This window comes from Acinetobacter sp. WCHA29 (assembly GCF_002165335.1).
GTDB lineage: Bacteria > Pseudomonadota > Gammaproteobacteria > Pseudomonadales > Moraxellaceae > Acinetobacter.
The window spans coordinates 1-57,671 of record NZ_NHRQ01000004.1; the positions used below are offsets into that span (position 1 = coordinate 1).

Below are 57,671 nucleotides of genomic sequence, written 5' to 3' on the forward strand. Positions count from 1 at the left end.
AAACAAGGTGGCTTAACTAGAGCGGAATATCACTTATAAATACGCTTTTAGTTGTTCAAACAAGTGGGACCACCTCTATTTCCATGATGTTATGACTCCTGAGCGCAAAGAATGATAAATATAAAATGAGTATAACGGGTTGACCTCAAGAATGATTGTAAAGTTGTTTTAAGTCTGGATACGATGACACCTAATGACTTTATTTTGTGCAAAAAATGAATTAACGTGTGAACAATCTTGCACAATTAGGATGATCAAGAAATGAATGCACCAGCCAAGATAAATAAGCCAGTGGAATTTTCATTACCGATTAAAAATTATAATGAATTCTATTATTTCTACCTGACAGAGCATCGGAGTATCACGAGCCGCCGTTTACACGTGATCGGTAGTTCAATTGGCTTATATTTCTTTAGTAAAGCAATCCGTCAGCGTAAAGCAAAATACTTCGCGTATGGCTTAGTCTCAGGCTATGCCTGCGCTTGGGTGGGGCATTTTTTCTTTGAACACAATAAACCTGCTAGCTTTAAACAACCATTTTATAGCTTTATTTCGGATTGGAAGATGCTATCAGACGTTGCACGTGGGCGTTTGAGTTTGGTTGATCGTCAGTTTGATAAAATTGATTCTTAAAAAATATTTTTCTTTAATACGATAAACGACATCTACTGTCCCGTAGGGTTATGGCTAAATTCTAATTGCCAATACCACGGTCATTTTATTGCATACTGGCACATCAATTACCCAAGCTGCCATACGGATGCTCGCCAGTGCAGGGGGCGGTTTTACAGATGCTTGTTATGGTGATAGCGGTGCAGGTTTAACGATAAACAATTTAGAAAAGCCATATCTGCTTGGGATTGCAAGTTGGGGTGTCGGTTGTGCCAAGGTGGGTTATCCTGGTGTTTATACGCGAGTTACAAATTACTCTGATTGGATAAACAACTATCTGCATCCAAGTACTATTCCAGAACAAAAAACTAGCCAAACAAATCAATCAGGTGGTGGAAGTGTCGGTATTTTCATGATTTTATTATTCGTAATATTAGCAATTACACGTGGGCGCTTTATTAAAAGTGCGTAATATTTTTGCTTTATACTTTAATACATGAAATTGATGAGTTTGAACTATGCGCGGTCTTTATCTGATTACCAATGATGATCCCCTCCAATTATTATTAGAAAAATTAGATGTGGCTTTGGCGACGGGGAATATTGCTATTTTACAATATCGCCGTAAAAAAGTGGCAAGAGTAGCTCAACCATCCGAAGTGCAACAAATCAAAGCACTTTGTGAAAAATACCAAGTTCCATTTGTAATTAATGATGATTTAGCTTTGGCAGAACAATTTGCTTTAGGCGTACATCTTGGACAATCTGATGGTGAAATTATCGATGCGACTGCACGTCTACCAGAGGGTGTGATTATTGGGCGCACTTGCTTAAACTCCTTAGAACTGGCTGAAAAGGCAATTGCTGAAGGTGCAACTTATGTGGCCTTTGGCGCAGTCTATGCCACTTCAACTAAACCTGAAGCAGGTAATGTTGGAATTGCAGTCATTCAACAAGCAAAGCAGACGTTTGAAGTACCAATATGTGCCATTGGTGGTTTGACCGTTGAAAATTCCCAAGTGGTCATCGAGGCAGGAGCAAGCCTTTGTGCGGTAATTAGTGATATATTAGGGCGATCAACAGCCGAAATTCCTGCTCGTGTAAATGCATGGGCAAAGTTATTTGCATAATTTTTTGCATCGTTTCGACATTTTATTCTTCGATTCTAGGTTGAGTCTTTTATGAGTTTATCTCCAAAGCAAGAACAGTTATTTAAACAAGCAAATAAACATATTCCAGGTGGTGTTAACTCACCTGTACGTGCATTTAACGGTGTGGGTGGTACGCCTGTCTTTATTGAAAAGGCAAAAGGTGCGTACTTGTGGGATGTTGATGGTAAGCGTTATGTGGATTATGTTGGTTCATGGGGACCAATGATTTTAGGTCATGCGCACCCCGATATTATCAAAGCGGTACAAACCGCAGCAGAAGATGGCCTAAGTTTTGGTGCACCAACCGTGCATGAAACCACTTTGGCAGACACGATTTGCGAAATTATGCCTTCGATCGAAATGGTTCGTATGACCAGTTCAGGAACTGAAGCGACTATGACCGCGATTCGTTTGGCGCGTGGTTATACTGGACGTGACAAAATCGTAAAATTTGAAGGCTGTTACCATGGTCATTCAGATTCGTTATTGGTGAAAGCAGGCTCAGGTTTACTCACTTTAGGTGAAGGTGAACCAACTTCAAAAGGCGTACCTGCTGATTTTGCAAAACATACCTTAACCTTGCCATATAACAATATTGAAGCTTTAAAAGAATGCTTTAGCAAGTTTGGTCATGAAATTGCAGGAGTCATCATTGAGCCTGTGGCAGGCAATATGAACTTGGTGACGCCAATCAACGGCTTCTTACAAGCGATTCGTGATGTTTGCGATGAGTACAAATCGGTATTTATTATTGATGAAGTGATGACAGGTTTCCGTGTTGCTTTAGGTGGCGCACAATCTGTTTATAATGTAAAACCAGATTTAACCACTTTAGGAAAAATTATTGGTGCAGGCTTACCAGTCGGTGCTTTTGGCGGCAAACGTGAAATAATGGAATGCATCGCACCTTTAGGCGGTGTTTATCAAGCAGGTACATTGTCAGGGAATCCATTGGCAATGCGTGCTGGTATCGCGATGTTCAAGCATCTCCGTGAACCTGAATTTTATGACAAGCTCGCTGCACAGCTCGCAAAATTACTTGCAGGGTTACAAGCTGCGGCAGATGAAGCGTGTATTCCATTTAAAACTCAGCAAGTCGGTGGCATGTTCGGTTTGTATTTCACCGATCAAGAGGACATTACCAGCTTTGATTCGATGTTAGCTTGTGATGTTGAAGCATTTAAGAGGTTCTTCCATGGAATGTTAAAGCGTGGTGTCTATCTTGCACCATCTGCATTTGAAGCAGGATTTATTTCGTCTATGCATTCAGATCAAGATATTGCAGAGACCATTCAAGCAGCAAGAGAAACTTTTGCAGAGATGAAAGGCTAAAATATAAAAAGCAAGCACACTACTGAGTGTGCTTGCTTTACAAAAATTACCAATCTCGTGTTGCTATAAGCTCTTCTATATCTGCATCAGTAAACCCATAAGCGCCAGCAATCACATCAAAATCATGCGCAATTGCTTCTCGTGCTGCCGTTTCGATTTCACTTTCTTTTTCCCAAAACTCTTCTTGCAACTCATTAAATTGCTCAGTTGTTGCATGAGTCAAAACATAGAGTTCTGCCAAAGTTTTGGGCTGGGTTAAGTTACTTTATTTTTTGTAATTTCGATATTGATATCAAATCAAATTTAAAAAACTTTATTTAAAACTATTGAGTTCGTGGTGACATACACCGTTTAGAGAAAACGATCAGTATTATTTGGGACTTAAATGTGAGTCATGCTAAAAAATAACCGAGTTAGCTAAAATTTGATTGTAATTTCTCTTCAAGCTTTTTATGATTGCCCGCTTGTTTTCATCCAGTCGTTGGAAGGCTACCTTGAGTGATTTTCTAAGTGAACATTTGATTCATCGTGATGAAGATTTTATGGTGATCCATAAACCTGCTGGGCTTCTGACAGTGCCAGGGAAAACACCCGATTTACAAGACTGTCTGATCAATCGTTTATTAAAATTAGAACCGAAAACTTTACTCATTCATCGTTTAGATCGAGATACCTCAGGCATTTTGGTGTTTGGTTTATCCAAATTTGGACAGAGCAATATTTCACGTCAATTCCAAGACCGTCAAACCTCAAAAATTTATCAAGCTTTGGTTGCTGGTCATTTAGAGGGTCAGGGCACAGTTGATATTCCTGTGATTTATGATCCAAGTCGTCCGCCATTACATATCGCTGATGCAGCACATCACAAACCTGCATTAACCGAATGGCAAGCCATTGAGCATTTCGAAATTCAAGGACAAGCAGTAACCCGAGTTAAATTGATTCCGATTACAGGCCGTTCACACCAACTTCGTGTGCATATGCAATATCTAGGTCATCCAATACTAGGAGATACCTTATATGCAACTCCTGAACAGCAACAGCTTTATGCACGTTTGTGTCTTCATGCAACACAACTTAGCTTCACTCATCCTAAAACAGGCACTCAACTCAGTTTTGACTACCCAGTGCCGTTTTAATCGTATTTTTTTTATCAAACTAGATGTAAAGCGCGCTATTTCAGTCAGCTTTATGTCAAAATATTAAGGTTATTTGGTGATTCATTTTCACCATAATACTAAATTTAAAACTACATAAAGTAGCTTAAACTTTCATCAGTTTAAGGCATGCAATATGTGGGCTAACATGAAAAAAGGTGGAATAAATTGCAGCCGTTTGCTATTGGTCAACGTTGGTTATCAGATACAGAAACTGAACTCGGTCTAGGTGTTCTTATTGATGTAGATGAACGTTCTATCAGTATTTTATTCCCGAAAAGTGATGAAACTCGTGTCTATGCACGTAACAATGCGCCTTTGTCTCGTATCATCTTTAATGTCAAAGATGAAGTGCAAGATCAAGAAGGTGTTAAGTGGATTGTTGAATCGGTTGAAGATCGTCATGGCGTGCTGCGTTATGATGTTGTTCGTAGCCTAGAAAATGGCGAACAAGAACGTAAGTCATTGAACGAAACCCGTATCGGTGCACAAATTCAGCTATCAAAACCTTTAGAGCGTTTGTTAGCGAGCCAAATTGATTATAAAGAATGGTATGACCTTCGTATTGAAGCGATGTTATTGCAAGCGAAAATGCATACCAGTCCTTTACGTGGTTTTCTAGGTGCGCGTGTGGGTTTGATTCCACATCAACTGTATATCGCACATGAAGTGGGTAAACGTTTTGCACCACGCGTATTGTTAGCCGATGAAGTCGGTTTAGGTAAAACCATTGAAGCGGGTTTGATTATTCATCAACAACTGAAAACAGGACGTTCAGAGCGTATCCTGATTTTAGTGCCTGATTCATTACAGTATCAGTGGATGATTGAAATGCGTCGTCGTTTCAATTTGCAATTCTCCCTGTTTGATTTAACACGTACCGCTTCGATCAAAGAACATGATCCTGATCTCAACCCATTCCTGACTGAGCAATGCATTATTGCCAGTGTTGATTTAATGGTTGACCATGATGATTTGCGTGAGCAAGCTGTGGAGGCAGGGTTTGATTTACTGGTAGTCGATGAAGCACACCATTTAATGTGGAGTGAAGAAGAAGGCGGTAATGATCGTTATGATCTTGTCGAAGAGTTGGCTGAACAAACAGCGGGTGTCTTACTTCTTACGGCAACGCCTGAACAACTCGGTGTTGAAAGTCATTTTGCACGTTTACGTTTACTTGATCCGCAACGTTTTAGTAGTTTAGATCGTTTCCTTGACGAAGAAGAACAATATCAGCAAACAGCTAAAGTTGCTGAAGTCTTAATGTCAGATGAAGCATTGACTGAAGAACATCTTGCTGCTCTGGATGGTTTATTGGGTCATCGTATTGATGATCAGCCTGAACAGCGTATGCGTGCGATTCACGAGTTGTTAGACCGTCACGGTACAGGTCGTATTTTATTCCGTAACACACGTGAAGCGATTCAAGGTTTCCCAGGTCGTGATTGCCAGCCAGCGCCTTTACCAGCACCAGAAGACTGGTCATTTGATGGCAAAATGCGAGAGCAAATGTGGCCAGAAGAAGGTCAACTCGATGGTGCTTGGATGGAAAATGATCCTCGTGTGCCATGGTTGATGGAAGTTCTACGCAAAGATTTAAAACATAAAAAAGTCTTGTTGATTGCACGTAGTGGACCAGTAGTTGAAGCACTTGAAAATGTATTGCGTTTACATGCAGGTATTCGTACTGCCATGTTCCATGAGGGCATGAGCTTATTGGAACGTGACCAAGCTGCGGCATACTTTGCCGAAGACAGTTACGGTGCTCAGATTCTTCTCTGTTCGGAAATTGGTTCAGAAGGACGTAACTTCCAGTTTGCCAGTGACTTGATCCTATTTGATTTACCTGCAAACCCTGACGTACTTGAACAACGTATTGGTCGTTTAGATCGTATTGGTCAGGAAAATCGCATTCAAATTCACGTGCCATATTTGATCGGTACAGCGCAAGAGCGTATGTTCCGTTGGTATAATGAAGCATTGAATATTTTCAGCAGTATTTCTCCGACGGCGCAAACGCTGCAAGAGAACTTTATTGTTGAATTGAAAGACTGTTTATTGGCTGATCAAGGTCAGACGTTTGAGGATTTACTTGAAGAAGTGAATGTACAACGACAAGCTTTGGAAGCTGAGTTACAAGCGGGTCGTGATCGTTTGCTTGAGTACAACTCTTGTCGCCCAGTCGTTGCGCAGGGCATTGTACAAGCACTTGAAGACTATGATGACAACACGACTTTGCCAATGTTTGTGAAGCGTTTCATGTCATCGACCAATATTGACTTTGATGAGCAAAGCAATGGTACGGTGATCATCAAACCAACGGATCAAATGCAAGTTCAAGGCATTACCTTGGACGAAGAAGGCATGACAGCAACTTTCTATCGTGATCAGGCTCAAATCCGTGAAGATGCACAATATTTGACCTTGGAACACCCATTTATTGAAAGTGTGATGGAAATGATCCGCACACAATCATTTGGTAGTACTAACGTTGCATTACTTAAATCGAATGCGTTAAAACAAGGTTCGGTCTTACTCGAAGTTTGGTTTAAGGTCGATGTAGTTGCACCAAAAGGGTTGAACTTACCGTCAAGTTTGCCGAAGCAATTGATTCGCGTATTACTGAGTGAAACAGGTCAAGATTTATCTGCCAAGATCGATCCAAGTATTTTACGCCCATATTTGCATCATCTCGATGGTAATAGCTGCCGTCAAGTTGTGAAAGCACGCCGTGATGTAATTGAACAGCGTTACGCACAAGCTTTAGATATTGCCAAAACCTCTTTACCTGAATTGATGCAACAAGCCAAAGAGCATTATGGCAGCAAATGGCAATATGAAATTGACCGTTTAACTTATCTTAAGCAATTTAACCCAAGTATTCGTCAAGATGAAATTGAGCGTTTACAAAAGTTCCAGAAAGAGGGTCTAAGCTTATTAGATGGTCTTTCTGTGACTCCAGAAGCGATTCAAGTCTTAGTTGTAGTTAAACCATAATTACGACTGATGTAATAAGAAAGAGGACCAATCGTCCTCTTTTTTATATCGTGAATATACTTAATTTTGATCGATATTGGCTTCTAAGAACCATAAATATTGATCCAGATCTTCGAGTGCTGCATGGATAATATCTTCAGAGATTGGATCTTTAATTTGCTCGATTGTATCTCGAAGATGATTTGCAACGACACCATAACGATCAGCTAGCTCTTTTAAGTGATCTTGCACTGCATGGATTGCAACAGGGTAAGGCTTGAGATGTGAGGTCTCTGAAACCGTTTGGGTTGTTCCGAGCGCTGTTCCACCAATCTGTACCGCACGCTCTGCGACATTGTCTAAATGGGTGATCAATGAAGTACGGAACATATCTAACATTTCATGTACCGCAATAAAATTACTACCCCGCATATTCCAATGCGCTTGTTTGGTAAGCAATGATAGATCAATAAGATTTGCAAGAATTTGATTTAAAATTTTAACGGTGGCTTCTTTGATAGAATCATCTAAATTATTACGAGTATATACTTTCAAAGCCGCTGCTGAAGAATTCATAGTTACCTCATTCAATTATAATGTAATGAAACATTGTGAATAAAAACCATTCTGTTCTAGCTTAAGCGCAGAATGCCTGAATGAATGTTTTAATTCGCAAGGCTTTTGTAATTTTCCTTATCATCATTTTTCTTTTTATTACTTTGCTAAATCAGTCGCAATGATAAATTGATCTATTGAATCTGAATAGCCCGAATATAATTCAGATCAAACCAGCATCTTTGCATTCTAATTTAATGTAAGCGTAAAAAATCGGTGCAACGATTAAGCCACTTAATCCGAAAATCGATTCAAAAATGAGCATAGCCAAAAGTACTTCCCATGCACTTGCATTAATTTTTGTACCAATGATTTTTGCATTTACGAAATATTCAAGTTTATGAATGATGACTAAATATGCTAAAGCGATGGCTGCTACTGAGAGTGAAATGGTTAAGCCAGCCATAATAATTAAAGTATTAGAAATTAAGTTACCAATAATAGGTAAAAGACCAAAAATGAAGGTCAAAATAGTCAGTGTTTTAGCAAAAGGTAAATGGATATGGAATAGAGGCAAAACGATAAAAACAAAAATGATAAATAGTGCTGTATTGATTAAAGAGATTTTTACTTGAGCAAAGACGACATTTTTAAATGAAATCGAAAGCTTCTGAATACGATGTAAAATAGCAGCTTTAAAGACAGGTTGTGGTGCGTGCTGCTTAAAGTTCTGAATTGAAACCAAGATACCTACAATTAAACCGATCAGCATGGTCGCTAAGTTATGCAGAATATCGGTACCTGTATTTTTAACAATCGAAATATTATTCTTGATGAAGGACAAAATCTGATTCTTGATATCTGCAACACTATGAGGAAGATAACCAGGGACATATTGACTCATTTCAGCTTGGAATTTAATGAGAGTTTGATCAATCTTAAAGTTAAACGAGTTAAGACCTGTTCCTTTTAAATCATAGATCACAAAGCTAATTAAACTAGTAATAAAAAATCCAATCAAAAATGTGGTCAAAATTCCAAGAATAATACTGATAAAGATACGCGCACGTTGTCCATCAATATGTTTTTCAACAATTGAGCTTAGACTGTTAATAATTTCGAAAATCAAGAAACCTGCAAAAAAACTAGGCAACAAATGCAGGGGAATGACCATCATTAAAAATAAAAACATCAGAATAAAACTGGCGATGATACTTTGACGGTCATTGAGAAGGATCATGATCTGTATGCCTAAATTTGCTTATAGTTATGATAAATGACAAAGATATATCCCAAATGAAGATAGTCTATGCTGATGAAATTGCTTAATCAATTTCCATTTTATCGAAATGACGGGCACCTTCTAAAATCATACGAATCATTACCATGGTTTGCTCTGCAACGTCAGTTCGTTGTTCAGCAGGTAAATCAATCACTTTTGCACCCATATTGAATACCAATTGGGTAATCGCTTTAGCCGCAATGTCAGCATGACTGATTTTACTATTATTCATTTGTTCTAGGCGAATCAGGTCTTCTTGTAATTCTTGCTGAAAGAAATTTAGCTGACGGTCTACAGCGAGTTTATATGAGGTTGAGCCCGTATATCCTTCGCGTAATAATAAGCTGAGGTAACCTTCATCGGCATCTAACTGTTGAATAAAAACTTCAACTGAACTTCGAATAATGCTTTGCTGCATAGATGCCTGCAAACGCGCTTCGCGAATGATTTTACGTAATACCAAACCTGCACGATCGATGAGAGCGATAGCCAGTTCATCAATATCTTTAAAATGTCGATAAAAACTATTCGGTGCAATGCCTGCTTCACGCGCTACTTCACGTAAGCTCAAAGATGCAATACTTTTCTGTGGACCAATTAAATTCAGTGTCGCCTGAAAAAGTTCTTCTTTAGTAATGGTTGCTTTTCTACCAACCGAACGTACAGGAGATTTCATAGCAATGACATCTTGTTCATTTAGTGTGTCATGACCGAGCGGTAAAAAAGTAGAAGACTGAACCATTATTTTCAAAATATAAGTAAGCTACTCGGGATTATAGCGATTGTCTGACTACTTGGGAAATGTAAATTCTTATACGAATATATATACAAATATATATACATATGTATAATAATTAAAAAATGATCAGAGTTCCCGCTCATGCAAGCAGTCGAAAAGAGAATTTCTCTATTCAATTCAATAGCCCAAAGCGTAATTACGAACCATGATGCCAATTTTTGGCTACAAAAAATCAATCCACTGTGGTCTTTGAATCAATCACTCGCCAAAGTTGTAAAAAAACAAACGGTAGCTAAAGATACGGTGAGTCTTATTTTGCAATGCAATCGTCATGTACAACGCGGTGCAGCAGGACAACATCATCCTGTCACCGTTGAAATAGCAGGGCGTCATTACGAACGCACGTATAGCTTGATGCAATTAGATGCAGATCATCTCTGTTTAACCGTCAAAAAAGTTGATCAAGGTTTGGTGAGTTCATGGTTGGTTGAGCAATCTAAAGTAGAGGATATTGTCTATTTAGGGCAACCTTATGGCGATATGCAGCAGCATATTCAAACTCCTAACTTGTTATTACTTGCAGCAGGTAGCGGCATTACCCCGATGCTGAGCCTGATCGAAAGTTTGAGTCAAAGTAAGCTGCTTTCGACGACATCTGTACAGTTGATGTATTGGGTGAAAACTCAGGCCGATGCAGCCTATGCTGAATATTTAAAAGAAACAGCGGAAAACTTTCCTCATTTCAGTTATCAAATTTTTTATACCCAAGAGCAAGATCAACGTTTGAACCAGAGTTATGTTGATCAAATTTCAGCTTTAAATGAAACCACTGTATATGCCTGTGGTCCATCGGGTTTTGTGAGTACAGCAGAAAAATTATTTTCTTGTGCTGCTTTGCTTCAAACCGAAGCTTTTAGTTTAAGCCAATTTGATGTGGATGCTTCGGAAACTGGTTTTATAAATGTGAGATTGACTCAATCCAACAAAATGGTTGCGATACCTAAAGGGCAATCCATTCTTTCTAGTTTGGAACATCAAGGGATTAAACCTAATCATGGTTGTCGTATGGGCATTTGTAATAAATGCGCCTGCACTAAAGCACAAGGCTCAACGAAGAATTTGTTGAATGGTTCAGCGAATCATGAACCTGCTCAACTATTAAAAATTTGTGTAAATTCCGCTCAGTCTGATCTAGTGATTGATCTATAAATGAGAAATTAATTATGAATATGCCTGTTAAAATTGAATATTTTAAAAATCCAAAAAATCGTGATTTAACTGCTTCAGAATTAGATGTTTTTGCTCGAGAATTAGATCAGATCAAGCAAGAAGTATTGGATGACTTAGGCGAAAAAGATGCGAAGTATATTCGCCGTGTTTATTCCTCAATCCGTTATAGCAGCTTACTCGGACGAGCTTTGTTGTTTGCAGGATGGTTTCCACCAGCATGGTTGTTAGGAACGGGGCTATTGGGTTTTGCCAAAATTATGGAAAACATGGAGTTAGGTCATAATGTGATGCATGGACAATATGACTGGATGAATGATCCGAAGTTTAACGGTCAGACTTACGAATGGGATACCGTTGGAACCTCAGATAATTGGCGTCAAACGCATAATTACAAACATCACACTTATACCAATGTGAAAGGTATGGATGATGATGTGGGTTATGGTGTATTTCGCTTATTTCCAGAACAACGCTGGACAAAGTTTACTTTAATTCAACCGATTTATATCGTGCCATTCAGCTTATTATTCCAGTGGGGAGTTGCGATTCAAAATCTTGAACTCGGCAAAGTGATTTATAAGCGTAAATCAATGACGCAATTTAAACGAGAATGGCAACCAGCGCAGAAAAAAATAGCGAAGCAACTTTTTAAAGATTATGTGTTTTTCCCATTGATTGCAGGACCTTCAGCGATCCCAGTTTTTACTGGAAATTTAGTTGCTAATGGGATTCGTAATATTTGGACTTTTAGTATTATTTTTTGTGGTCATTTTACTAAAGATGCTGAGGTCTTCCCAAAAACTGTTTTACAGAATGAAAGTCGCGGTCATTGGTACATGCGTCAAATTCGTGGTTCTTCTAATTTAAAAGGTTCAGAAGCATTTCATATTTTGACAGGACATTTGAGCCATCAAATTGAACATCACTTATACCCAGATATTCCCGCTCGCCGCTATCGCCAAATTGCACCGAAAGTTGAAGCGGTTTGTAAAAAATATGGTTTGAATTACAACAATGCTAGCTTTGTAAAACAATTCGGTGAAGTGGTCGGGCGTATTTTTAAATATGCCTTGCCGTTAAAAAAATAAATGTTAGGAGAGCGTATGCGATACGCTCCTACGATTTTATTTAAACTGAATCGACCCATTGGCGCTAACCGTGATTTTGGATTCACCAGCCGCCATGTCTTGTGCTGGAGCTGCCTCAGCCATCGCAAATTTTGCCATCCCACCACGCATCATTGGTTGAGGGAAATAATTACTTGTATTCAAATTTAAACTGACAAGATTATATTGCGTTTTATTCCAAGCTTGGGTAATCGCTTGTGCGCGTTGCTGAAAGTTTTTAGAAGCTTCAATCATCAGTTCATTTTCAACTTTTTTACGTTGTTCGTCAGATACGCTAAAACTAATCGATTGAGTCTGAAAGCTCTGTTGAAGTTCACTAATCAACTGGCTTGCTGCTTTAAAGTCTTTACTTTCAATTTGGATTTCTGCGCGTGCGCGCCATTCTTTTAACTTATTATTATCGTTGTCGTAAATAGGGTAAGTACTTTGAGCACCTGTTTCGACTTTTACTTGTGTGTATTTACGTGAAATAGCTTGCGCTTGATTCATTAATTGATTGATTTGATTCGAAAGCTCTGCGGGTTGCTTATTGCTTCTTTCAATATAAAGCACAGCACGCATTTCATCATTGGCAACTTGGCGTGCTGCATCTGCTTGGATATTCACAATATTATAGTTCAAGTTTTCAGTCTCATGAGCAAAAAGGCTTGGGCTAAGTGCAGCTCCGATCATTAATGTTGCAAGTGCTAAAGTTCGCATAAAAAATTCCTTAAAATTTGGTATTAAACATTTATTTTTACAAGTCTGATATTAGAAACAACTGATGGGGAACTTTTGCATATTTTGTGGTGTCTTTGTAATATATTAACAGTGTTTTGCAACAGAAAAATTAATTAAAAAATATTTAAAATTAAATGATTAGCTTTATATATTTGACCATTTATCTAAAAAAATTAAGGCTGTTAAAAAAAGCTTACTTTCTTTAGCTTGTCACATAGTATGATGATAATTCATCATAGTTATTGGAATGAAGCATTTTTTCAATAATATTAGATGAATGTCAGGCATAAAAAGAGTTTATTTTATTTCAAAATTAGGTATCATCTCGCTCCTAGTTGAAAGATATAAAATTTGTGTCTGACTAGATTCTAAAAAGCACCGAGTCAAACGACCGCAAGTCACCAGACTTATTTCTTTTACCCATATCAGAGATGGTAATTCGATATGAGCGTTACTTCCGTAAATCCTGCCGCTAATGCAACTAACGAATATTATCTGACTCGCCAAAGTCAGATGGAATCGAATGTTCGTAGTTATCCACGTAAATTACCGTTAGCGATAGCAAAAGCACAAGGCTGTTGGGTTACTGATGTTGAAGGTACAGAGTACCTTGATTGTTTAGCTGGGGCAGGGACATTGGCTTTGGGCCATAATCATCCTGCGGTGATTCAAAGTATTCAAGATACATTGGCAAGCGGTTTGCCATTGCATACTTTAGACTTAACGACTCCTTTAAAAGATGCGTTTACTGAAGCGCTTTTGGCTCATTTGCCAGGCGGTCAAGAAGAATATTGCCTACAATTCTGTGGACCATCTGGTGCAGATGCTACAGAAGCGGCGATTAAACTTGCTAAAACATATACTGGTCGTAGTTCTGTGATCAGTTTTTCAGGTGGATACCACGGTATGACTCATGGTTCACTGTCTATGACAGGTAACTTGAGTGCTAAAAATGCCGTGAATGGTCTGATGCCTGGCGTTCAGTTTATGCCATATCCACATGAATATCGTTGCCCACTTGGTTTAGGTGGTGAAGCAGGTGTTGATGCTTTGACTTACTTCTTTGAAAATTTCATCGAAGATGTTGAAAGTGGTGTAACGAAACCTGCTGCTGTGATTCTTGAAGCAATTCAAGGTGAAGGCGGTGTCGTAACTGCACCTGTTAAGTGGTTACAAAAAATTCGTGAAGTGACTGAAAAGCACAACATCGTTTTAATTTTGGACGAAGTTCAAGCTGGTTTTGCACGTTCAGGTAAAATGTTTGCCTTTGAACATGCAGGTATCGAGCCTGATGTTGTGGTGATGTCAAAAGCTGTGGGTGGTGGTTTACCACTTGCGGTACTGGGTATTAAGCGTAAGTTTGATGCTTGGCAGCCAGCAGGTCACACGGGTACTTTCCGTGGCAACCAGTTGGCAATGGGTACAGGTTTAATGGTTCTAAAAACTATTTCTGAACAAAACCTAGCTCAAAATGCGCAAGAGCGTGGTGACTTCTTACAAGCTGAATTCAAAAAGTTAGCTCAAGAATTCCCATGTATTGGTAATGTCCGTGGTCGTGGTTTGATGATCGGCGTTGAAATCGTTGATGAGCGTAAACCAGCTGATCATATGGGTTCACTTCCTGCTGATGCACAATTAGCTGCGGCAATTCAAACAGCTTGTTTCAACAATAAACTTTTACTTGAGAAAGGTGGTCGTAACGGTACTGTAATTCGTTTACTTTGCCCACTTATCATCAATCAAGACGAATGTGTTGAAGTGGTTGCACGCTTCAAAAAAGCTGTTGCTGAAGCATTAAAAGCAGTACGAGGCTAATCCATGGTTGATTTTGCAGAACATCGTAAAGCGTTACTCTGCAATGATGCACAATCCATTGCTGACTATCAGTCAGCAATGGGCGAAGCGGTGAAAGCCGTTTCAGCATGGTTGCAAAATGATAAAATGTACACAGGTGGAAGTATTAAAGATTTGCGTGCAGCAATTTCTTTTAATCCATCAAAAGAAGGTTTAGGTGTACAACAATCATTACAACGTATGGTTGAGCTTTTCCTCAACAAAAGTTTAAAAGTACATCATCCACATTCACTTGCACATTTGCATTGCCCAACGATGGTGATGAGCCAAATTGCGGAAGTGTTAATCAATGCAACGAACCAATCTATGGATTCATGGGATCAAAGCCCTGCGGGTTCATTGATGGAAGTTCAGCTTATTGATTGGTTACGTCAAAAAGTGGGCTATGGCGCAGGTCAAGCAGGTGTATTCACTTCAGGTGGAACACAATCAAACCTGATGGGTGTGTTACTGGCGCGTGACTGGTGCATCTCGAAAAACTGGCAAGACGAAAACGGCAAGCCGTGGTCGGTTCAGCGTGATGGGATCCCAGCAGAAGCAATGAAGAACGTCAAAGTCATCTGTTCTGAAAATGCACATTTCTCTGTGCAAAAGAACATGGCAATGATGGGGATGGGTTTCCAGTCTGTTGTCACTGTTCCTGTGAACGAAAATGCACAGATGGATGTTGATGCACTAGAAAAAACCATGGCGCATCTTCAGGCTGAAGGCAAAATCGTAGCATGTGTGGTAGCGACAGCAGGTACAACCGATGCGGGTGCGATTGATCCGCTCAAGAAAATCCGTGAAATTACCACCAAGTATGGTTCATGGATGCATATTGATGCGGCTTGGGGTGGTGCACTGATTCTTTCCAATGACCATCGTGCAATGTTAGATGGTATTGAATTATCCGACTCAATCACACTTGATTTCCATAAGCATTATTTCCAAAGCATTAGCTGTGGCGCTTTCTTGTTGAAAGACGAAGCAAACTATCGCTTTATGCATTATGAAGCAGAATATTTAAACTCTGCTTATGATGAAGAACATGGTGTACCTAACCTTGTATCTAAATCATTACAAACGACACGTCGTTTCGATGCATTGAAATTATGGATGACAGTTGAAGCATTAGGCGAAGAGCTTTATGGTTCAATGATTGATCATGGTGTGAAACTTACACGTGAAGTTGCTGACTATATTAAAGCAACAGCGGGTCTTGAATTGTTGGTTGAACCACAATTCGCTTCAGTCCTGTTCCGTGTAGTACCAGAAGCTTATCCTGCTGAATTTATCGATAGCTTAAACCAAAACGTGGCAGATGAATTGTTTGCTCGTGGCGAAGCGAATATTGGTGTAACCAAAGTGGGTAATGTTCAATCATTGAAGATGACCACTTTAAGCCCAGTTGCAACGCTTGAAAACGTTCAAAACTTGCTTGCACTTGTGTTGGCAGAGGCTGATCGTATTAAAGATGCAATTGCTGCAGGAACTTATGTTCCAGCGATTGACTAATCGATTTGCTTTCTAAGAGAAAGGCACATTCATGTGCCTTTTTTATTTTTTAGTCTGTGAAATTGAGCTTAGAAAGATTTAGTTCATATGAATATACCTTTAATTTAATCTCAAGTAATTTTTGGAATAGCTTTAGATAGACGTGTAAATGGCTATTGGAAACCTGATTTTATTTCATTTAGAACCAAGTCGACGGATTAAAACTAATATTACATAGACATTTGTCATATAGTTTTCATTACTAAGGCCGTAAAATTTGTATTTCTAGTTTGATTTCTTATATGTCGTGTTTTAAGTAAAAAATTATAAATTACAATCATTAAGATAATTTTCTTTTGCTATTTTTATCAAAAAATTCTTTTCTTTATGACTGAAAATTTTCAAATAAAAAATGATCATCATAAAAGCGTCATAAAGTTGTCACTTAATTGTCATATTATCTCCTCAAAATGCAGTTAACTAAAGTACAACACTTGAATTAAAAAGAGTTGTAAATCAAATTGTATAAATGAGAGAAAACAGAATGCGCTTAAATCCACGTCATATCGCAATTGCATTAGCTGTATCTGGAGTAGCCGTAGCAACAACTGCGAATGCAGCTCGTGATACGATTCAAATCGCTGGTTCTTCAACTGTATTGCCATATGCAAGTATTGTTGCTGAAGACTTTGGGAATACCTTCCCGCAATTTAAAGCACCCGTTGTTGGTTCAGGTGGTACTTCAGGCGGTTTAAAGCAATTCTGTCAAGGTGTTGGTGATAATACCATCGATATTGCAAACGCTTCACGTAAAATTAAAGATTCTGAGCTTGCTGCATGTAAAAAAGCAGGCGTAAATCAAGTTCAAGAAATCAAAATTGGTTATGACGGTATTGTATTTGCGTCTAACTCAAGAAAGGGTGCTTATAACTTAGATCCAGTACATGTATTTACTGCATTAGCTGCACAGCTTCCTTCAGGTGGTAAATTGGTTCCAAACCCATATACACGATGGAACCAAATTGATGATGACTTACCAAATGAACCGATTACTTTAGTTATTCCAGCAACAAACCATGGTACGCGTGAAGTGTTCCAAGAAAAAATGGTTGAAGCGGGTTGTGAATCATTTGCTTATTTCAAAAACTTAGATAAAGAAGCTCAGAAAAAAGCGTGCTCTACATTCCGTAAAGATGGTCGCGTAATCGAAATCGCTGGTGACTATACAGAAACTCTTGCTCGTTTAAAAACTTCTCCTAATGCAGTGGGCGTATTTGGTTTAGGTTTCTATGACCAAAACCGCGATAAATTACGTGTTGCGACAGTAAATGGTGTATTACCTTCTGAGAAAACAGTTTTAAGTGGTCAATACCCAGTATCTCGTGCACTTTACTTTTATGTGAAAGGCGAGCATTTAAAATCAATTAAAGGTTTACCACAATACGTAGAATATTTCTTAAATAAGAAAGCTTCTGGTAAAGGTTCTAAATTAGAAAAAGCTGGCTTGATCAGTATGAGCGATAAAGAACGTGCAAAAGTTCTAGCTGATTTCAAAGCGGGTAAAACAGTTAAGTAATATTGTTAAAAGGGAGGCTGGTGCGACTTAGGTTCATCAGCCTTTTTGTCTAACTAAGTTTTTTCAAATGATGAAAATTGAGAAAACAGTGGAGATTACATGAATCTGCTACTTATCGGTGTGTTATTAGCCCTTGTGGCAATTGCATATCAAATCGGGCTGAGCAAAAGCCGTAACCTAGCAGGTAAGGGAAACAACTCAGCAACTTTGCATTCACGTCCAGGTTATTATGGTGCGTTGGTCGCTTTGTGGTGTGGTGTTCCTGCTTTTTTAATTTTGATCATTTGGAACTTGGTCGAACCAAGTGTCCTTCAACATATTATTTTTAACAATATTCCAGCATCGGTCAGTGCAACTTTAGATGAAGCAAGCCGTGAGGTTTTAATCGATCGTGTTCAAGCGATTGCGTCTGGTTTTGGGGTTACAGATCATCCAGCAGCTTATGAGCTAGCAGCTGCACAACAACTTGCTAAATTTGAAACCATAGGTTCTTTTGCAAAATTGGCAATCGTAATTAGTGCTGGTTTAGCAGGTTTAGTTTGGGCAAAACGTCATGTGAGTCAGCAATTTCGTGCTCGTAATCAGGTTGAAAAAGCCATTAATGTTGGTTTGATCCTATGTTCTGGTGTAGCGATTCTCACAACGATTGGTATTGTACTGTCAATGTTGAGTGAAGCATTACATTTCTTCCGTTTTGTTAGTCCAGCAGATTTTTTCTTTGGCACAGAATGGAATCCAGGTTTTAGCACGTCAGGTAATGCAGAGGGAAGTTACGGTATCTTGCCATTAATTTGGGGTACTTTAATGGTCAGTGGTATTGCATTATTAGTTGCAGTACCAGTGGGATTGATGATTGCGATTTATCTAGCTGAATATGCATCTCCAAACTTACGCTCTTGGGCAAAACCAACAATTGAAGTATTAGCGGGTATTCCAACCATCGTTTATGGTGTATTTGCTTTAATGGTCATTGGTCCATTCTTCAAAATGATTGGTGAAAGTGTTGGTATTGATATTAATGCAACAAGTGCGCTGACTGCGGGTTTTGTCATGGGGATTATGATCATCCCATTTGTTTCATCGCTTTCAGATGACATTATTACTCAAGTTCCTCGCGCGTTACGTGATGGTTCATTGGGTTTAGGTGCAACCAAATCAGAAACGATTCGCCAAGTTGTATTACCAGCAGCATTACCGGGTATTACAGGGGCATTTCTACTTGCAGTGTCTCGTGCCGTAGGTGAAACCATGATTGTGGTACTTGCAGCAGGGAACAGTCCATTATTGCATGCAAATCCATTTGAAGCGGTTTCAACAGTGACTGTAACCATTGTTAAACAGTTAACTGGTGATACAGATTTTGCGAGTCCACAAGCATTAGTGGCATTTGCACTTGGTTTAACTTTGTTTGTGATTACTTTGGGTTTAAACATTATTGCACTATATATCGTGCGCAAATATCGTGAGCAATACGAATGAGTTCAAATACATCTCCTCTGGATCAGAACGTATTTGATCCACAAGTAGCTGCTGAACAACGTGAGCAGCGTAAAGCAATCATTCAAAGCTCTCTAGCAAAGCGTCATCGTAAAGAAAAGGCATTTCGCTTTGCAGGTTTCTCTGCGGTGATGATTGGTCTTGCATTTGTTGCTTTACTGTTCGTTAGTATTTTAGCAAAAGGTTTGCCTTCATTTTGGCAAAATAGTATGACCGTTCCTGTGTATTTTGATCCTGCAATTATTAATGTAGGAGCAAAGCCAAAGCAGACTGCTGGTGAGACACCTGCTCATTTTGAAGAGCGCTTTGTGGCTTGGCAAACTGAAATGGGCATGGTGGATTGGGACGCACTTATTGTTAATGGTATTGTGGCTAAAGATCCAGCACTTGAGTCACAACGTGATTATTTGAATAGTTTGTACACGAGTTCAGAAGCCTATCGTTTACGTGACATGGTGCTTGAGAATCCAGCATTAATTGGTACTAAAGAAGAGATTAAATTCTTAGCGGACGCCAATGTGGATGTGTGGTTAGCAGGTAATATTGATCGTTCTTTACCAGATGACCAACAGCAGCTTGATCCAGAAGTTCGTCAACTTGCAGATAAACTAAAAGCAAATGGTGTTATTGAAAATACCTTTAATACGAATTTATTTATCAGTCCAGATTCTCGTAGCTCACCAGCAACAAGTGGTTTAGCGGGCGCTTTTATGGGTTCGTTATTCATGATGTTGATTGTAATCTTGATTTCAATTCCAATCGGGGTTGCAAGTGCGATTTATCTTGAAGAATTTGCACCTAAAAACATCATGACTGACATCATTGAAGTCAATATCAACAATTTGGCTGCTGTACCTTCGATTGTATTTGGTCTACTCGGCGCGGCGATTTTTATTGGTTGGATGCATTTACCATTGTCTGCACCGTTGGTTGGTGGTCTGGTACTCAGTCTCATGACTTTACCAACAGTGATTATTACCACACGTGCTTCATTAAAAGCTGTGCCACCTTCAATTCGTCAGGCAGCGCTTGGCTTAGGTGCATCAAAAGTTCAAACAGTATTCCATCACGTATTACCATTGGCATTACCGGGTATCATGACAGGATCAATTATTGGGGTTGCACATGCTTTGGGTGAAACCGCACCATTACTATTAATTGGTATGAGTGCTTTCGTTGCGAGTGTTCCAGCTACGCCACTGGATCAGGCAACAGCCTTACCTGTACAAGTTTATTTATGGCAGGGAAATGAGTTACGTAACTTCTTTGAAGGACGTACTGCTGCTGCGATTATTGTGTTACTTGCATTAATGATTGGTTTAAATAGCCTTGCAATTTGGCTTCGTAAGAAATTTGAAGTGCGTTGGTAGTTGAGGAGAGTACAATGAATACGATTGATATTATGAACGCCGTAGAAAAGGATAAGTCAGTGAATCCACAGCAAACAGAATTTACTTCATCTGAAGTGCCAGTTCAGCAATCGAATACTGCGTTTGTTTCTCAGTTTGAAACAGCTTCATCGAATAAAAAGCCAAAAGTAAATGATGTGAAAATCAGTACCAAAGATGTTCATGTTTATTATGGTGAAACTGAAGCAATCAAAGGTATTGATATCGATATTTATCAAAATGAAGTGATCGCATTTATTGGACCATCGGGTTGTGGTAAGTCAACATTCCTGCGTACCTTAAACCGTATGAACGACACTATTGATAGCTGTCGTGTGACAGGTAAGGTGACACTGGATAATCAGGATATCTATGATCCTAACCTTGACGTGGTATTGTTACGCGCGCAAGTGGGCATGGTGTTCCAGAAGCCAAACCCATTTCCAAAATCAATTTTTGACAATGTTGCCTATGGCCCGAAATTGCATGGCTTGGCACGTGACAAATATGATCTGGAAGAAATTGTTGAAAATAGTCTGCGTAAAGCAGGTCTATGGGATGAGGTGAAAGACCGTTTAAGCCAGCCAGGAACAGGTTTGTCTGGCGGCCAGCAACAGCGTTTATGTATTGCGCGTACCATTGCTGTAAGTCCAGAAGTCATCTTAATGGATGAACCATGTTCAGCACTGGATCCAATTGCGACCGCAAAAATTGAAGAGTTGATTTCAGAACTTTCTGAACAATATACCATTGCAATCGTAACTCACTCGATGCAACAAGCTGCACGTGTATCTGATCGTACTGCTTACTTCCATTTAGGTGATTTGATCGAAGTCAATTCAACTGAAAAAGTATTTACACAACCAGATCATCAATTGACTGAAGCTTATATTACGGGTCGTTTTGGTTGATTCTTGCTGAATAAATTAAAGAGCCTTCGGGCTCTTTTTTTATGAGATAGATGAAAATGAATCTATTTTGCAAAATCACTATTGAATTTTTATTCAACAGGCCACATCTTAGTCGAATAAAGCCGAACTTATAGAGCACTTACTTTATGTTATTCCATTTACCTAAATTTCCTGCTGAAATTCGTATTAGTCATTTAAATGCGCGTGTGAATGAACAAAGAAAAAGAATTGCACAAACAACAGCATCTCGTTTGGAATTACTACAACTCGTTCAACAACTTGCTAAAGAAGCAAAGATTCGAAAAAAGAATGATCAAAAAATTTATGTGCTTGACTTTAAAGGTGATGTGCAAGCATCTGCGGTAGATACTATTCGTGAAGAAATTACTTTAATTTTAGCAACTGCAAAAGCAGGACATGACCGTGTCGTTGTACGTTTAGAAAGCCCTGGTGGTATGGTTCATGGTTATGGTCTAGCTGCTGCTCAATTGGTTCGTTTACGTGATGCCGGTTTTAATGTCACGATTTGTGTGGATAAAGTCGCTGCAAGTGGCGGTTATATGATGGCATGTATTGCCAATGAAATTATTTCTGCTCCTTTTGCGGTTGTAGGTTCGATAGGAGTGGTTGCTCAAGTTCCAAACTTCAATCGTTTATTGAAGCAACACAATGTTGATTTCGAGCTGTATACTGCGGGCGAATACAAACGTACTGTGACGATGTTTGGTGAGAATACGCCAGAAGGTAAAGCGAAATTTGAAGAAGAGTTACAACAAACACATTCTTTATTTAAGCACTTTGTTGAGAAGTATCGTCCACAATTAGATGTTGCTAAGGTTGCAACAGGTGAGCACTGGTACGGTGAAGATGCACGTGAATTAAATCTGGTAGATAAATTACAAACCTCTGATGAATATTTGTTAAGCCTATTACCAAAACATGATGTGTATGTGATTAATACCCGTAAGCGCCCAACTTTTGGTGAAAAACTGGGTTTGCAGGCGGCACAAATGGCTGGGACTCTGATTCCAACGGTGATGGGTAAAATCGCTGATAGCCTCGCCAAGGCAAACAGCACGTTGGTTCAGATGCGTGACCCTAAGTTTTAATCAATTTGTCCTGATCAAAGAAAAGCACCTATTTAAGGTGCTTTTCTTTTGCTTTTGCCTAAATAGAGCAGCCCTGTAAAGATTGATCCGATTGTGGCCAGAAACATATCCTTGTGTGCATCCCACATATCTCCCTGCTGTCCATTATAGTTTTCTGCATCTTCAGGCGATAAACCAATGGATAGTCCCCATTCGAGCAACTCATAGAGCATACTGGAAGCCATCACAAACTGGATCACCAGCAGGAACAAGGTCAATGGTTTTGCGGTAGGAAACCAGACCTGAAAACAACGGAGAAAAAATGGGTAAAGCAATAATCCATAAGCAAAATGCACCAGTCGATCATACATGTTGCGAGACCAGCCCATCACCTGATTCAGGTCAAAATGAAATAGGGACTTTAACCATTCATTGTAAGGCACATAGGAGTACAAATAATGTGCCGCAACAATATGGATGAAAAGGAAAAGTAGGTACAAGCAAAAACTGGAAAAATTGATGCCTATTTTTTTCATGCTGATGATCAGCACAACCAGCATAAACACAGTGCCCACCTGATGCAGGAGATAGGACTCAAGCTCAAGCGGCTGTATGCTGGCAATTGCCACGGCAAGGGCAATAATCCCAAGCGCAATATAATGTTTTAAACCAAGTTGTTTTTCAATCATGCTGCATCCGAGAAGAAAAAATCATCAGGCAGGTTGATTTATCATTGTTCGGTTGAAACTGGTATTAAAGGTGACGCTGCAACCCCACCAAGCGCCTGACAAGCCTGTAGATAGAGCTGGTACTTTTGTTGTACAACTTCATCGAGTGGAATGTCAAACAGGTCCTCACCATTTTTATACTGTTCAATATAGGTGCTGGCTTTGTCCTCGTTTGCGGCAAGGGTCTGTTTATAAAAATTGGTAATGGATGAAGTGGCAAGCTGGCTGGTCTCTACGTTGCTACACTGGAAACGCTGTAAAATTTTTTCAGCACGTTTGACTTCACTTGATTGTCCAAATACACATCCTGTTAATTGGGCAATCACAATCAGCACGCATAAGATCTTCATGATATTTAGAATAAAAATTTTTAAAGATTGTTATTGTATATAGAATTTATTCTGTAAATAAATTAATTATGTCTAATATAAGCAATTAAATGAATTAAATAGTTTGGCATAAAATCCATTTTTGAGATGAAGCGCATATTTTTTTCTATATATTTGATTTTAATCATGTAATATAATTTGGAAAACAAAAATGAAAAATTTATCTTATTTTATCTTATTTTTCTCCTGTGCCTGTCATGCAGGGGATTATAATTTTTTTACAGAGGTCAATCATGATACTGAAGAAATGTTTGACTCTGCCTATCCACAGCAAGAGAAAACAGATTATTCAATCTTGCATAATCTGTTTTTCCAAGATGATCGTTGGCGTGTTTATAACTATACCGCTTACCAAACCAATCAATTTAATCAAAAGATGTTAACAGGAGATACGAACAATCTCTCTTTAGATGATTTTTCGATTTCACTTGGATACGGTATGGTGTATCAATTGAATAAAAATAATCGGATTGGTTATGAATATCTTTCCAGTTTTCCATTTGATCGGGGCCAATTAATTCGATTATTTTGGTTGCGCATTTTTTAAGATTTTTTCTGGTACAAACCCGCTCTGACAATTCCTGCTTTGGTTTCTTTAATTTTTTGCCAACTAGATGGAAGTTTTAATTGAGATAATTCTCGATCTGCCTCTACATAAATAAAGGCATTTTCCGTAATAATAGGATCAGCTAATTTAGCAAGTTCTTCCCATAATTCTAGGTCGTAGGGGGGATCTAAAAAAACAACCTCAAAATGAGTATTTAATTGCTTTAATGCTTGCTGTGCAGTGAGTGTTAGTAGCTGACAATTTTCTGCTTTTAGCAATTGAATGTTTTCTTTTAAAAAGCGAGCTTGAATCGGGTTGGGTTCGATCATGACGACTTTTGCAGCGCCGCGTGATAAAGCTTCAAAAGCCAGCGCACCAGAGCCGCTACATAAATCTAAAACTCGTGAATTTTGTATATCCCACATGAGCCAATTAAATAATGTCTCTCTTACTCGATCTGGTGTCGGACGTAAACCTTCAATGCTAGCGAATGGTAGCGTTCTACGTTTCCAATCACCACCGATGATACGTAATTGATTTTTCATTACTCAGTGACTCCATCATTAGAATGAGAAGCAGCAGTAGTTGTAACTGAACTTGCTGCTGGTGTAGATGCAGGTGAATCAGAACTACTTGGTAGTTCACCGGGCTTAATACCAGCAGTCATTAAACCGCCACTCACTTGATGGTTGGCTGGACGAATAGGATTATTTTTACGAGTGACTAGCCAGTAATCAAAGACTGGACGTGCAAGTTGAGCTGCCGATCCGCCATGTTTACCATTTTCCCAAACGACAGCAATTGCGATTTGAGGATTATCCGCTGGTGCAAAGCCAACAAATAAACCGTGATCCCATTGTCGGGAGGAAAGAGCGGCTTCATTATAACGTTTGCCCTGAGCAATACTTTTGACCTGAGCTGTACCTGTTTTACCCGCAATAGAATATTGTAATCCGCCCTTAATGCCACGCCCCGTTCCAGATTGAATCACGTCTATCATGGCTGCATGCATGTTAAGCCAATCTTGCTCTGTACCATTAAATTGAATTTTACCATCAGGAGCATTGTGCACAGAATATTTTTTTGCGCCTTTATTATCACGTAAAACGTGAGGTGTAACGTGAGAGCCTTTGTTCGCAGTAATTGCTACAGCCATCGCAAGTTGTAATGGGGTAGCAGTAAATGCGCCTTGTCCAATACTCACAGAAATCGTTTCACCTTTTAACCATTTCGATTTGCGTGTACGCATTTTCCAGTCTGGACTTGGATATAAACCTGTGCTTTCACTTGGTAAATCTACACCTGTTTTTGCGCCAAAGCCAAATTGTCGCATCCAGTCATTCATTTTCTCAATGCCCATGCGGTAGGACAGGATATAAAAATAGGTATCACAGGATACAACTTCAGCTTTATGTAAATTTACAGCACCATGACCTGTCTTTTTATGATCACGGAAGCGGTGGCTGTCACCTGGTAAGTTAAAATAGCCTGGATCAGAAATTGCTGTGCCCCAATCGACAAGTCCGTAATGAATTCCGCCAAGTCCGAACATCGGTTTAATTGTCGAACCCGGTGGATAAACGCCTTGTACGGCACGGTTATAAAGTGGTTGGTCTAAGTTGTCACGTAAACCACTATAATCTTTTGAACTGATGCCTGTAACAAATAAATTTGGATTAAAACTTGGACTAGAGACCAGTGCTAAAATTTCTCCAGTTCGAGGATCCATGGCTACAATTGCACCACGACGATCTGCCAACTGTTGAGCTGCAATGGTTTGAAGACCATAATCTATCGATAAATAAAGATCATTTCCGCGCGTTGGGTTTTGACGACCTAAATGACGGAGTACATTACCATGTGCATCGGCTTCAACGGATTCATAACCTGGTGTTCCATGTAATAACTCTTCATAGCTTTTTTCTGCACCAATTTTTCCAATCAGGTTGGTACCTGCATATAAATCTTTATCAATAGATTTTAATTCTTTGTCATTAATTCGCCCCACATAACCGATCACATGGGCAAACAATTCGCCATGAGGATAGTAACGTGTCATTTGTGTTTCAATTTTCACACCCGGGAAGTCGTATTTAACTTCGCTGAATTTCGCAATATCTGCCTCAGTCAGATTTAACTTGATGGCAATTCTTTCCGTTTTACGTGCAGTTTTTACGCGACTTTTAAAACGATCGACATCTTCTTGGGTTAAGCTCAGTACTGGAATTAAACGTGCAATGGTTCCATCAATATCTGTGACATCTGTACGACTGAGTGTTGCTGTAAAAACAGGATAATTATCCGCTAAGAGTACGCCATTACGATCATAAATATAACCACGTGCGGGTGGAAGAGGCTGTAAACGAATTCGGTTTTTATCAGAGGCTGTTGTAAAGTCGTCGTAATGAATAATCTGTAAATATGCATAACGGCAAATTAATAAAAGTAGAAAAGTAGCGACGACAAATATAGCAAAGAAGATTCGACCCTTGTAAATGCGCTTTTCTTGTTGCATGTTTTTTAAAGGAAAGTGCTGTTTCATAGGGTGTCGACTTAAATTACAAAGGAGAAAATATAAAAGGCGGGCTATTTTAACGTAAGTTGCATGATCATACTGTAGTATTTTCAATACATCATCTGAATGATGATGCGACAGTTTTTGACTTTGCAGACATTAAAATTGTAGGGACTTGTATATTAGATGCAAAATAATTCTGTTAAAGTCTGAAGCTGTTTGAAATAGGATTGTCCAAGATACACTCTTAGGGAAAATGGAGAAAATAATGAAAAAATCTTACCTTTTACTAGCGGTTTTAGCATTCAACGGCGTTGTCCATGCTGAAGAAAATCCATATATGCCTGAAGCAAAATTAAAAGGGGCAAAAGACGTAGCAACTTGGAATATTGGTGCTGGTTTTACTAAAAAATTACTACATGCCAATCTTGAATGGGTAAATCCATACGGTATTGCTTATGCAAAAGTAGGCGCTTTTTTAAATGATGATAATGAACCTGGTGCGCAAATTGGCTTTCGTTATCCATATTATTTAACAGGTACAGATAAAAATGGTTATTACCTTGGTCTTTATGCTGGTCATTTAGATAGTAAAAACTATGGCGGTAAACAAAAAGGGAATTTAGGTGTTGGTACTGATTTAGCATTTGTTTGGTTAAATAGTGATCGAATTAGTACGTTTAGTGTGGGAGCGGGACTGCGTGACAAGATAGAAGATGGAAATGGGAATACTGTTAAAAAAGTAGAGCCCCTTTTTCAGATTTCTTACACGTTAAGTTTTGGCTTATAGGTGCGTGACTGATTGTTCATTCTTTTATAAGTCTTAATGTATCAATAATTCTGAGAGTCATGCATGTTTGATTACGTCAATGAATTGTGGCAGATTTTTTTAAATCGGCCTGACCATCTGGCGGTCCTAAGTATTATTCCAGTGACAGCCCTAGTAACATGGGCTCATGTATGGATGGCTTTAAAAATGGTGTTTTACCCAATTAATTTTTGGGGATTCCATTTAGGACCATTACCTGTAGGTTGGCAGGGGATTGTGCCGCGTAAAGCAGGGCGTATTTCGGGCATCATTACCGATAATACATTATCTAAGTTGGGTTCATTGCGTGAGTTTTTAGAGGCAATGGATCCAGAAGATATGGCAATGATCATTGGTGAGCAAGTTGGTTTTGAGCTTGAACACTTAATTGATGAAGTCATGGTTGATCGTAATGCTGTGTTGTGGGAGAACTTACCATACTCGATTAAACGTCGAATTTATGCGCAAGCCCATAAACAGTTACCAAATACATTAAAAGAACTTGTGACTGAGCTGACCATGAACGTCGAGTCACTTGTGGACATGCGGGAAATGGTGGTCAGCCAAATGGAAGGTGATCGCCGTTTAATGGTACGTATGTTCCTTAAAGTTGGTCAGAAAGAAATTAATTTTATTTGGCATATCAGTGCGTTAATTGGAATGTTCTTTGGGATTTTCCAAATGATCGTTTGGTTTGTGGTACCGTGGCATTGGACCGTTCCTTTTTGGGCATCAATCTGGGGCTTTTTAACCAACTGGATTGCGATTTGGATGGTATTTAACCCAATTGAACCGCATTATATCCGTTACCCACAGATTTTCCGTTTGACCAAAGACCGTAAGTTTCCATGGATCGTTCCTGTGCTAAGGATTGGTACATATAACGTTCAAGGTGCATTTATGAAACGCCAAGAGGAAGTTTCAGATGTATTTGCAAGCGTGGTAACTGAAGATTTAATTACTCTGAAATCCATCATGACTGAAATGATGTATGGTAGTAAAAAAGATAAAACTCGTCGGATTGTCAAGCGCCATATTAATGAAATTATGGAAACTCCATTGGTCAGAACTTCACTGCAGCTTTCATTAGGGCCAAGAGAATATGCTAGACTCAAGACCGACTTGATTGATCGCTCAATTGAAATTACTATGGGTCCAGTATGTGACCCAGCTCTGAATGCAAGTCGTGCGCAGAAGATCTTTCAAATGTTTAGAGACCGCATCCGTGAACTAACACCGAAAGAGTTCCAGAATTTATTGCGACCTGCGTTCCAAGAAGATGAGTGGATCCTAATTGTATTGGGTGGTGTGACTGGTTTTTTTGCAGGTTTAATCCACTTATTTGTTGCTTTCTTATAATTAATTTGATGTTGGTTGAGCAATAAATCTGTATCATATTGCTCAATTTAAGATTTATTGTTTTTAAATGAGGATGTTCTTTTATGCGCATTATTTTACTCGGACCACCTGGGGCAGGTAAAGGTACTCAAGCTCAGTTGATCTGTAAGCGCTACAATATCCCACAAATTTCAACCGGTGATATGCTCCGTGCTGCAATTCGTGAAGGAACTGAACTAGGTCTTAAAGCGAAAAGTGTTATGGAGTCTGGTGGTTTAGTATCAGACGAACTCATTATTGGTTTGGTTCAAGAGCGTATTGCTCAACCAGATTGTGTGAACGGTTGTATTTTTGACGGTTTCCCACGTACGATTCCACAAGCCGAAGCTTTGGAAACGGCGGGTATTTCAATTGATCATGTGATCGAAATTGATGTTCCAGATGAAGAGATTGTTCAACGTCTTTCAGGTCGTCGTCAGCACCCAGCTTCTGGTCGTGTTTATCACCTTGTTTATAATCCACCTAAAGTAGAAGGTAAGGATGATGAAACTGGCGAAGACTTGGTACAACGTCCAGATGATCAAGAAGAAACGATTCGTAAGCGTTTAGGTTCATATCATAGTGAAACTGAACAATTAGTAGGTTTTTATCAAGGTCGTGCTGCTTCAGGTGAAGATGCACCAACTTATGATAAATTGAATGGCTTACGTGCAATCGAAGACGTTCAAAAAGAATTATTTGCTATTTTAGATAAATAATTTAGTTTTGATAGAACTGTCTTATGTAGCCATAAGACAGTTTTTTTATACCTATAATTATCTACGACATAAAATGTCGCTATGTCAGATTAAATGATATAAAAACTAAACAAAAAACGTTATATTCCATTCAAGCGTACAATTTAAAAATACTGAAACTTAGAATTATTTTAAAGGGTTAACTATGTTGCTGACGATTCAATCTGATCAAGTCGAGCAAATTATTCCAGATGCAAGTTCGGCAAAATCAGCCAAGAAACTCGCAAAATTTGAAGCATGGAACAATATCTCGGGTTCGACTGATCAGTGGATTTGGGGAGAAATTCAGGGTAGTGCGATTTATCAAAGCGCAGTTTTTTTACCTGAACTTAAATGCGAATGTAGTTGTCCAAGTTTTAAACGACCTTGTAAACATGCTTTAGCATTATTGTTTGTCTATACCGAGTATCAAGATAAATTTACTGTGCAATCAGATGAACAAAGCATACCTGATCGAGTACAAAAATGGCGAGATAAAAAAACTAAAACACTTGAGAAGAAAGAAAACAAGATTGATAAACCGATTGATGAAGAAGCACGTGCGAAACGCCAATTGGCACGTGAGAAAAAAATGGATGCAGGCATTGAGGCATTACAAACATGGTTGAATGATGTTGTTACGATGGGACTTGGGAGATTACGTCAGCAACAACATGAAAAGTTCCGCGATATTCAAAGTCGTTTGGTCGATGCTCAAGTTGCAGGTTTAGTTAGTTATTTAGATGAGTTTTCGAGTGCGCTATATCAAAGTAATTGGCAAATGCAGAGTTCATTTTGGATAGCTAAATTACAAACAGCCGTTCATTTATGGCAAAACCGTCAACAGCTCAAACCAGAACTATATGAAGAACTAAAACAGCTTTTTGGTGTGAATTTACCAACTGATGCGTGGGATAACATATCCGCTCAGATATTTCATATTTATGCCTTAGGACAAGTAACTCAGGAGTTGGTCAATACCCGTGGTCGTTATCGTCGTCAATGGCTGTGGGATAGTCAAAATTTACGCGACTATTTGCTATTAGATTTTGAAATTCCACCTTATTCGAACTTTGGCTTAACGTTGCCTTTCCAAAAACAACTGGCTCTAAATGCCAAACTTTATCCAGTGATAAGCCAACAACGTCTTCGTTTAGAAGATAATTTAATGTCATTCAATGATTTGAGCCTAACGCTGGTTGCGCCAAAAGGCTTTGAAAATTTTGATCAAGCATTTACTCAATATGCGAATGGATTAAAACAATATCCTTTGCAGCTAGTACGATTTTTCTGGCTAGAGCAATTGCGTTTGGTCAAGCAGGATAAAGTAATTTATTTGGTCGATCAGGATCAAAAAATGTGTGAAATTGAGATTAAACAATTTGTTGAGTTATGGTTTTTAGTGGGGAATGAGCCATTTAGTGCAGGCGTTGAATGGAATGGATTGCAACTTAAACTGGTGAGTATTTGGCAAGGAGGGCACTTTGAATGTCTTTAAGCACATCATACAGTGAGTTTAATCAGCAGTTATTACTCAAACTGACGCTAGGGCAGCAGTTTAAACAGACTGTAAAATTACCGAATGAATTGCAAATCTATGCACCTAAACAGATTGATTCAGCTCAAGATTTATTAGTCTTGAATCAATATTGGGTGCTCATGCAACAAGCAGGTTATCAAGCACAAGTAGTGCCTGAAACGATCCAAAAAAACATGACTAATACCGCTCAGGTACATAATGAAAAACAATTGGATTATGAACTTGTTCAAATTTTGAAATGGGTTGTTGCACAAGAGTCGCCATTTTTATATCAGGATTGGGTTATTCAAATTTTCAAACTTGCTCAACTACAGCAGCAAGTGATTCCTCGTTATTTGGTATTGAAAGTTTTACCACTGTGTCGGAACCCTGTGTTATTGGCATCAGTCTTACCTGAGTTTGCATTTCAGGGCGATGTGACAACGCGTTTGGATGATGCAAAAAGGGTGTGGAAATATGTGAAGCAACAAGACGCAGCACCATTGATTCGGCAATTATTAAAATCAAAAAATAGCGAATGGTCATTGTTGATGAGCCAATTATGCGGTCAATTGCCGAACTTTATTCATCAACATATAGCAGAGTTTTGGTCACAATCGATTCAGAGAAATCATTTGCAAAGTCATGCTGAAAGTCTTGTGACATATAATATGCCAGTGACTCAATTTGAAGCTTTATACCAGCATGTAAAAACATTAGAACCACAGAATGCAGCGACAGTAAGTAGTAATGCTGCATTAGCTTTCTATTTATATTATCAAGATAATGCACTGTACAACGAAGTTATGGCGTTAATGCGTGTATGTTTGAGCTACGATGACCAAGCTGAAAAAGTTAAATTTAACATTAACTTAGATCAAGATGATGCACTCAATGATTATGGTTTTTTTGATCGAGAAGCTAATTTGGTCGAAAGCCGTAAAAGTTTAAAAACGGCTTACCAAAGTGCTCAAGTCGAGCAAGCTTATCAGGCATTTTGTGCAAGTTCACAGGGCGTACTTTATCTCAAAAGAATTTTAATCCAATTGCCACTTGCGTATTGGTTAGAATTATTTGGTACTTGGGATCATTTACTTTCATTGCATTCACAGCAAAAAGATTCACTTTGGAGTGCGTTTATTGTGTGTTGTTATCGAGAGCAACGACATGATTTAGCTTTATGGTTTTACCAACATCAAGTCAAATGGTGTGAAGCTGTAACGACATCAAATGGGAACATGTTTGAACGTGAGTTATTCTTTACTTTGCTAGACCAAGAACCAGCAACTGGATTGTTATTAAAGCAACTCGAGTCCCATTACCAAAATCAAGATTTAGAACATTTTTGGTTGTTGTTTCAGCGTGCTAAGGCGCTGCATGATGTTCAAAATATCTCAGAAATGGCAGTCGTATTATTACAACATGCATATGCGAACTTAGATTTGCAGCAGGATCAGAAGAAATTTGCATTATTAAAAGAGCAGGCTCAATGGTTGATTTTGCAAGCTTATCCAATCGACATCAGTAGTTTACAAGCTCTTTTTTCTATTTCTGAATGGAAACAGCTCATTCAATTGAATCAGTACAAACAAAAATTTATTGCTTAATGATCAATAAATCATAAATTAGGATAATCAACATGTCTCAACAAGTTTTACGTGCGCGTGCAGAACAACAGTTTTCTCATGAATTAGATGCATTAAAAGCACATGACAGTTTAGTAAAACCTCCACAATGGCAACTTTCGCCTAAAGCAGTCGTAGATTACTTATTGGGTACAACACTGCCAGATGGAACAGAAATTTCACCAAAATATATTGGTAATCGCCGTTTGATGGAAATTGCTGTTGCGACATTGGCGACTGATCGTGCCTTGTTGTTATTAGGCGTACCAGGCACAGCAAAATCATGGGTATCAGAACATTTAGCAGCGGCGATTTCAGGTAATAGTGCTTTATTGATTCAAGGTACGGCGGGAATCAGTGAAGATACTCTACGTTATAGTTGGAATTATGCCCAACTTTTATCCAAAGGTCCGAGTGAAGATGCTTTGGTGAAAAGTCCGATGTTACGTGCGATGCAAGAAGGCAAGATCGCACGTGTGGAGGAACTGACTCGTATTCCTGCCGATGTACAAGATACGTTGATTACTTTACTTTCAGAGAAAAATTTACCTGTTCCTGAGTTAGGAATTGAGTATCAAGCGGTACAAGGTTTTAGTGTGATTGCCACCGCCAATAATCGTGATAAAGGGGTGAATGAACTCTCCTCTGCGTTAAAGCGTCGTTTTAATACGGTAATTTTACCGCCGCCTGCTACGATTGCTGAGGAAGTAGAAATCGTACAAAAACGCGTTCAATCTTTGGGCAAGAGTTTACAACTACCTGAGATTCAGCCTTTGGATGCTCAAATTCAAAAACTGGTGACGATTTTTAGAGAGCTGCGTCATGGGCAAACCTTAGATGGCAAGCAAAAACTCAAAACCACCACGGGAACTTTATCAACGGCTGAAGCCATTTCAGTGATGAGTCATGGTTGGGTGATGGCAGGGCATTTTGGTTCGGGCAATGTCACTGATCATGAGTTGGCGGCAGGTCTGCAAGGTGCAGTATTAAAAGATCCTGTGCAAGATATCGTACCTTGGAAAGAATATGTTGAAATGGTGATTAAACAACGTGAGGGTTGGCAAGACCTGTATCGTGCTTGTCGTGATTTAGAATAAAACCAAATAATAAAAACCTCATCCCAATCTTCTCCTTGAAAGGGAGAAGCTGTGATCGGAATAAAGGATAAAAAATGCTGCATATTCTCGGTATTCGTCATCATGGGCCTGGTTCGGCGCGTAGTGTCTGTAATGCTTTGGCTTCGATTCAACCTGATTGTATTTTGATTGAAGGGCCACCTGATGCCAATGCAATCATTGCTCAATTGCAACATGCAGATTTTAAGCCGCCTGTGGCGTTGTTGTTGAATACCCCTGTACAAAAAGAAGTGCGATCACAGGCAGTGTTCTATCCTTTTGCTGAATTTTCGCCTGAGTGGCAAGCTTTGCAATATTCGTTGCGTCAGCAAATTGCAGTAGAGTTTATGGATCTGCCTTTGCAACATCGTTTTGCGTTGGAAAAACAATGGGCAGAGCAACGTTTACAGCAAGCTTCAGCAGACGAGCAAGAGATTGAGTCTAATCAGCAAGGTGATGTTGAGCCAGAACAGAATTTGGAACAGCATTATCTTTCGATTCGCCGAGATCCAATTCAATTGCTGGCAGAGCAGGCAGGCTATCAAGACAGCGAACGTTTTTGGGAGCATTTGGTCGAGCAGCAGCCACACGCTGGACAAATGTTTGCTGCAATTAGCGATGCCATGTCAGCTTTACGTGATTATTTGCTAAGCCAGCAACCTGAAAATTATAGTAGTGAAGACCAACTGCTAGAGCAGTATCGCGAAGCCTACATGCGCAAAGTGATCAAGCAGGCACAAAAGCAAGGCTACCAAAATATTGTGGTGATTTGTGGTGCATGGCATGCACCTGTATTGGCGGATTTAAAAGCGCAAAATAAAGCAGATACCGCCTTGCTCAAAGGCTTACCTAAACTCAAAGTTGATGCTGCATGGATTGCATGGACACATGGGCGTTTGAGCAGGGACAATGGCTATGGTGCAGGTGTACAAGCGGTTGGATGGTATACCCATCTTTGGAAGCATTACCAACAAGCCTTCGATGCAGAGGTTGATGGCGAAAAAATTACGATTGATTGGTTAAGTAAATTTGCTCAAGCCTTACGCCAATCAGGTCATGATGCCTCTAGTGCTCAGATTATTGATGCGGTACAACTGATTCAATCTTTATTGCAATTACGTGGACGACGTATTCCTGATTTGGAAGATTTATTTGAGGCAATTCGTTCGGTCTTAAATCACGGCTTAGATATTCCGCAACCGATTTTAGCTAAATTGCTTGAAGACGAGCAATTGGGGCAAGTGCCTGATGAGTTGATTGAGTTGCCCATTCAAAAAGACTTTTTACAGCAAGTGAAGCATTTTCGCCTGAAACTCGAAGCACCCCATCGTGACATTAGTCTGGATTTACGTGAAGCCTTCGACTTGGCAAAAAGTCAATTTTTACATTGCGTGAAATTACTGGGTCTCGCTTGGGCAGAGTTAGCTGGTGCAGGCTCAAAGCAAGGTAACTTTAAAGAAGTTTGGCAGTTGTCTTGGCAGCCTGAAACTAGTTTATATCTGAATGAAATGTCGTTGTGGGGAAATAGCATTCAGCTTGCTACACAAAGTTATGTCGAACATCAGATTAGACAATGTGAAGATGTGGCGCAAATTGCGCAACTGATCGAGAGCATTTTATTGTCTGGTTTGGATCAAAGCCTAAATTTGGCTTTGGATAAATTGAATGAGCTCACCACTCAGCATCAAGACCCAAGCATTATTTTGGCAACATTAAAGCCGCTTATTACGGCAATTCGTTATGGCAGTGTGCGCCAATTTTCAATGCAACATTTACATCAAGTGGTAGAACATTTAGCGATTCGTTTGATGTTGAGTTTGCCAAGTTATTGTGTACAACTGAATGCCGAAATGGCTCAGCAATTTGCCCAACAACTACAAACTTTATATGAGCTTTTAGAACAATTACAACAAGATGAATTGCTACAGCTCTGGCAAGAGACCTTACATCAGTTATTGCAGTTGGAACATATGCAAGGTTATTTGCATGGTTGTTGTGTGCGTTTAGCACGAGAACAGCACTTGATTGATGTGGAGCAAACACAGGGATTTCTGTCTCGAGCTTTGTCGATTGGGCAGACGGCAGATTATAGTGCGGCTTGGTTTGAAGGTTTCTTGACCCATCAAGCTTTGTTATTGATTCATGAGCAAAGTCTTTGGGACACCGTGAGCCAATGGGTCAATCAATTACAAGAACAGCAATTCATTGAGTTATTGCCAATTTTGGCCAGAACAGCTTCAAGTTTTAGCCCTGCTGAAGCACAGCAATTAATTCAGAAAGTGACGCAGAAAGCGACCGCAGTCAAACAAGAGGTCGGTACTTTAGATATTACACGTGCTCAAACGGTATTAGATGAAATTTACGCGTATTTACAGCCTGTTGCTGTCGAGGTTTAAGTGATGAATATGAATGAAGAACTGATCACTTTAGAGCAACCTGATCTTGCGGAACAAGAACGACGTTGGCGATTAATTTTAGGGCAAGTCCCCAATTCGACCTCGCATTTACCGAATTGGTCGGTGCAAGATACCAAAATGCAAGAATGTCTGAATGAGCTTTATCAGGCACAACAGCCTAATCGCCGTGGTGGTTTGGGGCATTCTAGTCCTAGAGTGGCACAATGGTTAGGGGATATTCGCCAGTATTTCCCATCTTCTGTGGTAAAAGTTATTCAGAAAGATGCTTTAGAGCGTTTGAATTTACAACAAATGTTGTTAGAGCCTGAATTGTTGGCAAGTGTAGAAGTCGATATTCATTTAGTTTCTACCTTAATTTCACTCAATCATTTGATGCCTGAAAAAACCAAAGAAACCGCGCGCATCGTGGTACGTCAGTTGGTAGAGCAACTTGAAAATCGTCTAAAGCAACCATTACAGCAAGCGATTCGAGGCAGTATTAATCGCTCAGCACATACACGCCGTCCTAAACGCATGCAAGACATTAATTGGCAGCGCACCATTCAGTCTAATTTGAAACATTGGCAGGAAGATTTTAAAACGATTATTCCACATGAGTTACATGGTCATCCACGTCAACAAACGGCTTTAAAAGACATTGTACTCTGTGTTGATCAGAGTGGTTCGATGGCACCTTCCGTGATTTATTCCAGTGTTTTTGCGGCAGTGATGGCAAGTATTCGTGCAGTCAGTACACAAATGATCGTGTTTGATACGGAGCTAGCCGATTTAACCCCTTTGCTCGAAGATCCTGTGGATGTGTTGTTCGGCACACAGTTGGGTGGGGGAACCGATATTGCGAAAGCAATTAAATACTGTCGTAGTAAAATCACTCGCCCAGAAGATACCATTTTTATTCTCATCAGTGATTTGTGTGAAGGTGGAGATGCTAAGCAAATGCTCAAGCAAGTGGCTGAAATGTTAGATAGTGGTGTGCAAGTGATTGCGCTACTGGCATTGTCTGATGAAGGTGCACCTTGGTACGATACTCAACATGCACAGATCTTTGCGGATATGGGGATTCCAACGTTTGCCTGCACACCTGATCAATTTCCAGAACTCATGGCGACGGCTATTGAAAAACGAGATATTCATGCATGGTATGCAACCCAGCAAAATCTGACATAATAGAACATGAAGATGAAGTTTCGGTATGCAAGTCGAAACATGTGAGCTGATTGAGGATACTTCGTTGCTGAAAATTATTTTGATTGTGGTGGTAATTTTAAGTTTAGCTTTACTGTTGTTTTTATTGTATCAAAGTCAAAAAATGCTGCGCCATGTGCAGAAACAACAGGCTTTGGAAAATAAGAAAAATGGTCGAGAACGTCAGCTACACCCCAAATTACAGCAGCGTAAAAAACCTCAGGATTAACTGAGGTTTTTTGTTGGAATTGTTTTTACGGCTCCAAATTCAAAACGATCAGGCCAGTTGCAGACATCGGATACGATACATTCAGCACATTTAGGTTTACGTGCTATACAACAATAACGTCCATGCAAGATCAGCCAATGATGAGCATCAATAATAAACTCTTTAGGAATAACCTTAATTAATCGATCTTCGACTTCTAAAACATTTTTACCTACTGCCAAACCAGTACGATTGCCAACACGGAAAATATGGGTATCGACTGCCATGGTAGGGTGGCCAAAGGCGGTATTGAGCACGACGTTTGCCGTTTTACGCCCTACACCTGGTAAAGCTTCTAGTTCTTTTCGCGTTTCTGGAATTTGTCCTTGATATTGGTCAACTAAAATCTGACAAGTTTTGATCACATTTTCAGCTTTAGCGTTATATAAGCCAATCGTCTTAATATATTCTTTTAAGCCATCAACCCCAAGATTTAAAATAGCTTGTGCAGTATTGGCAACGGCATAGAGTTTATCAGTGGCTTTGTTGACACTGACATCGGTTGCTTGCGCAGAAAGCAAAACAGCAATCAGTAACTCAAAAGGAGAGTTGTAGTTCAGCTCAGTTTGGGGATGTGGTCTTTGCGTACGTAAACGTTCAAAAAAAGTCTGAATTTGTTTTTTGGTCATATTTTTGACAGGCATTTAGATTCCCTGTAATTCATTTAAACGTTTTTGTAAATCAAGTAATTGTGTTTGCTTGGATTCATCTGCACGTACACTTAACTGCTTTTCTAACTTTTTGATTTGCGTTCTAATTTTCGCAAGTTCAATTGTCGTTTTTGCATCTAATACAGGATTTTCTTTTGGTTTATCCATGAGTGTGATCAAGGGTACATTGTTAAGTGCTTGAGAAAATTGAGCAAAAAATTCGGTATCAATTTCAGCACGAACAATCGGTCCTTTACGACTCAAACGACGTTTTTCTTCTCGTTGAATATGCGCATAGTAACGATGTCTTAGATCATCTTGTTCAAGAGTACGTTGTTGAACTGTAGGTAATGGATTGGAATCTTCGACCAGATCAATACAATCTACAGGACAGGGTGGAATACATAACTCACAACCTGTACATAGATCAGTCAAGATACTATGCATTAATTTTCCGCTACCGATAATGGCATCAACAGGGCAGGCACTAATACATTTAGTACACCCGATACATTCATCTTCACGAATTATCGCTTTCATTTGTTGCGGTCGACCATCTGCTTGAATATCCCAAACACTCGGTTCCGCAATCATTGTTGGTCTTTTTAATAATGCTGCAAGTGCATCTGCAACGGGTTGCCCACCAGGAACGCATTTGTTTGCATCTTCACCTTCCACGATCGACTTCGCATAAGGTAAACAACCATCACGATGTCCACATAAACCACATTGCGTTTGTGGTAAAAGTTGGTCTACTTGAACGATAAGAGAGAGTTGTTGTACTGAAACTGACATGAAAGAAGATAGGATAAAAACAATGTCGCTATTATAGCAAAGAATAGTTTAATCGGCGGCAATCGTTGATTAAATCTACTTTTTATAGATTTTTATTTTTGCAATTTTATAGTGCTAATATTGTTTTATTTTAGTGCTAAATCTTGTATTTCGAATGATTTCTAATGCCTTATTACTAGGTTAAATGCTTATTTAAGCTATTTTTTTGAATATTTATTATAAAAATAATGAATATTTTTTAATGTAAGATATTGATTTAAAGTGATAAAAAATATTATTTATGAAGATTGGGTTGAGAGTTGATCATAAAGGGTATTAAATGTGTTTAATATTCTATTTTGGTGCATTTTTTGCACTAAATTAAATCACTATTTGGGGGTGAGAGTTGAAATACGATAGCTTAAATGATTTCTTGGAGTATGTTAAAGCTAGAGATCCATATCAACCTGAGTTTTTACAAGCAGTAGAAGAGGTCATGACGAGTTTATGGCCTTTTATACAGAAAAATCCTAAATACGCTCAATACGGTTTGTTAGAGCGTTTGGTTGAGCCTGAACGTGTTATTCAGTTTCGTGTATCGTGGATGGATGACCAAGGTCAAACTCATGTAAATCGAGCTTTTCGGATTCAATTTAATTCAGCGATTGGGCCATTTAAAGGTGGCATGCGTTTTCATCCTTCAGTAAATTTATCGATTTTAAAATTTTTGGGTTTTGAGCAAACTTTTAAAAATGCATTAACGACTCTACCTATGGGTGGTGGTAAAGGTGGTTCAGACTTTGATCCAAAAGGAAAGTCAGAAGCTGAAATTATGCGTTTTTGCCAAGCGTTAATGTTGGAGTTATATCGTCATTTAGGATCAGATACCGATATTCCAGCAGGTGATATCGGGGTTGGTGGTCGTGAAGTAGGCTTCATGGCGGGGATGATGAAAAAGCTGAGTAATGATACGGCTTGTGTTTTTACGGGCAAAGGTATTTCTTTTGGCGGAAGTTTAATGCGTCCAGAAGCGACTGGTTATGGCACTGTTTATTTTGCTGAAGAAATGCTGAAAACTCGTGGTGATAGCTTTGCAGGAAAAACGGTTTCGATTTCGGGTTCGGGAAATGTAGCGCAATTTGCCGCTGAAAAAGCTATGTTTTTGGGTGCAAAAGTGGTGAGTCTGTCAGATTCGAATGGCACTGTTTTTGTAAAAAATGGTTTTACTGATGCATTACTTGCCGAAGTGATGGAGCTGAAAAATATCAAGCGTGGACGTATTTCAGAGTTTGCATCGAAGCATGGTTTTGAATATTTTGAGGGTAAAACCCCTTGGCATATTCCTGTTGATATCGCATTACCTTGTGCTACTCAAAATGAGCTAGGTGCAGAAGATGCAAAATTATTACTAGAAAATGGCGTGATGTGTGTTGCAGAAGGAGCCAACATGCCATCTACCTTGGACGCAGTTGAACAATTTATCGCAGCTAAGATTTTGTATGCACCAGGTAAAGCATCAAATGCGGGCGGAGTTGCAACTTCTGGTCTTGAGATGTCTCAAAATGCGTTACGTTTTGGTTGGACACATGGTGAAGTTGATGAACGCTTACATGCCATCATTAAAGATATTCATGCCAATTGCTTAAAATATGGGACCAAAAAAGATGGTACTGTCAATTATGTTGATGGTGCAAATATTGCTGGTTTCGTCAAAGTAGCAGATGCCATTCTTGCGCAGGGTATTTATTAAGGGTCTCCTAAACTCCCGCTTTAATAAAGAGGGGATTTCCATAAAAAATCCGATGTTGAAAAACATCGGATTTTTTTAACTGGCTAAAATTATGATTTTTTCACGATTTCTTGTTCAACGACCATATCTAACACATCTGCAATACTTGATTGATCGGCAGCAGGGTTTTTAATGTCGAAACGTTTAACTCGAACGATCACACGTTGGTTTGGATTATGTTCAAAACCTTCGATTTGACCATAGTAAAGTGACCAATTTTTATCAGCGTATGTTTTGATGCCTTTATCGTCATATTTAATTTCACGAACTTGCATACAAGTTTGTGGTGCTACACCTGTACATGATTTAGTTTGTGGTGAAATTTCGAGGAAAACGATTTTAGCTTCAGACTGGTATTTTGCTTCAGCTGTCATTTTACCAAGGAACGTATATTTTTGACCTTTACTATCAGTTATCGTCAAGATCGCTTGATCATTTTGGGTATTGAGTGTGAAAGGAACTTTTTTCTCACTAAAAATATCAGCAGATAAGCGTTCTTGTTGCATTAAATCATCCGCACACGCCATCATTGTTGATGCCAGTGGTGAGGTTACAATGGTATTACCTTCAACTTTCCAAGTCCCGCCTTGATTATTACAACCAGTTTGAATAGATAATCGTTGATTATCATCGAAAGATAAAACTAAAGGTTTTGATGCTTTTGAACCTTGATAAGTCCAATTATATTCAGTTAAATTTTTTGCTGCTGTTGTATTAATTTGAGAAATAACATTATCAGTTACATTTTGTACAGTTTGGCACGCCATCAAAGAAAGCGGTAATAAGGCAAGAACTAAATATTTAATTTTCATAGTCAAACAACAGTAAATAAATAACAGTCATTAGCTTAAAGTATTCTTAAAAAAATAAAATGTAATCAGTTTATGGATTAAGTTCGTTAAATATATCTATTTGTAAATTTTAAGAAAATTGATTAGGGAAATGGCTTACCCAAATATAAGTAAGCCATTTGAAAAGTCTGATGCTTGGTTTTTAATCAAAACGATAAATATCCATACCTAATGATCCCATTGAAAAACTACTATGCACAATACTAAAACGATGACCTGTTCCCATTGCAAAGAATAATGGTGCAAAATGTTCAAGGGTAGGATGATTTCGTTGCACGTAGGGTAAAGATGGCCAGTCAAGTACAGCGTCATAATCTTGATGATTCAGTTTACTAACTACACTATTCCGAAATGTGCTTGCCCATATTGGAACTTCAGCATCTGCATGCCATGAAAGTTCAGAGAGATTATGGGTAATGCTACCAGAGCCAATTAATAAAATTTGTTGTTCACGTAAAGGTGCTAAAACTTGCCCGATTTTGTAAATCTGGTCAGCATTCATTTCGATGGGTAAGGAAATTTCAATCACAGGAATATCTGCTTCTGGATACATATGCAATAAAGGCATCCATACACCGTGATCTCGTGGTCGTGTGCTATTTGCATGTGCAGGAATATCTGCTTCTGCAAATAGAGTCAGTATTTCCTCAGCAAGTTTTGGAGCGCCCGCAGCAGGATAACGGATCTCATAAAGTTCAGGGGGGAAACCACGAAAATCATGCCACGTTTGAGCTCGAGTTGATGTACTTACTTCTAGTGCTTGGCTTTCCCAATGAGCAGACATCACAATAATTGCTTGGGGTTTTGGTAAATTATTGCTTAAACGATACAATGCGGGACCCACTTGTTCAGGATCAAGTGCAAGCATGGGAGAACCATGAGAAATAAATAACCCGGGTAAAGTCTGGAAATTCATAGATAAGCACCTGATTGGAAATACATCATTATCGTGACAAATTCATGGGAACAATGACAGCCCTTAAACATCAACAGATTGTTCTATAATCAGAACAATTTTAAGCGCGATGATAAGGATGATTATGATTGATACTCATCGCTCTATAAAGTTGTTCAATCAGTAGAATACGAACCATGGGATGTGGCATTGTCAATTTAGAAAGAGACCAATGCCAAGCTGCTGCTTTACGAACTGCGTCTGAATGTCCATCAGGACCACCAATCGCAAGAGCAATATCATTGCCTTCAAGCATCCATTGTTTCATGGTATCTGCCAGTTTTTCTGTACTGAGTTCTCGACCACCTACTTCTAAGGCAATTAACGTTTCATTGGGTTTAAGTGCATTTAAAATACTATCACCTTCAATTTGACAATATTTTAAAATATCTGCTTCGGAATCATTTTTGCCTCGTTTTGCCATCGGGAGTTCAATCACTTGAGTTTGTACAAAAGGTTGAATGCGTTTGAAATAGTCTTCAAATCCAGTTAACACCCAAGCAGGCATTTTTTGTCCGATAGTCAGAATACGAATTTTCATAGAATAAATAGATCGAGAAATTACGCCTATTATAAACAGTGTTCTTTATCGATAGTGATCAGCATGAAAGGGAATAGTCGCTGAAAGTGTATTTATTGATTACGTTGTATAAAAAACGCAGCTCAAAATTGCGTTTGAGCTGCGATCAAAGTGTCATCAGTCTGGAGTTCGGATGACACTAAAAAATGGGTTCACTGAGTCAAGCTTCATCTTTATTTTTATCGACTCTATTTTATTATGCAATATATTGGTTGTTTTTCAACCAAATTATGTAACAAAAAAAGAGAGCCTAAGCTCTCTTTAATTTTCATTTACTTACTTGTTTAATGGCGCGCAGCCTTTGCTTCTTCTACTGGTTTAACAATAGGCGTTTTAGCTAAAGGCTTCGGCGTATCCGTCAATGCTAAAGGTAAGATCTCATCAATACTTTTTACAGCTTTGATTTCTAAGCCTTCTTTTACATTGTCAGGAATCTCAGCCAAGTCACGAACGTTATCTTGTGGAATAAAAACTAATTTAATTCCACCACGGTGAGCTGCAAGAAGTTTTTCTTTTAGACCACCAATACGCATCGCACGACCACCTAGACTCGTTTCACCTGTCATCGCAATGTCTGGACGAATCGCAATACCAGTAAATGCTGATACAAGCGCAGTTGTGAGTGCTAGACCAGCAGATGGACCATCTTTTGGCGTTGCACCTTCAGGTAAGTGAACATGGACATCAGTTTCATCAAAACGTGATGCTTCAATACCTAATTCATCAGCACGAGTACGAACTACAGTCATTGCAGCAGTAATCGATTCTTTCATCACATCACCGAGCGAACCCGTCGTAATGAATTTACCTTTACCTTTCACGGCTGCAACTTCAATAGTAAGCAATTCACCACCTACCGAAGTCCAAGCTAAACCATTTACACGACCGACTTGCGCTTCATCTTCAGCAACACCAAAGTCAAATTTGTGTGGACCTAGGTATTCAGGAAGATTGGCAGAAGTGACATCAACTTGTAAGTTTTTAGACTTCTTGCTAACGGCTTCTTTCACCACTTTACGTGCAATTTTAGACACTTCACGCTCTAGGCTACGGACACCCGCTTCACGTGTATAACGTTGTACGATGTCACGGATTGCTTCTTCGTGAACAGTCAATTCTTTTGCACGTAGACCATTGTTCTTAATCGCTTTTGGAACAAGGTAACGTTCAGCAATATTTACTTTCTCATCTTCGGTATAACCCGGTAGACGAATGACTTCCATACGGTCAAGCAATGCTTCAGGAATATTCATGCTGTTAGCCGTACAGATGAACATGACTTCTGAAAGATCAAGATCAAGATCTAAATAATGATCGTTGAACTTACTGTTTTGTGATGGATCAAGTACTTCCAATAATGCTGATGCAGGATCGCCACGGTAGTCTTGTGCCATCTTGTCAATTTCGTCGAGTAAGAACAGTGGGTTCTTCACGCCAACTTTTGTTAAAGATTGTACAATTTTACCCGGCATCGCACCAATATAAGTACGACGGTGACCACGGATCTCAGCTTCATCACGTACACCACCAAGCGCCATGCGAACAAACTCACGACCTGTTGCTTTAGCAACAGACTCACCAAGTGATGTTTTACCCACACCTGGAGGACCAACTAGACAAAGAATAGGACCACGGAGTTTTTTCACACGAGATTGCACTGCAAGATATTCAACAATACGATCTTTGACGTCATCTAAGCCGTAATGATCTGTATCAAGAATTTCCTGTGCTTTCGCTAAGTTAATGCTGACTTTGCTCGCCTTATTCCAAGGTGTATCTAAAATGACTTCTAGATAGTTACGAACAACGGCAGCTTCGCTTGATGCAGGTTGCATTGCTTTCAGTTTGCGAAACTCGGCTTCAGCTTTTTTGCGTACATGTTCAGGCAAATCTGCTTCAGCAAGACGTTTTTCAATTTCCGCAACGTCATCTTCAGCACCGCCGTTCATATCAGAAAGTTCACGTTGAATAACTTTCATTTTTTCATTTAGAAAGTATTCTCGTTGATTCTTTTCCATCTGACGTTTAACACTGTCATGCAACGTTTGTTCAATTTGCTGTTCAGCAGATTGATTCATCAAGTAGCTCATCAACTCTTGCAAATGCGCTTCAAACTCGTCGTGCTCTAAAAACTTTTGTTTCACTTCGATATTTAAAGGTACACGAGTTGCAACAAAGAACATTAATTGTAATAAGTCTTCGATTTTATTTGCTGCTGCAACAAGCTCACGTGCATTGCGTAATTTTGCTTCAGCATATTGAGCGAATAGGGTACGCAATTCGTTTAAGCGAGTTGCTTGAGCTTCCTCATCCAATGGTAATGTAATTGGACTGAGACTGTGCTCAGCAGTCAAGTATTCTTCACCATCAATAATCCGCTCTAATTTAGAACGATGCAGACCTTCAATCAGTACTTTAATGCAGTTTTCATCATTTTCATGATTTACGACTTGTACGATTTTAGCCACAGTTCCATATTGATAGAGGTTATCGTGATCAATTTCTTCTGTAAGCGAATCTTTTTGCGCAACTACAAATACTAAATTGTCACCGTTACGAGCCACATCCACTGCATTGATCGATTTTTCACGACCCACAAATAGCGCAATTTGCATGTGTGGATAGACCACAACATCACGTAATGCTAATAGTGGTAATACACTTGGAACCTGTGGCTCTAAGCTTGATTCATTATTTAAAATATATTCAGACATGGGCACTCCTAATGAGTGACAACGGTGTTGCCATGTTTTTTATAGTGATGTGCATTTCAAAAATTACAAGGGTTTTTACTTAGAAAATATTAAAAAAAGACTAAATTGGTCGGTTTTTTTCTAAAAAATATTAGAACAATAAGGTTAAGGCTTGAAAATATAGAACTTTTTAGGTGTTAGTAAGCCATGAATCGGTTGATCCCATTTTTGTCTGGGTAAAGTTTGATCAATATATTGAAATGTATGAGCGAGACCCAAACGAAAAGGTCGATGCGGCGCACTTGCCAAAGTACGATCATAGAAACCACCTCCCATGCCGATTCTTGTTCCTAAGTGATCACAGGCCAATAAAGGCATAATCAGTAAATCTAAAGTAGCTACATGCTGACCACGCGATGCGATTGGTTCTTTCATACCCAGAGGATGGTGTGAAAAGCGTTTATTTAAGTATTGACTGGAGCTGATTTTTACCCATACAAGTTCTTGATTCATCGTGCAGATCATGGGTAGGTAAACGAGTTTTTTGTGTTTAAAACAAAGTTGAATGAGTTTGTGAGTGTGCACTTCGCCAAAAGCATGAAGATATAATCCAACGCTCTTTGCAAACTTGAATTGAGGTATTGATCTGAGGCGATTTAAAGCGTCTTGCTCACTTTTTTTATGTTCAAAGCGATTCACTCGTTTTCTTTTTAAACGAATATCTTTTCTGAGTACATGTAAATCACTATTCATCGTATTCAAAATATAACAAAGCCTCGAGAATCATACTTGATTTAAGTGTGCTTAAGTATCTAAATAAATTGAAGTTCTAATCTTGTTGGTCAGTTCTGGATTCTGACAATTCAAAGTAATCACACAGCTGTAGAACTAGACTTAATCAGTGTGCTGTCAAAAATAAGAATAAAATAACAAATTTTGGTTTTATATGGCAAAAATATCACAAATTGCGTAAAAAGTGCTCTATAATCTTGTTGTGAAAATTGCAAATACTTGGTTATTTCACATATTTAAACAATTAAAAGGAATATTTTAGCGCTATGAATGAATGGGGTGTTTTATTTCATTCGTTACGATATTCACTGTGTCACTTTATAAAAATATTGAAAAGACCATAGGGTAATGTTTAGAGGGAAAAAGTATGTTTGATTCAAAAAATGTAATTGTCTTAGATCAAATGCTTATCTTAACTAAAGAAGGTAAAAATGATTTGGTTTATCACAATGATACGCTGTTGAAAGTAATGATGATCTCTAATCAGCATCTCATCGTCGCCGATGATTACCAAACCAGTTTCTTATTGAAACAGAAGGATGAAAATGTGATTTGGTCATTTATCTAATGTTATGTACCTTTTTGATGAGTATTGATTCAACTGTCTAGATTGATTGATGGAATTTATTGTTTGAGTTCCATCAATATTGGGCAACATTCATTTTCTGTCGTTTTACACTCGTCTAACCATGTGGAAAGTCTTTGCTTAAGACCCATAAGTTCCTGAATTCTTTGATCGATCTTGCTCAATCGTTGTTCAATAACATGTCTGACTTGGATGCGATCTTCTAAATTCAATGTGAGCAATTCTTTAATTTCATTCAGTTGTAATCCAGCATCCTTCGCTTTCTGAATAAAGCTCAAGGTCTCTAAGTCTTGCTGATTGTAATATCGGTAGCTTTGAGTGCTTTCAGGTATTCGCATTAAGCCTATACGTTGATAATAACGAATGGTTTCGACATTAACGTGACAGGATTTTGCTAATTTTCCGATTGTAAGGTTCATTTTCTCATACCTTTGTTGGGATAGTGAAAAAGCACTTGACTCTGTACCTAGGTACAGACTTTATCCTAGTCCTATCGAGAAAGAAAAGATAGGTGTCGTCATGACTCAACAACCATCTTCATGCTGTTCTAAAAATGAAGTACCGCTTGTGTACGAATATATTGATCCAGTTTGTGGTATGACAGTCGCTGAAAATTCGCAGTACTATTTTGATTATCTAGGTATCCGCTATTTATTCTGTTCAGCAGGTTGCCAACAGAAATTCAGCTCAAAGCCTGAAAATTATTTAAAATCAGATCAAGATCTAAAATTGACATCATCTTGCTGTGCTAAGCAGCCTCAACAAAAAGCAGGTTCATGTTGTGAAAGTGAATCAGAGCTGTCTATTGAATTAGCTCAAACATCTTCTTGTTGTAAGCCTAAGCCAACGAAGCAAAAACTAAGTTCATGTTGTGGCCCTAAACCAGAAGTACCATCTATTCAAGATGAAGCTAAAAAATCTTCTTCTTGTTGTGGTGGAAAGCATGATCATTCAAGTGAAAGCAATTTAGTTGATACAGAGATTGATCCTGTTTGTGGTATGTCAGTCAAAATCACGACAGATTTAAAAACAGATTATCAAGGTAAAACCTATTATTTCTGTAATTCATCTTGTTTATATAAATTTAAAAATGATCCTGAATTTTATCTAATTCCAGTCGATCAGCGTCCTGTACCTGAGGAGGCAATGGATATGGATTATACCTGTCCAATGGATCCTGAAATTGTACAAAAAGGGCCAGGAACTTGCCCAATTTGTGGGATGGCACTTGAGCCGATGCAACCCACTTTGGATGATGGACCAAATCCTGAGTTAGTAGATTTTAGTCGACGTTTTTGGACTACATTACCTTTGAGTTTGTTGGTGATGATCTTGGCCATGGGTTCACATATTCATGCCTTTATTTCGCCACATGTTCAGCCGTGGATTGAACTTCTTTTAAGTTTGCCTGTGGTGCTATGGGCGGGTTATCCCATTTTACAGCGTTGTTGGGTGTCCTATAAAACAGGACATCTGAATATGTGGAGTTTGATTGGTGTTGGGGTACTTGCAGCATTTATTTATAGTGTTATTGCCACGATTTTTCCATCATTAATCCCTATTGAAGCGAAAACAGGGCATGGTGTTGCTGTGTATTTTGAAGCAGCATGTATGATTGTTTCGTTGAGCTTACTGGGTCAAATTTTAGAACTAAAAGCACGTTCACAAACAGCAAATTCATTAAAAGCTTTACTCCGTTTACAACCTGCTAAAGCGAAACTTGTGCAGCATGATCAAGTTGTTGAAGTAGATATAGCGATGGTCAAACAAGGTGATATTTTGCAAATATCATCGGGTGAGCAAATTCCATTAGATGGTCTAGTCGTTGATGGAAAGACCTATGTTGATGAATCCATGATGACAGGTGAGCCTGTTCCTGTGAAAAAGGGAAAAGATGACCGAGTGATTGGCGGGACAATTAATCAACAAGGCGCTATTCGAATCCAAACAACTGCTGTGGGTGCGAACACGACATTAGCCAAAATGATCCAAACTGTCGCTGATGCGCAACGCTCCAAAGCACCATTGCAACGAATTGCAGATGTGGTTGCAAAATATTTTGTGATCGCCGTACTCAGTATCAGTGTGCTGACTTTTATTGCGTGGATGGTATTTGGGAAAGCACAGTTTGATTTGGCTTTAATGTGTGCAGTCGCTGTTTTGATTATTGCTTGTCCATGTGCTCTTGGCTTGGCAACGCCAATGTCAGTGATGGCAACCACGGGTCGAGCAGCTCAAAAAGGTGTGCTGTTTAAAGATGCAGAAGCAATTGAAGCCTTAAGCAAGGTCAATACTTTGATTATTGATAAAACAGGAACATTGACCGAGGGTAAGCCAAGTTTAAAAGAGATTCGGTCTTTATCTGAAGCGTATAGCCAGACACAAATTGAGTTATGGATTGCATCGATTGAACAATATTCGACACATCCAATTGCACAGACATTAACTAAACTGGTTGATCCAAATCAATTGCTCAATGTTTCTGATTTTGAAGATGTCGCAGGCTTTGGTGTGAAAGGAAACATTGATCACCAGACCCTGTATATTGGTAGTCAGAAGCTTATTGAACAGTTGGCGTTGACCTTAGATGCTGATTTAATCCATGAGTTGGATCAAAAACGTGCACAAGGCGATGTGTTTAGTTTTTTGATGTCCGAACAAGAAGTGATTGCCTATATTTCGATTCATGATGCAATCAAACAAAATGCCAAAACTTTGATTGATCAACTACATGCTGATGGAATTGAAGTAATTATGGCAACTGGTGATCATCAGAAAAATGCAAATATGGTTGCAGATGCTTTAGGTATTAAAACAGTCTATGCCAATCTTGATCCTAAGCAAAAACTTGAAATTGTGAAACAAGCACAAGCTCAGGGAAAAATTGTGGCAATGGCTGGGGACGGTATCAACGATGCACCAGCACTGGCGCAGGCGAATGTTGGTATTGCGATGGGAACAGGAACAGATATTGCCAAGCAAACAGCGCAAGTGACTTTAGTTAAAGGGGACATTCAAGAGGTTGCACAAGCAGTTCATATGGCAAAATTAGGGGTAAAAAATATGAAGCAAAATCTTGCATTCTCTTTTGTTTATAATGGATTAGGTGTTCCTGTTGCAGCAGGTTTATTTTATCCACTAACAGGATTATTGCTCACACCAATGTTTGCTGCTGTAGCAATGTCATTAAGCTCGCTCTCTGTTGTGGTGAATGCTTTACGTTTGAATAAATCATAATTCATTTATTAGAAAATAAAGCCTCTATTCTCATAGGTTGAGAGTAGAGGCTTTATTTTGACCCAACTGACATCATCAAAATGATAGTTTATTAAAAAATACTTGAGGTGAAATCATTATTTTTATAATTAAAAAAATTGCTCCAGAGATGCCGCTGCATGGTCGTTACCCTGAACCCGATGAGTTCAAGGTGGAGGTGACGTACACTTACTGGGTTTCCTACTCGAGGCAGGCATACACTCAAAATGTACAGGACACATCCATAAATTTAAGTATCGGCAGGGGACTAGACGTACTGGCGAACACCCTAGAGACAGTTTTAGTATAACTGATCTTTACACGATGACAATCCTTGCGGATCACATATCTGTAAAGATACTTACTAATTGATGGGGCTTTGTGCAATTTTACTCAACAGTTTGTTCGACATCTTCCAAGATGGTTTGAAGTAGGCGCTCACAGTGAGCATATTCCTGCAAAGATTTATTCAAACTAAAGACATCTTGTGCCATCTGTAAGGCAACCATAATGACTAATTTATTGTGTTCTACACGAGGAGCATTACGTCGCATATCCTGAAACTTTTGATTCAGTAGTTCAGCTGCACGCTCTAATTCTTCACGTTTGTCTTCAGTGGTATTTAAGCGAAAAGTCTGTTCAATTAAACGAAGTTCTACTGTCACTTGTTCACTCATGATCAGGTCTCCTCTTGTGTTTCAGCATTTGGGTGGGCAAGTTGCTGAATCTCTTGTGCATGTTGATCCTGTGCTGTACCAAGAACAGCCAGACGCTGGATAATCGCCTCAACTTTAGATTTTGCCAACTCATTTTTTTGTAGCAAACGATCACGGTCCCGCTGCAAGTCCTGAATTTCCTGCTGACTATGACGTTGCTGTGCTTGTAACTTCTCTTTATTTACACGTAAGTCATTACGCTCAGCTAAAATCTCTTGGAAGCGGTTTTTTAAATCAGTGGTGCTTTTCTCTAAACGGCTATAACGTTCCGCTAAAGTTGTTGCATCGGTATTCAGTTGTTTAAATTGATCTTGTAACTGAGACAATTGTTCAGTTAAGTTATCAACTTCTTCCTGCTTTTGCGTGATGATGCTATTTTTCTGCACAACTTGTGCATGATGATCAGTTTCAGCGAGTTGTTTAGCCTCAGTAAGCGAAGTATTCTCTCGCTCTAAATGATGTAAGCGTGTTTTTAAAACACCAATATGCGCTTGTAGACGCTGTAATTGTTCTAACATAACGAAGGTCGCACAGAGTTGCAATCAAAGGTAATATATACAGCAGTATAGAGATTGGATAAACGAATGCAAGACGATATTTCAGGTTGGACGGAGTGGAATGCCCATTTTGATGGGATTGAAGAAATTTCAAGTCCAAGTGAGTTACATGGTTTGCTCACAGGTATAGTTTGTGTCACACAAGCGCCAACCACCGATGAATGGTCACAAATTTTAAACACCCTGAATGTGCCTGCTTTACAGCCAGAAGCACTCGAAAGTTTAACGGATGAAGCAGAAGATGTTTCTCATGCTTTGTCAGATGATGAATTAGATTATTTGCCTATGCTTCCAGATGATAGCCATTTGCTTGTAGATCGTGTGCAAGCTTTAGCTGATTGGTGCGCAGGCGTAGTCCTCGGTTTTGGTTTGGCTTCAGGTCATATTCGTGGTGAAGAACAAGAGCTGATTGAACATTTACAAGATGTTGCAGCAGTTGAGTTTGAAGACTCTGATAATGATGAAGAAGGCGAAGAAAGCTATCAGGAATTGTATGAGTTTGTACGCCTGATTCCTGTAAGCTTGTCGATTGGTCGTAAAAAGATTGCTGTGGCTGAAAGTTCTTTGTTACAGAATTTTCATGCCAAAAGCAGAAATCACGACAATCAGGCAGCAGATCCGCAAACGGTTGTAGAAATGTTTACCCCACATCGTCCGAGCTAATGCGGTATTAAATCTCCCTAATAAATCCCTCTTACTTTTTAGAGGGACTTTCAAGCTGTAGGATAATATGAAACTAACTCAAGCTGATTTTAAACAACGCCGTGATCATTTAGCTCAGAAAATGGGTGCAAATAGTGTTGCTATTATTGCGACACGTCCAGAAATGTATCGTAATCGCGATGCGGATTATAAATATCGTGCAGACAGTAGTTTTTATTATCTGACTGGATTCGCCGAGCCAGAAGCTGTTGCAATCATTGAAACTTTTGAAGAAGGTGAGGAATATAGCTATAGCTTGTTCTGCCGTGAACGTAATCGTGAAATGGAAATCTGGAATGGCTATCGTGCTGGGATTGATGGTGCGATTGAAATCTATGATGCAGATGAAGCGTATGCAATTGATCTGCTCGATGAAGAAATTATCGACAAGTTGTTAAATAAACAGCGTCTTTACTATCGTATTGGCCAAAATGCGGAATTTGATGCACGTGTCAGCCAATGGATTCAAAAGGCAGATGCACAACAACGTCGTGGTGGCGCTGCACCCGCTGAAGTGGTTCAGTTAGACCGTATTGTTGATGAAATGCGCTTGAAAAAATCAGCAAAAGAAATTGAATTGATGCAGATCGCATCTAATATCAGTGCAGAGGCGCATACCCGTGCCATGCAAACCGTTAAACCGAATATGATGGAGTATGCACTTGAAGCAGAACTCAATTATATCTTTGGTAAAAATGGTTGTGTACCTGCTTATAACAGCATTGTCGGTGGTGGTGAAAATGCTTGTATCTTGCATTATGTTGAAAATAACAAGCCATTAAACGATGGCGATTTGGTCTTGATTGATGCAGCATGTGAATATGAGTTTTATGCATCGGATATTACGCGGACTTTCCCTGTAAATGGCAAATTTAGTCCTGAACAGAAAGCACTTTATAATATTGTTTTAGATGCTCAATTGGCTGCCATTGATGCAACTCGTATTGGCAATCACTATAAATATCCACATGAAGTGGCTGTCAAGATTTTAACTCAAGGTTTGGTTGATCTTGGCTTACTTAACGGTAATGTAGATGAGTTGGTTGAAAGTGAAGCATTCCGTCAATTCTTTATGCATGGTACAGGTCATTGGCTCGGTATGGACGTGCATGATGTCGGTGCGTACAAGACTGGCGAAGATTGGCGTGCTTATGAAGCAGGTATGGTTGTCACTGTTGAACCTGGTTTATATGTTGCACCCGATGATGAAACAGTTGATGCAAAATGGCGGGGTATCGGCATTCGTATCGAGGATGATATTGTTGTGACTGAAAGTGGTCCATTGGTTTTGACGAAAAATGTAGTGAAAACTGTTGAAGAAATTGAGCAATTAATGACTAGTTAAGTCAGAAATATTGATCTAAAGGTTTATTCTAGGATAAGCCTTTTTTATTTGTCGAATTAAAATAAAACACAGACCAAACAAAGTACAAATTCCATTGCTGATTTAAGTTAGAGTAAGATAGTCTCCAAACATCAAGTCATGAAAAACTGATAAGGAATAATATTATGCAGCAACAAGTCATCATTGTCGGTGGGGGTATGGTTGGACTCAGCCTTGCCTTAATGTTGGCAAAATCTAATATCGCAGTAAAGTTATTAGAAGCTGTGAAATATCCAAATTACGATGACGAGAACGCTTCCCCTTATCATTCTAGCTTTGATGCGCGTAACACCGCATTGTCACGCCGCAGCGTACAGATTTATCAAAAATTGGGTTTGTGGGAAGCTTTACAGCAACATGCCACGCCAATTCTACAAGTGCATATCACCGAGCAAGGCAGCTTTGGAAAGGCTCGCTTAGTGGCAGAACAAGAAAAAGTAGAAAGCTTTGGACAAGTAATTGAAAATGCTTGGTTGGGTCGTGTGTTGCTGACCCAAGTTCGTCAACAGCCTTTGATTGAGTTGATTGATGGTGTGCAAGTCACCTCACTCACACAAGATGCAGATCAAGTCCAGATTGAAGCCATGCGCAATGGTGAATATATCCATTCCTTAAAATCCAAGTTGGTGATTGCTGCTGATGGTCGTGATTCATTTTGTCGCCAAGCCATTGGGGTAGGTGTCGATGAACATGATTATGATCAAGTCGCCATCGTCACCACCGTACAAACCTCTAAACCACATCAACAAGTCGGTTTTGAGCGCTTTAGTGCGTTGGGGCCGTTAGCACTGTTGCCGTTACCGGGTGAATACCGCCGTTCAGTGGTTTGGCCTGTGAAGAAAGGCACTGAAGCAGAATGGTTGGGTGAAGAAAATGATCAGCATTTCTTGGATGCTTTACAGGAAACCTATGGTGATCGTGCAGGTAAGTTTGAAAAAACAGGTAAACGTTTTAGCTATCCATTGGCTCAGGTTTTGGCAAATAAGCAAGCCGTTGGGCGTGTGGTGTTGATGGGTAATGCCGCACATACCATCCATCCAGTTGCAGGGCAAGGTTTTAACCTATGTCTACGTGATGCAGATGTGTTGGTTCGTTTCTTGATGGAGCAATTGGCGAAGTCAGATGATATTGGCAATCCTGATAATTTATTGGCTTATGAACAAGCACGCTTAACTGATCAGCAAAGGGTGATTAAGTTCTGTGATTCAGTGGTACGTGGTTTTAGTAATCAAAATCCAATTCTCAAGTTATTACGTAATACTGGACTGATTGCATTTGATGTGATTCCGGGTGTTAAACCTTTGGTTGCTAACTATGCGATGGGATTAAAAGCATGAGTGAGCTGTTAGATGTTGTGATTGTTGGCGGTGGCTTAGTCGGTGGTCTAACCGCTTTATTGCTAGCCCAAGGTGGGGTGCAAGCGACGGTATTGGATGCTGCACCTGTGCTAGATCAAGAAAAGACATTGGCAGTCATGAATCCTCGAGTATTGGCACTGAGTGAGGCGACGATTCACTTACTTAAAACAGTTGATGTTTGGAATGGTTTAGCACGTCAAATGCCCTATTCAGGCATGCAAGTCTGGAATAAAAATGGCTATGGTGAAATTAATTTTGGCCATGCATCTGAACAGCAACCTCAATCAGATCAGGCTTTGGGTTCGATGGTTGAGCCAAGTGTCTTGAATGTTGCGATTCAACAGAAAATGTTGCAGCAGCTTAAAGACTATCACACTCAAGTCAAAGTGATTCGGATTGAGCAGATTCCACAAGGTTGGTCAATTCAATTGGCGGATGGCACAGCACTAAAAACCAAGTTGCTGATTGGTGCAGATGGTGCGAACTCTTTTGTTCGTGAGCAAGCCTATATCGATTTAGATGTACTGGATTACAAACAGGCTGCCATCAGTTGCGCGATTAAAACCACACAACCTAATCAATATGTGGCTCGTCAAATTTTCCTACCGACAGGTCCACTGGCATATTTACCAATGGCGAGTTTGGATGCACAAGAGAACGGCTATTGGCAGTCGATTGTCTGGACTTTACCCGATGATTATGCCGATGAATATTCAGCACTCAGCGATCAAGCGTTTATGCAACTATTGACGCAAGAAAGTCTGCAAATGTTGGGAGAAGTAGTTGCGGTTCGTTCTAGAGCACAGTTTCCACTAAAAGCTCGCGCAGCGCAGCGTTATATTAAATCTGGTTTAGCCTTGATCGGCGATGCAGCACATGTGATTCATCCTTTGGCTGGTCAAGGTGTAAATATTGGCTGTCTGGATGCTGCTGTATTGTGTGATGTTCTACTGCACGATTTAAAACGTGGTGTGTGGGCCAATGAGCAAACTTTATTGCGTTATGAACACCAACGTAAAGGTCAGAATGATGCCATGATGCACAGTATGTCCGCGATTGGTTGGTTGGAAAGTTCAGAATTATTTCCGTTTGTTTGGGCACGGAACTTTGGTCTAAAACAAGTTGAACAATTCGATTGGTTTAAAGATCGCTTTATGCGACAAGCGAATGGATTAGGGGCTTTACAGCACACTCGTTATGCTTGCTAAAAAACAGTAGATATTTTTTAAACAATCATTTATAAATCAGAGTGAATTTGGTTATAAAAAGCACAATTTAATGAATATTTTGCTTTGATAAATGAAAAGAGCTTGTTAAATTTCATCAAGTTCTGATGACCAAATAACGATGATGAGAGTTTAGTCATTGTGGGGAGAGTAATATGACGGAAATGAATGATTACGACGAAAACACTGAAGATTCTGCGGTAGACGATGAAGAAGCGAAAGCTGCAGAAAGTGGCGCTGATAATGAAGAATCAAGTGCCAATGATGCAGATCTTGCAGAAGCAGAAACATTGACTGTCACTGCTAAGCAGAAACAACGCCAAGCTTTAGAAGACGAATTAGCTGCATTTCTTGCACGTGGTGGACGCATTACTGAAGTTCCGCCAGGTGAGCATCAAGATTAAGTCTGAATTGACATAAGAAAGCATCACGGTTGTGGTGCTTTTTTATGTTGGTGTGACTCATGTTCGCACTCAAGTGGTTGGTGTAACTCTTTTAAAATGCCACATTGTTCAATGGTACGATGTTGTGAACATTGTTGTTTTAAATGGCTTAGATCTTGTTTGAGATGTTCCAGATTTTTAATCTTCTGTGAAACCTCGGCAAGATATTGATCAATCAGATGATCGACCTCCATGCAGGTTTGATTCGGATCTTGGGCTAGATCCTTAAGCTTTTGAATATCTTGCAGGGTTATGCCCAATTCGCGGCAATGTTTTAAAAATAAAAGTTCTGAAAGTATCTCTTCAGAATAATGTCGATAATTTCCTGCTGTACGTTTTGCTTTTTCAAGTAATCCAATCTTTTCATAATAACGAATGGTATCTATTGAAACACCTGACTTTTTAGATAATTGCCCAATTGTAAAATTCATTATGCTTGACTCTAGAGCTACTCAAGGG

50 protein-coding genes, 1 other RNA gene and 3 pseudogenes are annotated in these 57,671 nt (G+C 39.2%); 33 read left to right on the forward strand and 21 right to left on the reverse strand.

Features of this window, described 5'->3' with window-relative positions; genetic code table 11:
• Positions 1–261 precede the first annotated feature (261 nt).
• The 4 genes and pseudogenes from CDG59_RS03955 (at position 262) to hemL (ending at position 3,095) form a co-directional block, all read left to right on the forward strand.
• Positions 262–633 (forward strand): DUF962 domain-containing protein, encoded by a 372-nt coding sequence (locus tag CDG59_RS03955; RefSeq protein WP_087543745.1) that lies wholly within the window; start codon positions 262–264, stop codon positions 631–633.
• A gap of 58 nt (positions 634–691) precedes the next feature.
• Positions 692–1,084: pseudogene (locus CDG59_RS03960) on the forward strand (trypsin-like serine protease); the annotation flags it as partial.
• 46 nt (positions 1,085–1,130) lie between these two features.
• On the forward strand, positions 1,131–1,742 hold the full coding sequence (gene thiE, locus CDG59_RS03965) for a thiamine phosphate synthase (RefSeq protein ID WP_087543747.1): 612 nt from the start codon (positions 1,131–1,133) through the stop codon (positions 1,740–1,742).
• A gap of 51 nt (positions 1,743–1,793) precedes the next feature.
• Complete coding sequence (gene hemL / locus CDG59_RS03970; protein WP_087543748.1) at positions 1,794–3,095, forward strand: glutamate-1-semialdehyde 2,1-aminomutase; 1,302 nt, start codon at positions 1,794–1,796, stop codon at positions 3,093–3,095.
• Positions 3,096–3,141: 46 nt separating this feature from the next.
• On the opposite strand, the pseudogene CDG59_RS03975 reads toward hemL, so the two are convergent.
• Positions 3,142–3,339, reverse strand: a pseudogene (locus CDG59_RS03975) (DUF5713 family protein); the annotation flags it as partial.
• A gap of 250 nt (positions 3,340–3,589) precedes the next feature.
• Here CDG59_RS03975 and CDG59_RS03980 point away from each other — a divergent pair.
• Positions 3,590–4,234: an RluA family pseudouridine synthase gene (locus CDG59_RS03980; protein ID WP_171294981.1), complete on the forward strand. Its 645-nt coding sequence runs from the start codon at positions 3,590–3,592 to the stop codon at positions 4,232–4,234.
• A gap of 186 nt (positions 4,235–4,420) precedes the next feature.
• Positions 4,421–7,249 (forward strand): RNA polymerase-associated protein RapA, encoded by a 2,829-nt coding sequence (gene rapA / locus CDG59_RS03985; RefSeq protein WP_087543752.1) that lies wholly within the window; start codon positions 4,421–4,423, stop codon positions 7,247–7,249.
• 60 nt (positions 7,250–7,309) lie between these two features.
• Here rapA and dps read toward each other — a convergent pair whose 3' ends face one another.
• From dps to fabR, 3 genes are all read right to left on the reverse strand, one after another.
• The gene (gene dps, locus CDG59_RS03990) at positions 7,310–7,804 is read right to left on the reverse strand and encodes a DNA starvation/stationary phase protection protein Dps (RefSeq protein ID WP_004663234.1); all 495 of its coding nucleotides are present in this window, start codon (positions 7,802–7,804) and stop codon (positions 7,310–7,312) included.
• A gap of 202 nt (positions 7,805–8,006) precedes the next feature.
• Positions 8,007–9,023, reverse strand: a complete 1,017-nt coding sequence (locus CDG59_RS03995) for an AI-2E family transporter (protein WP_087543754.1) — start codon at positions 9,021–9,023, stop codon at positions 8,007–8,009.
• 85 nt (positions 9,024–9,108) lie between these two features.
• The gene (fabR, locus tag CDG59_RS04000) at positions 9,109–9,807 is read right to left on the reverse strand and encodes an HTH-type transcriptional repressor FabR (RefSeq protein WP_004663232.1); all 699 of its coding nucleotides are present in this window, start codon (positions 9,805–9,807) and stop codon (positions 9,109–9,111) included.
• 138 nt (positions 9,808–9,945) lie between these two features.
• Between fabR and CDG59_RS04005 the strand changes: the two genes are divergently transcribed.
• On the forward strand, positions 9,946–11,013 hold the full coding sequence (locus CDG59_RS04005; protein WP_087543755.1) for a ferredoxin reductase: 1,068 nt from the start codon (positions 9,946–9,948) through the stop codon (positions 11,011–11,013).
• A gap of 14 nt (positions 11,014–11,027) precedes the next feature.
• A complete protein-coding gene (locus CDG59_RS04010) occupies positions 11,028–12,122 on the forward strand; it encodes a fatty acid desaturase family protein (RefSeq protein ID WP_087543757.1) in 1,095 nt (364 codons plus the stop codon).
• Positions 12,123–12,158: 36 nt separating this feature from the next.
• Here CDG59_RS04010 and CDG59_RS04015 read toward each other — a convergent pair whose 3' ends face one another.
• Positions 12,159–12,860 carry an SIMPL domain-containing protein gene (locus CDG59_RS04015; RefSeq protein WP_046739721.1) on the reverse strand — a complete coding sequence of 234 codons (702 nt, stop codon included), beginning with the start codon at positions 12,858–12,860 and terminating at the stop codon, positions 12,159–12,161.
• A gap of 465 nt (positions 12,861–13,325) precedes the next feature.
• Here CDG59_RS04015 and CDG59_RS04020 point away from each other — a divergent pair, with 465 nt between their 5' ends.
• The 7 genes from CDG59_RS04020 to sohB all read left to right on the forward strand — a co-directional run bounded on the left by CDG59_RS04020 (position 13,326) and on the right by sohB (position 22,692).
• Positions 13,326–14,696: a diaminobutyrate--2-oxoglutarate transaminase gene (locus CDG59_RS04020; RefSeq protein ID WP_005157920.1), complete on the forward strand. Its 1,371-nt coding sequence runs from the start codon at positions 13,326–13,328 to the stop codon at positions 14,694–14,696.
• Between the two features lie 3 nt (positions 14,697–14,699).
• On the forward strand, positions 14,700–16,232 hold the full coding sequence (locus tag CDG59_RS04025; RefSeq protein ID WP_005157918.1) for a pyridoxal phosphate-dependent decarboxylase family protein: 1,533 nt from the start codon (positions 14,700–14,702) through the stop codon (positions 16,230–16,232).
• 523 nt (positions 16,233–16,755) lie between these two features.
• On the forward strand, positions 16,756–17,787 hold the full coding sequence (locus tag CDG59_RS04030) for a substrate-binding domain-containing protein (RefSeq protein WP_005157915.1): 1,032 nt from the start codon (positions 16,756–16,758) through the stop codon (positions 17,785–17,787).
• Between the two features lie 99 nt (positions 17,788–17,886).
• On the forward strand, positions 17,887–19,266 hold the full coding sequence (pstC, locus tag CDG59_RS04035) for a phosphate ABC transporter permease subunit PstC (protein WP_087536227.1): 1,380 nt from the start codon (positions 17,887–17,889) through the stop codon (positions 19,264–19,266).
• Entirely contained in the window at positions 19,263–20,654 is a 1,392-nt protein-coding gene (gene pstA / locus CDG59_RS04040) for a phosphate ABC transporter permease PstA (protein ID WP_087543758.1), read from the forward strand. The genes pstC and pstA overlap by 4 nt, the downstream gene beginning before the upstream one ends.
• A gap of 14 nt (positions 20,655–20,668) precedes the next feature.
• Positions 20,669–21,583, forward strand: coding sequence for a phosphate ABC transporter ATP-binding protein PstB (pstB, locus tag CDG59_RS04045; protein ID WP_087543760.1), 915 nt, complete (start codon positions 20,669–20,671; stop codon positions 21,581–21,583).
• A 146-nt stretch (positions 21,584–21,729) separates the two neighbouring features.
• Positions 21,730–22,692 carry a protease SohB gene (gene sohB, locus CDG59_RS04050; RefSeq protein ID WP_087543762.1) on the forward strand — a complete coding sequence of 321 codons (963 nt, stop codon included), beginning with the start codon at positions 21,730–21,732 and terminating at the stop codon, positions 22,690–22,692.
• A 32-nt stretch (positions 22,693–22,724) separates the two neighbouring features.
• On the opposite strand, the gene CDG59_RS04055 is transcribed toward sohB, so the two are convergent.
• Entirely contained in the window at positions 22,725–23,360 is a 636-nt protein-coding gene (locus CDG59_RS04055; protein ID WP_087543763.1) for a DUF2238 domain-containing protein, read from the reverse strand.
• A 41-nt stretch (positions 23,361–23,401) separates the two neighbouring features.
• Positions 23,402–23,749: a hypothetical protein gene (locus tag CDG59_RS04060; RefSeq protein WP_087543765.1), complete on the reverse strand. Its 348-nt coding sequence runs from the start codon at positions 23,747–23,749 to the stop codon at positions 23,402–23,404.
• A gap of 190 nt (positions 23,750–23,939) precedes the next feature.
• On the opposite strand from CDG59_RS04060, the gene CDG59_RS04065 reads away from it, so the two are divergent.
• The gene (locus CDG59_RS04065; protein WP_087543767.1) at positions 23,940–24,335 is read left to right on the forward strand and encodes a hypothetical protein; all 396 of its coding nucleotides are present in this window, start codon (positions 23,940–23,942) and stop codon (positions 24,333–24,335) included.
• On the opposite strand, the gene rsmD is transcribed toward CDG59_RS04065, so the two are convergent.
• Both rsmD and mrdA read right to left on the reverse strand, forming a co-directional pair.
• On the reverse strand, positions 24,332–24,880 hold the full coding sequence (gene rsmD, locus CDG59_RS04070) for a 16S rRNA (guanine(966)-N(2))-methyltransferase RsmD (RefSeq protein WP_087543769.1): 549 nt from the start codon (positions 24,878–24,880) through the stop codon (positions 24,332–24,334). The two genes, CDG59_RS04065 and rsmD, sit on opposite strands and share 4 nt — an antisense overlap.
• On the reverse strand, positions 24,880–26,877 hold the full coding sequence (gene mrdA / locus CDG59_RS04075) for a penicillin-binding protein 2 (RefSeq protein ID WP_087543771.1): 1,998 nt from the start codon (positions 26,875–26,877) through the stop codon (positions 24,880–24,882). The genes rsmD and mrdA overlap by 1 nt, the downstream gene beginning before the upstream one ends.
• Before the next feature lie 241 nt (positions 26,878–27,118).
• On the opposite strand from mrdA, the gene CDG59_RS04080 reads away from it, so the two are divergent.
• From CDG59_RS04080 to CDG59_RS04120, 9 genes are all read left to right on the forward strand, one after another.
• On the forward strand, positions 27,119–27,640 hold the full coding sequence (locus CDG59_RS04080) for a hypothetical protein (protein WP_087543773.1): 522 nt from the start codon (positions 27,119–27,121) through the stop codon (positions 27,638–27,640).
• Positions 27,641–27,703: 63 nt separating this feature from the next.
• Entirely contained in the window at positions 27,704–29,017 is a 1,314-nt protein-coding gene (locus tag CDG59_RS04085; protein WP_005157894.1) for a hypothetical protein, read from the forward strand.
• An 83-nt stretch (positions 29,018–29,100) separates the two neighbouring features.
• A complete protein-coding gene (gene adk, locus CDG59_RS04090) occupies positions 29,101–29,754 on the forward strand; it encodes an adenylate kinase (protein WP_005157893.1) in 654 nt (217 codons plus the stop codon).
• A gap of 184 nt (positions 29,755–29,938) precedes the next feature.
• Entirely contained in the window at positions 29,939–31,270 is a 1,332-nt protein-coding gene (locus CDG59_RS04095) for an SWIM zinc finger family protein (RefSeq protein WP_087543775.1), read from the forward strand.
• Positions 31,261–32,898, forward strand: a complete 1,638-nt coding sequence (locus tag CDG59_RS04100) for a hypothetical protein (protein WP_087543777.1) — start codon at positions 31,261–31,263, stop codon at positions 32,896–32,898. Before CDG59_RS04095 ends, CDG59_RS04100 begins: the two co-directional genes overlap by 10 nt.
• A gap of 32 nt (positions 32,899–32,930) precedes the next feature.
• Complete coding sequence (locus CDG59_RS04105; protein WP_087543779.1) at positions 32,931–34,013, forward strand: ATP-binding protein; 1,083 nt, start codon at positions 32,931–32,933, stop codon at positions 34,011–34,013.
• Between the two features lie 74 nt (positions 34,014–34,087).
• A complete protein-coding gene (locus CDG59_RS04110) occupies positions 34,088–36,427 on the forward strand; it encodes a DUF5682 family protein (protein ID WP_087543781.1) in 2,340 nt (779 codons plus the stop codon).
• A gap of 3 nt (positions 36,428–36,430) precedes the next feature.
• Positions 36,431–37,615, forward strand: a complete 1,185-nt coding sequence (locus CDG59_RS04115; RefSeq protein WP_087543783.1) for a VWA domain-containing protein — start codon at positions 36,431–36,433, stop codon at positions 37,613–37,615.
• A gap of 64 nt (positions 37,616–37,679) precedes the next feature.
• Entirely contained in the window at positions 37,680–37,862 is a 183-nt protein-coding gene (locus CDG59_RS04120; RefSeq protein ID WP_034602651.1) for a hypothetical protein, read from the forward strand.
• On the opposite strand, the gene nth is transcribed toward CDG59_RS04120, so the two are convergent.
• Positions 37,859–38,545 carry an endonuclease III gene (gene nth, locus CDG59_RS04125; RefSeq protein ID WP_087543785.1) on the reverse strand — a complete coding sequence of 229 codons (687 nt, stop codon included), beginning with the start codon at positions 38,543–38,545 and terminating at the stop codon, positions 37,859–37,861. The two genes, CDG59_RS04120 and nth, sit on opposite strands and share 4 nt — an antisense overlap.
• Positions 38,546–39,346: an RnfABCDGE type electron transport complex subunit B gene (locus tag CDG59_RS04130; protein ID WP_087543787.1), complete on the reverse strand. Its 801-nt coding sequence runs from the start codon at positions 39,344–39,346 to the stop codon at positions 38,546–38,548.
• 345 nt (positions 39,347–39,691) lie between these two features.
• On the opposite strand from CDG59_RS04130, the pseudogene gdhA reads away from it, so the two are divergent.
• Positions 39,692–41,075, forward strand: a pseudogene (gene gdhA, locus CDG59_RS04135) (NADP-specific glutamate dehydrogenase).
• Between the two features lie 89 nt (positions 41,076–41,164).
• On the opposite strand, the gene CDG59_RS04140 reads toward gdhA, so the two are convergent.
• From CDG59_RS04140 to CDG59_RS04160, 5 genes are all read right to left on the reverse strand, one after another.
• Positions 41,165–41,926 carry an META and DUF4377 domain-containing protein gene (locus CDG59_RS04140; protein ID WP_087543791.1) on the reverse strand — a complete coding sequence of 254 codons (762 nt, stop codon included), beginning with the start codon at positions 41,924–41,926 and terminating at the stop codon, positions 41,165–41,167.
• 181 nt (positions 41,927–42,107) lie between these two features.
• Positions 42,108–42,881 (reverse strand): DODA-type extradiol aromatic ring-opening family dioxygenase, encoded by a 774-nt coding sequence (locus tag CDG59_RS04145; RefSeq protein ID WP_087543793.1) that lies wholly within the window; start codon positions 42,879–42,881, stop codon positions 42,108–42,110.
• A 100-nt stretch (positions 42,882–42,981) separates the two neighbouring features.
• On the reverse strand, positions 42,982–43,461 hold the full coding sequence (gene rlmH / locus CDG59_RS04150; protein ID WP_004663191.1) for a 23S rRNA (pseudouridine(1915)-N(3))-methyltransferase RlmH: 480 nt from the start codon (positions 43,459–43,461) through the stop codon (positions 42,982–42,984).
• 323 nt (positions 43,462–43,784) lie between these two features.
• On the reverse strand, positions 43,785–46,214 hold the full coding sequence (lon, locus tag CDG59_RS04155; RefSeq protein WP_087543795.1) for an endopeptidase La: 2,430 nt from the start codon (positions 46,212–46,214) through the stop codon (positions 43,785–43,787).
• A gap of 144 nt (positions 46,215–46,358) precedes the next feature.
• A complete protein-coding gene (locus tag CDG59_RS04160) occupies positions 46,359–46,946 on the reverse strand; it encodes a 5-formyltetrahydrofolate cyclo-ligase (protein WP_087543796.1) in 588 nt (195 codons plus the stop codon).
• 406 nt (positions 46,947–47,352) lie between these two features.
• On the opposite strand from CDG59_RS04160, the gene CDG59_RS04165 reads away from it, so the two are divergent.
• Entirely contained in the window at positions 47,353–47,553 is a 201-nt protein-coding gene (locus CDG59_RS04165; RefSeq protein WP_004663186.1) for a hypothetical protein, read from the forward strand.
• 56 nt (positions 47,554–47,609) lie between these two features.
• Here CDG59_RS04165 and CDG59_RS04170 read toward each other — a convergent pair whose 3' ends face one another.
• The gene (locus CDG59_RS04170) at positions 47,610–47,990 is read right to left on the reverse strand and encodes a MerR family transcriptional regulator (RefSeq protein ID WP_005157854.1); all 381 of its coding nucleotides are present in this window, start codon (positions 47,988–47,990) and stop codon (positions 47,610–47,612) included.
• Positions 47,991–48,090: 100 nt separating this feature from the next.
• On the opposite strand from CDG59_RS04170, the gene CDG59_RS04175 reads away from it, so the two are divergent.
• A complete protein-coding gene (locus tag CDG59_RS04175) occupies positions 48,091–50,808 on the forward strand; it encodes a heavy metal translocating P-type ATPase (RefSeq protein WP_087543798.1) in 2,718 nt (905 codons plus the stop codon).
• A 135-nt stretch (positions 50,809–50,943) separates the two neighbouring features.
• Here the strand turns inward: CDG59_RS04175 and ssrS are convergent.
• The 3 genes from ssrS to CDG59_RS04190 all read right to left on the reverse strand — a co-directional run bounded on the left by ssrS (position 50,944) and on the right by CDG59_RS04190 (position 52,060).
• Positions 50,944–51,125, reverse strand: a non-coding RNA gene (gene ssrS, locus CDG59_RS04180) — 6S RNA.
• 90 nt (positions 51,126–51,215) lie between these two features.
• Positions 51,216–51,503, reverse strand: coding sequence for a cell division protein ZapA (locus tag CDG59_RS04185; RefSeq protein WP_004912439.1), 288 nt, complete (start codon positions 51,501–51,503; stop codon positions 51,216–51,218).
• Between the two features lie 2 nt (positions 51,504–51,505).
• Positions 51,506–52,060, reverse strand: coding sequence for a hypothetical protein (locus CDG59_RS04190; protein WP_087543799.1), 555 nt, complete (start codon positions 52,058–52,060; stop codon positions 51,506–51,508).
• Positions 52,061–52,126: 66 nt separating this feature from the next.
• Between CDG59_RS04190 and CDG59_RS04195 the strand changes: the two genes are divergently transcribed.
• From CDG59_RS04195 to CDG59_RS04215, 5 genes are all read left to right on the forward strand, one after another.
• Positions 52,127–52,762, forward strand: coding sequence for a UPF0149 family protein (locus CDG59_RS04195; protein ID WP_087543801.1), 636 nt, complete (start codon positions 52,127–52,129; stop codon positions 52,760–52,762).
• Positions 52,763–52,829: 67 nt separating this feature from the next.
• Complete coding sequence (pepP, locus tag CDG59_RS04200) at positions 52,830–54,146, forward strand: Xaa-Pro aminopeptidase (RefSeq protein ID WP_087543802.1); 1,317 nt, start codon at positions 52,830–52,832, stop codon at positions 54,144–54,146.
• 164 nt (positions 54,147–54,310) lie between these two features.
• Complete coding sequence (gene ubiH / locus CDG59_RS04205; protein ID WP_087543804.1) at positions 54,311–55,522, forward strand: 2-octaprenyl-6-methoxyphenyl hydroxylase; 1,212 nt, start codon at positions 54,311–54,313, stop codon at positions 55,520–55,522.
• Entirely contained in the window at positions 55,519–56,751 is a 1,233-nt protein-coding gene (locus CDG59_RS04210; protein WP_087543805.1) for an FAD-dependent monooxygenase, read from the forward strand. The genes ubiH and CDG59_RS04210 overlap by 4 nt, the downstream gene beginning before the upstream one ends.
• Before the next feature lie 173 nt (positions 56,752–56,924).
• On the forward strand, positions 56,925–57,173 hold the full coding sequence (locus tag CDG59_RS04215) for a hypothetical protein (protein WP_087543807.1): 249 nt from the start codon (positions 56,925–56,927) through the stop codon (positions 57,171–57,173).
• A 23-nt stretch (positions 57,174–57,196) separates the two neighbouring features.
• Here the strand turns inward: CDG59_RS04215 and CDG59_RS04220 are convergent, their stop codons facing one another.
• A complete protein-coding gene (locus CDG59_RS04220) occupies positions 57,197–57,646 on the reverse strand; it encodes a MerR family transcriptional regulator (protein ID WP_087543808.1) in 450 nt (149 codons plus the stop codon).
• Positions 57,647–57,671: the final 25 nt, after the last annotated feature.

Bases quoted from the DNA above. Each gene is read 5' to 3' on its own strand.
- CDG59_RS03955 (WP_087543745.1), top strand. From the start codon at position 262: ATGAATGCACCAGCCAAGATAAATAAGCCAGTGGAATTTTCATTACCG.
- thiE (WP_087543747.1), top strand. From the start codon at position 1,131: ATGCGCGGTCTTTATCTGATTACCAATGATGATCCCCTCCAATTATTA.
- hemL (WP_087543748.1), top strand. From the start codon at position 1,794: ATGAGTTTATCTCCAAAGCAAGAACAGTTATTTAAACAAGCAAATAAA.
- dps (WP_004663234.1), bottom strand. From the start codon at position 7,804: ATGAATTCTTCAGCAGCGGCTTTGAAAGTATATACTCGTAATAATTTA.
- CDG59_RS03995 (WP_087543754.1), bottom strand. From the start codon at position 9,023: ATGATCCTTCTCAATGACCGTCAAAGTATCATCGCCAGTTTTATTCTG.
- fabR (WP_004663232.1), bottom strand. From the start codon at position 9,807: ATGGTTCAGTCTTCTACTTTTTTACCGCTCGGTCATGACACACTAAAT.
- CDG59_RS04005 (WP_087543755.1), top strand. From the start codon at position 9,946: ATGCAAGCAGTCGAAAAGAGAATTTCTCTATTCAATTCAATAGCCCAA.
- CDG59_RS04010 (WP_087543757.1), top strand. From the start codon at position 11,028: ATGAATATGCCTGTTAAAATTGAATATTTTAAAAATCCAAAAAATCGT.
- CDG59_RS04015 (WP_046739721.1), bottom strand. From the start codon at position 12,860: ATGCGAACTTTAGCACTTGCAACATTAATGATCGGAGCTGCACTTAGC.
- CDG59_RS04020 (WP_005157920.1), top strand. From the start codon at position 13,326: ATGAGCGTTACTTCCGTAAATCCTGCCGCTAATGCAACTAACGAATAT.
- CDG59_RS04025 (WP_005157918.1), top strand. From the start codon at position 14,700: ATGGTTGATTTTGCAGAACATCGTAAAGCGTTACTCTGCAATGATGCA.
- CDG59_RS04030 (WP_005157915.1), top strand. From the start codon at position 16,756: ATGCGCTTAAATCCACGTCATATCGCAATTGCATTAGCTGTATCTGGA.
- pstC (WP_087536227.1), top strand. From the start codon at position 17,887: ATGAATCTGCTACTTATCGGTGTGTTATTAGCCCTTGTGGCAATTGCA.
- pstA (WP_087543758.1), top strand. From the start codon at position 19,263: ATGAGTTCAAATACATCTCCTCTGGATCAGAACGTATTTGATCCACAA.
- pstB (WP_087543760.1), top strand. From the start codon at position 20,669: ATGAATACGATTGATATTATGAACGCCGTAGAAAAGGATAAGTCAGTG.
- sohB (WP_087543762.1), top strand. From the start codon at position 21,730: ATGTTATTCCATTTACCTAAATTTCCTGCTGAAATTCGTATTAGTCAT.
- CDG59_RS04055 (WP_087543763.1), bottom strand. From the start codon at position 23,360: ATGATTGAAAAACAACTTGGTTTAAAACATTATATTGCGCTTGGGATT.
- CDG59_RS04060 (WP_087543765.1), bottom strand. From the start codon at position 23,749: ATGAAGATCTTATGCGTGCTGATTGTGATTGCCCAATTAACAGGATGT.
- CDG59_RS04065 (WP_087543767.1), top strand. From the start codon at position 23,940: ATGAAAAATTTATCTTATTTTATCTTATTTTTCTCCTGTGCCTGTCAT.
- rsmD (WP_087543769.1), bottom strand. From the start codon at position 24,880: ATGAAAAATCAATTACGTATCATCGGTGGTGATTGGAAACGTAGAACG.
- mrdA (WP_087543771.1), bottom strand. From the start codon at position 26,877: ATGAAACAGCACTTTCCTTTAAAAAACATGCAACAAGAAAAGCGCATT.
- CDG59_RS04080 (WP_087543773.1), top strand. From the start codon at position 27,119: ATGAAAAAATCTTACCTTTTACTAGCGGTTTTAGCATTCAACGGCGTT.
- CDG59_RS04085 (WP_005157894.1), top strand. From the start codon at position 27,704: ATGTTTGATTACGTCAATGAATTGTGGCAGATTTTTTTAAATCGGCCT.
- adk (WP_005157893.1), top strand. From the start codon at position 29,101: ATGCGCATTATTTTACTCGGACCACCTGGGGCAGGTAAAGGTACTCAA.
- CDG59_RS04095 (WP_087543775.1), top strand. From the start codon at position 29,939: ATGTTGCTGACGATTCAATCTGATCAAGTCGAGCAAATTATTCCAGAT.
- CDG59_RS04100 (WP_087543777.1), top strand. From the start codon at position 31,261: ATGTCTTTAAGCACATCATACAGTGAGTTTAATCAGCAGTTATTACTC.
- CDG59_RS04105 (WP_087543779.1), top strand. From the start codon at position 32,931: ATGTCTCAACAAGTTTTACGTGCGCGTGCAGAACAACAGTTTTCTCAT.
- CDG59_RS04110 (WP_087543781.1), top strand. From the start codon at position 34,088: ATGCTGCATATTCTCGGTATTCGTCATCATGGGCCTGGTTCGGCGCGT.
- CDG59_RS04115 (WP_087543783.1), top strand. From the start codon at position 36,431: ATGAATATGAATGAAGAACTGATCACTTTAGAGCAACCTGATCTTGCG.
- nth (WP_087543785.1), bottom strand. From the start codon at position 38,545: ATGCCTGTCAAAAATATGACCAAAAAACAAATTCAGACTTTTTTTGAA.
- CDG59_RS04130 (WP_087543787.1), bottom strand. From the start codon at position 39,346: ATGTCAGTTTCAGTACAACAACTCTCTCTTATCGTTCAAGTAGACCAA.
- CDG59_RS04140 (WP_087543791.1), bottom strand. From the start codon at position 41,926: ATGAAAATTAAATATTTAGTTCTTGCCTTATTACCGCTTTCTTTGATG.
- CDG59_RS04145 (WP_087543793.1), bottom strand. From the start codon at position 42,881: ATGAATTTCCAGACTTTACCCGGGTTATTTATTTCTCATGGTTCTCCC.
- rlmH (WP_004663191.1), bottom strand. From the start codon at position 43,461: ATGAAAATTCGTATTCTGACTATCGGACAAAAAATGCCTGCTTGGGTG.
- lon (WP_087543795.1), bottom strand. From the start codon at position 46,214: ATGTCTGAATATATTTTAAATAATGAATCAAGCTTAGAGCCACAGGTT.
- CDG59_RS04160 (WP_087543796.1), bottom strand. From the start codon at position 46,946: ATGAATAGTGATTTACATGTACTCAGAAAAGATATTCGTTTAAAAAGA.
- CDG59_RS04165 (WP_004663186.1), top strand. From the start codon at position 47,353: ATGTTTGATTCAAAAAATGTAATTGTCTTAGATCAAATGCTTATCTTA.
- CDG59_RS04170 (WP_005157854.1), bottom strand. From the start codon at position 47,990: ATGAACCTTACAATCGGAAAATTAGCAAAATCCTGTCACGTTAATGTC.
- CDG59_RS04175 (WP_087543798.1), top strand. From the start codon at position 48,091: ATGACTCAACAACCATCTTCATGCTGTTCTAAAAATGAAGTACCGCTT.
- CDG59_RS04185 (WP_004912439.1), bottom strand. From the start codon at position 51,503: ATGAGTGAACAAGTGACAGTAGAACTTCGTTTAATTGAACAGACTTTT.
- CDG59_RS04190 (WP_087543799.1), bottom strand. From the start codon at position 52,060: ATGTTAGAACAATTACAGCGTCTACAAGCGCATATTGGTGTTTTAAAA.
- CDG59_RS04195 (WP_087543801.1), top strand. From the start codon at position 52,127: ATGCAAGACGATATTTCAGGTTGGACGGAGTGGAATGCCCATTTTGAT.
- pepP (WP_087543802.1), top strand. From the start codon at position 52,830: ATGAAACTAACTCAAGCTGATTTTAAACAACGCCGTGATCATTTAGCT.
- ubiH (WP_087543804.1), top strand. From the start codon at position 54,311: ATGCAGCAACAAGTCATCATTGTCGGTGGGGGTATGGTTGGACTCAGC.
- CDG59_RS04210 (WP_087543805.1), top strand. From the start codon at position 55,519: ATGAGTGAGCTGTTAGATGTTGTGATTGTTGGCGGTGGCTTAGTCGGT.
- CDG59_RS04215 (WP_087543807.1), top strand. From the start codon at position 56,925: ATGACGGAAATGAATGATTACGACGAAAACACTGAAGATTCTGCGGTA.